Source organism: Nonomuraea sp. NPDC050227, assembly GCF_044459705.1.
Taxonomy (GTDB): domain Bacteria; phylum Actinomycetota; class Actinomycetes; order Streptosporangiales; family Streptosporangiaceae; genus Nonomuraea.
Genome location: NZ_JBITJF010000002.1, coordinates 1 through 54,402 on the forward strand (window position 1 = coordinate 1; position 54,402 = coordinate 54,402).

The 54,402-nt window shown below is 72.5% G+C and carries 56 protein-coding genes (1 of these 56 only partly in view); 28 read left to right on the forward strand and 28 right to left on the reverse strand.

Annotation, left to right across the window (positions count from 1 at the left end):
• Positions 1-98: 98 nt before the first annotated feature.
• A complete protein-coding gene (locus ACIBK9_RS07200) occupies positions 99-1,673 on the reverse strand; it encodes an ATP-binding cassette domain-containing protein (RefSeq protein ID WP_397155929.1) in 1,575 nt (524 codons plus the stop codon).
• Between the two features lie 52 nt (positions 1,674-1,725).
• Here ACIBK9_RS07200 and ACIBK9_RS07205 point away from each other — a divergent pair, with 52 nt between their 5' ends.
• A complete protein-coding gene (locus ACIBK9_RS07205) occupies positions 1,726-2,352 on the forward strand; it encodes a TetR/AcrR family transcriptional regulator C-terminal domain-containing protein (RefSeq protein ID WP_397155931.1) in 627 nt (208 codons plus the stop codon).
• Between the two features lie 49 nt (positions 2,353-2,401).
• On the opposite strand, the gene ACIBK9_RS07210 is transcribed toward ACIBK9_RS07205, so the two are convergent.
• Both ACIBK9_RS07210 and ACIBK9_RS07215 read right to left on the reverse strand, forming a co-directional pair.
• The gene (locus ACIBK9_RS07210; protein ID WP_397155933.1) at positions 2,402-2,992 is read right to left on the reverse strand and encodes a hypothetical protein; all 591 of its coding nucleotides are present in this window, start codon (positions 2,990-2,992) and stop codon (positions 2,402-2,404) included.
• Between the two features lie 79 nt (positions 2,993-3,071).
• Complete coding sequence (locus tag ACIBK9_RS07215; RefSeq protein ID WP_397155935.1) at positions 3,072-3,773, reverse strand: DUF2470 domain-containing protein; 702 nt, start codon at positions 3,771-3,773, stop codon at positions 3,072-3,074.
• 67 nt (positions 3,774-3,840) lie between these two features.
• Here ACIBK9_RS07215 and rpsD point away from each other — a divergent pair, with 67 nt between their 5' ends.
• The 3 genes from rpsD to ACIBK9_RS07230 are packed head-to-tail and all read left to right on the forward strand — an operon-like array spanning position 3,841 to position 5,551.
• Positions 3,841-4,455 carry a 30S ribosomal protein S4 gene (rpsD, locus tag ACIBK9_RS07220; RefSeq protein WP_397157548.1) on the forward strand — a complete coding sequence of 205 codons (615 nt, stop codon included), beginning with the start codon at positions 3,841-3,843 and terminating at the stop codon, positions 4,453-4,455.
• A 2-nt stretch (positions 4,456-4,457) separates the two neighbouring features.
• On the forward strand, positions 4,458-4,688 hold the full coding sequence (locus tag ACIBK9_RS07225; protein WP_397155937.1) for a low temperature requirement protein A: 231 nt from the start codon (positions 4,458-4,460) through the stop codon (positions 4,686-4,688).
• A complete protein-coding gene (locus ACIBK9_RS07230; RefSeq protein WP_397155939.1) occupies positions 4,685-5,551 on the forward strand; it encodes a low temperature requirement protein A in 867 nt (288 codons plus the stop codon). Before ACIBK9_RS07225 ends, ACIBK9_RS07230 begins: the two co-directional genes overlap by 4 nt.
• Here ACIBK9_RS07230 and ACIBK9_RS07235 read toward each other — a convergent pair.
• Positions 5,525-6,316 carry an ion transporter gene (locus ACIBK9_RS07235; RefSeq protein ID WP_397155941.1) on the reverse strand — a complete coding sequence of 264 codons (792 nt, stop codon included), beginning with the start codon at positions 6,314-6,316 and terminating at the stop codon, positions 5,525-5,527. The two genes, ACIBK9_RS07230 and ACIBK9_RS07235, sit on opposite strands and share 27 nt — an antisense overlap.
• Before the next feature lie 118 nt (positions 6,317-6,434).
• Between ACIBK9_RS07235 and ACIBK9_RS07240 the strand changes: the two genes are divergently transcribed.
• Entirely contained in the window at positions 6,435-6,743 is a 309-nt protein-coding gene (locus ACIBK9_RS07240; RefSeq protein ID WP_387645201.1) for a DUF4190 domain-containing protein, read from the forward strand.
• Here ACIBK9_RS07240 and ACIBK9_RS07245 read toward each other — a convergent pair.
• Positions 6,672-7,376: a TetR/AcrR family transcriptional regulator gene (locus tag ACIBK9_RS07245; RefSeq protein ID WP_397155943.1), complete on the reverse strand. Its 705-nt coding sequence runs from the start codon at positions 7,374-7,376 to the stop codon at positions 6,672-6,674. The genes ACIBK9_RS07240 and ACIBK9_RS07245 overlap by 72 nt on opposite strands.
• A gap of 66 nt (positions 7,377-7,442) precedes the next feature.
• On the opposite strand from ACIBK9_RS07245, the gene ACIBK9_RS07250 reads away from it, so the two are divergent.
• Together ACIBK9_RS07250 and ACIBK9_RS07255 are read left to right on the forward strand one after the other, a co-directional pair.
• Positions 7,443-8,180 (forward strand): ABC transporter ATP-binding protein, encoded by a 738-nt coding sequence (locus tag ACIBK9_RS07250; protein ID WP_397155945.1) that lies wholly within the window; start codon positions 7,443-7,445, stop codon positions 8,178-8,180.
• Positions 8,180-8,905, forward strand: a complete 726-nt coding sequence (locus ACIBK9_RS07255; RefSeq protein WP_397155947.1) for an ABC transporter permease — start codon at positions 8,180-8,182, stop codon at positions 8,903-8,905. Before ACIBK9_RS07250 ends, ACIBK9_RS07255 begins: the two co-directional genes overlap by 1 nt.
• Before the next feature lie 58 nt (positions 8,906-8,963).
• Here the strand turns inward: ACIBK9_RS07255 and ACIBK9_RS07260 are convergent, their stop codons facing one another.
• The gene (locus ACIBK9_RS07260; RefSeq protein WP_397155949.1) at positions 8,964-10,322 is read right to left on the reverse strand and encodes a S8 family serine peptidase; all 1,359 of its coding nucleotides are present in this window, start codon (positions 10,320-10,322) and stop codon (positions 8,964-8,966) included.
• A 395-nt stretch (positions 10,323-10,717) separates the two neighbouring features.
• Here ACIBK9_RS07260 and ACIBK9_RS07265 point away from each other — a divergent pair, with 395 nt between their 5' ends.
• Together ACIBK9_RS07265 and ACIBK9_RS07270 are read left to right on the forward strand one after the other, a co-directional pair.
• On the forward strand, positions 10,718-12,544 hold the full coding sequence (locus tag ACIBK9_RS07265; protein ID WP_397155951.1) for a spermidine synthase: 1,827 nt from the start codon (positions 10,718-10,720) through the stop codon (positions 12,542-12,544).
• Positions 12,545-12,748: 204 nt separating this feature from the next.
• Positions 12,749-14,086, forward strand: a complete 1,338-nt coding sequence (locus tag ACIBK9_RS07270) for a hypothetical protein (RefSeq protein ID WP_397155953.1) — start codon at positions 12,749-12,751, stop codon at positions 14,084-14,086.
• Between the two features lie 65 nt (positions 14,087-14,151).
• Here the strand turns inward: ACIBK9_RS07270 and ACIBK9_RS07275 are convergent, their stop codons facing one another.
• Together ACIBK9_RS07275 and ACIBK9_RS07280 are read right to left on the reverse strand one after the other, a co-directional pair.
• Positions 14,152-15,705, reverse strand: a complete 1,554-nt coding sequence (locus ACIBK9_RS07275; RefSeq protein ID WP_397155955.1) for an LCP family protein — start codon at positions 15,703-15,705, stop codon at positions 14,152-14,154.
• Positions 15,706-15,838: 133 nt separating this feature from the next.
• Positions 15,839-16,918, reverse strand: coding sequence for a neutral zinc metallopeptidase (locus tag ACIBK9_RS07280; protein WP_397155957.1), 1,080 nt, complete (start codon positions 16,916-16,918; stop codon positions 15,839-15,841).
• Positions 16,919-17,498: 580 nt separating this feature from the next.
• On the opposite strand from ACIBK9_RS07280, the gene ACIBK9_RS07285 reads away from it, so the two are divergent.
• Positions 17,499-18,368, forward strand: a complete 870-nt coding sequence (locus tag ACIBK9_RS07285) for a LysR family transcriptional regulator (protein WP_358292844.1) — start codon at positions 17,499-17,501, stop codon at positions 18,366-18,368.
• A 140-nt stretch (positions 18,369-18,508) separates the two neighbouring features.
• On the opposite strand, the gene ACIBK9_RS07290 is transcribed toward ACIBK9_RS07285, so the two are convergent.
• Together ACIBK9_RS07290 and ACIBK9_RS07295 are read right to left on the reverse strand one after the other, a co-directional pair.
• Positions 18,509-19,855, reverse strand: a complete 1,347-nt coding sequence (locus tag ACIBK9_RS07290; RefSeq protein ID WP_397155960.1) for a sensor histidine kinase — start codon at positions 19,853-19,855, stop codon at positions 18,509-18,511.
• Positions 19,848-20,522, reverse strand: a complete 675-nt coding sequence (locus ACIBK9_RS07295) for a response regulator transcription factor (RefSeq protein ID WP_352328085.1) — start codon at positions 20,520-20,522, stop codon at positions 19,848-19,850. Before ACIBK9_RS07295 ends, ACIBK9_RS07290 begins: the two co-directional genes overlap by 8 nt.
• A gap of 127 nt (positions 20,523-20,649) precedes the next feature.
• Here ACIBK9_RS07295 and ACIBK9_RS07300 point away from each other — a divergent pair, with 127 nt between their 5' ends.
• The 3 genes from ACIBK9_RS07300 to ACIBK9_RS07310 all read left to right on the forward strand — a co-directional run bounded on the left by ACIBK9_RS07300 (position 20,650) and on the right by ACIBK9_RS07310 (position 23,829).
• Entirely contained in the window at positions 20,650-21,813 is a 1,164-nt protein-coding gene (locus ACIBK9_RS07300; RefSeq protein WP_397155962.1) for an outer membrane lipoprotein carrier protein LolA, read from the forward strand.
• On the forward strand, positions 21,810-22,787 hold the full coding sequence (locus ACIBK9_RS07305; protein WP_397155964.1) for an ATP-binding cassette domain-containing protein: 978 nt from the start codon (positions 21,810-21,812) through the stop codon (positions 22,785-22,787). The genes ACIBK9_RS07300 and ACIBK9_RS07305 overlap by 4 nt, the downstream gene beginning before the upstream one ends.
• A 91-nt stretch (positions 22,788-22,878) precedes the next feature.
• Positions 22,879-23,829 carry an ABC transporter permease gene (locus ACIBK9_RS07310; RefSeq protein WP_397155966.1) on the forward strand — a complete coding sequence of 317 codons (951 nt, stop codon included), beginning with the start codon at positions 22,879-22,881 and terminating at the stop codon, positions 23,827-23,829.
• A gap of 74 nt (positions 23,830-23,903) precedes the next feature.
• Here the strand turns inward: ACIBK9_RS07310 and ACIBK9_RS07315 are convergent, their stop codons facing one another.
• On the reverse strand, positions 23,904-24,638 hold the full coding sequence (locus tag ACIBK9_RS07315; RefSeq protein WP_397155968.1) for a YcnI family protein: 735 nt from the start codon (positions 24,636-24,638) through the stop codon (positions 23,904-23,906).
• Positions 24,639-24,687: 49 nt separating this feature from the next.
• Positions 24,688-25,224 (reverse strand): MFS transporter, encoded by a 537-nt coding sequence (locus tag ACIBK9_RS07320; protein WP_387669739.1) that lies wholly within the window; start codon positions 25,222-25,224, stop codon positions 24,688-24,690.
• 132 nt (positions 25,225-25,356) lie between these two features.
• Between ACIBK9_RS07320 and ACIBK9_RS07325 the strand changes: the two genes are divergently transcribed.
• Positions 25,357-25,848: a hypothetical protein gene (locus tag ACIBK9_RS07325; RefSeq protein WP_397155971.1), complete on the forward strand. Its 492-nt coding sequence runs from the start codon at positions 25,357-25,359 to the stop codon at positions 25,846-25,848.
• Here ACIBK9_RS07325 and ACIBK9_RS07330 read toward each other — a convergent pair.
• From ACIBK9_RS07330 to ACIBK9_RS07345, 4 genes are all read right to left on the reverse strand, one after another.
• Positions 25,842-26,585, reverse strand: a complete 744-nt coding sequence (locus tag ACIBK9_RS07330; RefSeq protein ID WP_397155973.1) for an ATP-binding cassette domain-containing protein — start codon at positions 26,583-26,585, stop codon at positions 25,842-25,844. The genes ACIBK9_RS07325 and ACIBK9_RS07330 overlap by 7 nt on opposite strands.
• Before the next feature lie 2 nt (positions 26,586-26,587).
• Positions 26,588-27,376 (reverse strand): ABC transporter permease, encoded by a 789-nt coding sequence (locus ACIBK9_RS07335; RefSeq protein WP_397155975.1) that lies wholly within the window; start codon positions 27,374-27,376, stop codon positions 26,588-26,590.
• Entirely contained in the window at positions 27,369-28,064 is a 696-nt protein-coding gene (locus ACIBK9_RS07340) for an ABC transporter permease (RefSeq protein ID WP_397155977.1), read from the reverse strand. Before ACIBK9_RS07340 ends, ACIBK9_RS07335 begins: the two co-directional genes overlap by 8 nt.
• A gap of 189 nt (positions 28,065-28,253) precedes the next feature.
• Positions 28,254-28,664: a hypothetical protein gene (locus ACIBK9_RS07345; protein ID WP_397155979.1), complete on the reverse strand. Its 411-nt coding sequence runs from the start codon at positions 28,662-28,664 to the stop codon at positions 28,254-28,256.
• A 103-nt stretch (positions 28,665-28,767) separates the two neighbouring features.
• On the opposite strand from ACIBK9_RS07345, the gene ACIBK9_RS07350 reads away from it, so the two are divergent.
• The 4 genes from ACIBK9_RS07350 (at position 28,768) to ACIBK9_RS07365 (ending at position 32,943) form a co-directional block, all read left to right on the forward strand.
• Positions 28,768-29,742 (forward strand): alpha/beta hydrolase, encoded by a 975-nt coding sequence (locus tag ACIBK9_RS07350; RefSeq protein WP_397155981.1) that lies wholly within the window; start codon positions 28,768-28,770, stop codon positions 29,740-29,742.
• Positions 29,743-29,890: 148 nt separating this feature from the next.
• Positions 29,891-30,727: a siderophore-interacting protein gene (locus ACIBK9_RS07355; protein ID WP_397155983.1), complete on the forward strand. Its 837-nt coding sequence runs from the start codon at positions 29,891-29,893 to the stop codon at positions 30,725-30,727.
• Between the two features lie 220 nt (positions 30,728-30,947).
• Positions 30,948-32,516: a serine/threonine-protein kinase gene (locus ACIBK9_RS07360; protein WP_397155985.1), complete on the forward strand. Its 1,569-nt coding sequence runs from the start codon at positions 30,948-30,950 to the stop codon at positions 32,514-32,516.
• A gap of 73 nt (positions 32,517-32,589) precedes the next feature.
• The gene (locus ACIBK9_RS07365; RefSeq protein WP_352351545.1) at positions 32,590-32,943 is read left to right on the forward strand and encodes a hypothetical protein; all 354 of its coding nucleotides are present in this window, start codon (positions 32,590-32,592) and stop codon (positions 32,941-32,943) included.
• A gap of 154 nt (positions 32,944-33,097) precedes the next feature.
• On the opposite strand, the gene aceA is transcribed toward ACIBK9_RS07365, so the two are convergent.
• Positions 33,098-34,384, reverse strand: coding sequence for an isocitrate lyase (aceA, locus tag ACIBK9_RS07370; protein WP_352351543.1), 1,287 nt, complete (start codon positions 34,382-34,384; stop codon positions 33,098-33,100).
• 267 nt (positions 34,385-34,651) lie between these two features.
• Between aceA and ACIBK9_RS07375 the strand changes: the two genes are divergently transcribed.
• Positions 34,652-36,124, forward strand: a complete 1,473-nt coding sequence (locus ACIBK9_RS07375; protein WP_352351541.1) for a helix-turn-helix domain-containing protein — start codon at positions 34,652-34,654, stop codon at positions 36,122-36,124.
• A 34-nt stretch (positions 36,125-36,158) separates the two neighbouring features.
• Entirely contained in the window at positions 36,159-37,103 is a 945-nt protein-coding gene (locus ACIBK9_RS07380; RefSeq protein ID WP_397155988.1) for a glucosyl-3-phosphoglycerate synthase, read from the forward strand.
• 238 nt (positions 37,104-37,341) lie between these two features.
• Here the strand turns inward: ACIBK9_RS07380 and ACIBK9_RS07385 are convergent, their stop codons facing one another.
• Positions 37,342-37,914 carry a TetR/AcrR family transcriptional regulator gene (locus ACIBK9_RS07385; RefSeq protein ID WP_397155990.1) on the reverse strand — a complete coding sequence of 191 codons (573 nt, stop codon included), beginning with the start codon at positions 37,912-37,914 and terminating at the stop codon, positions 37,342-37,344.
• Positions 37,915-38,001: 87 nt separating this feature from the next.
• On the opposite strand from ACIBK9_RS07385, the gene ACIBK9_RS07390 reads away from it, so the two are divergent.
• A complete protein-coding gene (locus ACIBK9_RS07390; protein WP_397155992.1) occupies positions 38,002-39,204 on the forward strand; it encodes an MFS transporter in 1,203 nt (400 codons plus the stop codon).
• Positions 39,205-39,280: 76 nt separating this feature from the next.
• On the opposite strand, the gene ACIBK9_RS07395 is transcribed toward ACIBK9_RS07390, so the two are convergent.
• Positions 39,281-40,603: an MlaD family protein gene (locus ACIBK9_RS07395; RefSeq protein WP_397155994.1), complete on the reverse strand. Its 1,323-nt coding sequence runs from the start codon at positions 40,601-40,603 to the stop codon at positions 39,281-39,283.
• Positions 40,604-40,723: 120 nt separating this feature from the next.
• On the opposite strand from ACIBK9_RS07395, the gene ACIBK9_RS07400 reads away from it, so the two are divergent.
• Positions 40,724-41,932, forward strand: a complete 1,209-nt coding sequence (locus tag ACIBK9_RS07400; protein WP_358292788.1) for an acyl-CoA dehydrogenase family protein — start codon at positions 40,724-40,726, stop codon at positions 41,930-41,932.
• Positions 41,933-42,078: 146 nt separating this feature from the next.
• On the opposite strand, the gene atpE is transcribed toward ACIBK9_RS07400, so the two are convergent.
• The 5 genes from atpE to ACIBK9_RS07425 form a co-directional block, all read right to left on the reverse strand.
• Positions 42,079-42,312, reverse strand: coding sequence for an ATP synthase F0 subunit C (atpE, locus tag ACIBK9_RS07405; protein ID WP_352329951.1), 234 nt, complete (start codon positions 42,310-42,312; stop codon positions 42,079-42,081).
• 206 nt (positions 42,313-42,518) lie between these two features.
• Positions 42,519-44,090 carry a M28 family metallopeptidase gene (locus ACIBK9_RS07410; protein WP_397155997.1) on the reverse strand — a complete coding sequence of 524 codons (1,572 nt, stop codon included), beginning with the start codon at positions 44,088-44,090 and terminating at the stop codon, positions 42,519-42,521.
• Between the two features lie 153 nt (positions 44,091-44,243).
• Positions 44,244-45,161, reverse strand: coding sequence for a cation diffusion facilitator family transporter (locus ACIBK9_RS07415; RefSeq protein WP_397155999.1), 918 nt, complete (start codon positions 45,159-45,161; stop codon positions 44,244-44,246).
• On the reverse strand, positions 45,161-45,550 hold the full coding sequence (locus ACIBK9_RS07420) for an ArsR/SmtB family transcription factor (RefSeq protein WP_387669719.1): 390 nt from the start codon (positions 45,548-45,550) through the stop codon (positions 45,161-45,163). The genes ACIBK9_RS07415 and ACIBK9_RS07420 overlap by 1 nt, the downstream gene beginning before the upstream one ends.
• A 67-nt stretch (positions 45,551-45,617) precedes the next feature.
• Positions 45,618-46,895, reverse strand: a complete 1,278-nt coding sequence (locus ACIBK9_RS07425; protein ID WP_397156001.1) for an aminotransferase class V-fold PLP-dependent enzyme — start codon at positions 46,893-46,895, stop codon at positions 45,618-45,620.
• Positions 46,896-47,142: 247 nt separating this feature from the next.
• Here ACIBK9_RS07425 and ACIBK9_RS07430 point away from each other — a divergent pair, with 247 nt between their 5' ends.
• The 3 genes from ACIBK9_RS07430 (at position 47,143) to ACIBK9_RS07440 (ending at position 50,027) form a co-directional block, all read left to right on the forward strand.
• The gene (locus tag ACIBK9_RS07430) at positions 47,143-47,601 is read left to right on the forward strand and encodes a hypothetical protein (RefSeq protein ID WP_397156003.1); all 459 of its coding nucleotides are present in this window, start codon (positions 47,143-47,145) and stop codon (positions 47,599-47,601) included.
• 90 nt (positions 47,602-47,691) lie between these two features.
• Positions 47,692-48,783, forward strand: coding sequence for a PLP-dependent cysteine synthase family protein (locus ACIBK9_RS07435; protein WP_358301516.1), 1,092 nt, complete (start codon positions 47,692-47,694; stop codon positions 48,781-48,783).
• Positions 48,780-50,027, forward strand: a complete 1,248-nt coding sequence (locus tag ACIBK9_RS07440) for an MFS transporter (protein WP_397156005.1) — start codon at positions 48,780-48,782, stop codon at positions 50,025-50,027. The genes ACIBK9_RS07435 and ACIBK9_RS07440 overlap by 4 nt, the downstream gene beginning before the upstream one ends.
• Positions 50,028-50,133: 106 nt before the next feature.
• Here the strand turns inward: ACIBK9_RS07440 and ACIBK9_RS07445 are convergent, their stop codons facing one another.
• From ACIBK9_RS07445 to ACIBK9_RS07460, 4 genes are all read right to left on the reverse strand, one after another.
• The gene (locus ACIBK9_RS07445) at positions 50,134-50,817 is read right to left on the reverse strand and encodes a copper resistance protein CopC (protein ID WP_397156007.1); all 684 of its coding nucleotides are present in this window, start codon (positions 50,815-50,817) and stop codon (positions 50,134-50,136) included.
• A gap of 150 nt (positions 50,818-50,967) precedes the next feature.
• On the reverse strand, positions 50,968-51,651 hold the full coding sequence (locus ACIBK9_RS07450) for a hypothetical protein (protein WP_397156009.1): 684 nt from the start codon (positions 51,649-51,651) through the stop codon (positions 50,968-50,970).
• A gap of 152 nt (positions 51,652-51,803) precedes the next feature.
• Entirely contained in the window at positions 51,804-52,259 is a 456-nt protein-coding gene (locus ACIBK9_RS07455) for a hypothetical protein (protein WP_397156011.1), read from the reverse strand.
• Positions 52,260-52,332: 73 nt separating this feature from the next.
• On the reverse strand, positions 52,333-52,950 hold the full coding sequence (locus ACIBK9_RS07460) for a DUF4142 domain-containing protein (RefSeq protein WP_387669707.1): 618 nt from the start codon (positions 52,948-52,950) through the stop codon (positions 52,333-52,335).
• Positions 52,951-53,038: 88 nt separating this feature from the next.
• Between ACIBK9_RS07460 and ACIBK9_RS07465 the strand changes: the two genes are divergently transcribed.
• From ACIBK9_RS07465 to ACIBK9_RS07475, 3 genes are all read left to right on the forward strand, one after another.
• A complete protein-coding gene (locus tag ACIBK9_RS07465) occupies positions 53,039-53,560 on the forward strand; it encodes a carboxymuconolactone decarboxylase family protein (protein ID WP_397156013.1) in 522 nt (173 codons plus the stop codon).
• Positions 53,561-53,652: 92 nt separating this feature from the next.
• The gene (locus tag ACIBK9_RS07470; protein ID WP_397156015.1) at positions 53,653-54,057 is read left to right on the forward strand and encodes a nuclear transport factor 2 family protein; all 405 of its coding nucleotides are present in this window, start codon (positions 53,653-53,655) and stop codon (positions 54,055-54,057) included.
• Positions 54,058-54,166: 109 nt separating this feature from the next.
• Positions 54,167-54,402: the beginning of a CBS domain-containing protein gene (locus tag ACIBK9_RS07475; protein WP_397156017.1), read on the forward strand. Its footprint extends 421 nt past the window's final position; 236 of the gene's 657 nt are visible here — the first part of the coding sequence; it begins with the start codon at positions 54,167-54,169; the stop codon falls past the right edge of the window.

Below are 54,402 nucleotides of genomic sequence, written 5' to 3' on the forward strand. Positions count from 1 at the left end.
GAAGATCACCCGTTCTACTGGATCTCCGTTCTCATGTCCCAGGTTCGGCCGAACACCTTGACTCGACCGCCAGCCGTCTTAACTTCCCGGCATTGCGGCTAGAGGTCCCAGCGAGGTTCGGGGCTCTCCCGCACCACGCCGTCCGCGCCGAAGATCAGGTGGCGGTCCAGGTCGTCGGCGAACCAGCGGTCGTGCGTGACCGCCAGCACCGTTCCCGCGAAGCCGTTGAGGCCCTCCTGCAACGCCTGGGCGCTGGCCAGGTCGAGATTGTCGGTCGGCTCGTCGAGCAGCAGCAGCGTCGCCCCCGACAGCTCCAGCAGCAGGATCTGCAGCCGCGCCTGCTGGCCGCCGGACAACGTCTCGAACCGCTGCCCGCCGGCCGGCGCCAGCTCGTAGCGGGCCAGCGCGGCCATGGCGTCGTTCCTGGTCAGCACGAACGTCTCCGTCACCAGCTCGCCGATGGGCCGTCCGTGCAGGTCGGGCCGCAGGTGGGTCTGCGCGAAATGGCCGGGGACGACGCGGGCGCCCAGCCGGGCCACGCCGGTGTGCGCGACGGGCTCGCCGGCCAGCAGGCGCAGGAAGTGGCTCTTGCCGGTGCCGTTCAGGCCGAGCACGCCGACCCGCTCGCCGTAGGCCACCTCGGCCGAGAACGGCCGCACCAGCCCGGTCAGCTCCAGGTTCTCGCACGTCACGGCCCGCTTCCCGGTACGCCCGCCGCGCAGCCGCATCCGTACGTTCTGCTCCTTCGGCGGCCGGTTAGGCGGCCCCGCCCGCTCGAAGCGCTCCAGCCGGGACACCGCCGACCGGTAGGCCCCCGCCAGCGCGTCGTTGTTCGCCGACCGCTGCCGCAGCACGTGCACCAGCCGGCGCAGCCGGGCCTGCTCGTCCTCCCAGCGCCGCCGCCGCTCCTCCAGGCGCTCGCCGCGCCGCCTGCGGGCCTCGGCGTACCCGGCGAAGCCGCCGCCGTGCACCCACACCTCGCGGCCCTCGACGGTGACGATCCGATCGGCCGCCTCGGCCAGCAGCCGCCGGTCGTGCGAGACCAGCAGCACGGTCTTGGCCGAGCTCCTGATCGCCCGCTCCAGCCACTGCTTGGCCGGCACGTCGAGGTAGTTGTCCGGCTCGTCGAGCAGCAGGATCTCGTCGGGGCCGCGCAGCAGCGCCGCCAGCATCAGCCGCTTCTGCTCGCCGCCGGACAGCGTGGCCAGGCTCCGGCCGGCGACCTGCTCGTACGGCAGCCCGAGCGCCTCGGTCGCGCACGCGTCCCACACCACCTCCAGCTCGTAGCCGCCCGCGTCGGCGTAGTCGGCGACGGCCTGGGCGTAGGCGAGCTGCCGGGGCTCGTCGTCGCGCAGCCCGATCGCCGTCTCGGCGCGGGCCAGCTCGGCGGCGGCCGCCCGGACCCGCGCGGGCGCGACGCCCAGCAGCAGGTCGCGCACGCTGCCGGTGCCGAGGAACTGCCGCATCACCCCGACGCCGCCGCCGGTGGTGACGCGCCCGTCGTCGGGCCGCAGGTCGCCCGCGATCAGCCGGAGCAGCGTCGTCTTGCCCGCGCCGTTGGGGCCGACCAGCGCCGCCTTGGCGCCGTCGCCCACCTTGAACGACGCCTCCAGCAGCAGCGGACGCCCGTCCGGCAGCAGGTACGTCAAGCCGCTCACCTCGATATGACCCATGTTCCATTACTAGACCATCGATCCGGTTCGCGTACACCGTATTATCCGTCGGGTGGACAACGTTTGGGTTCGCCCCCGCAAGGACGCCAAGCCGAGGCTGACGCTCGACCGGATCGTCACCGAGGCCGTCGCGCTGCTCGACGAGGAGGGCGTGGCCGGGCTGACCATGCGCCGCCTGGCCGAACGCCTCGACACGGGCTCGACCACCCTCTACTGGCACGTCCGGACCAAGGAGGACGTCCTGGACCTGGCGCTGGACGCCGTCTTCGGCGAGGTGCCGCTCCCCGGCGGGCACGACGACTGGCAGGCCGCCGCGCGCGACCTGATGGACGGCTGGCGCGCCGCCCTGCTGCGCCACTCCTGGTCGGCCACCATCCTCGACCGCCCGCTCATGGGCCCCCACGCCCTGGAGCGCACCGAGTTCCTCTACCGCACCCTGTCCGGGGCCGGCCTGGACGGCCCGCAGGCCGCCTACAGCCTGTCCAACTACGTCATGGGCTCGGTCATCATGCAGGTCACCTGGCAGCGCCGCGACCGGCTCGACACCGACGCGTTCCTGCGCGAGCGGGCCGCCAGCTACCCGGCCCTGGCCGAGCACGGCCTCGGCCACGACTGGGACGCCACCTTCGCCACGGGCCTCGGCTACCTGCTGCGCGGCATGACGCACGACGCCGGCTGAACCGCCCGCACACCGCCGTCGGCACCCGTCGCACCCCGGCGACAGGCGGTCATCTCCCGGGCTTGTGGGTCCTGGACGGGTGGCGGCCCGGCGGGGTGCCGTGCGGGTGCGACGGCGGAGTCGTCACCGGACCGGCGCTCCAGGACGGCGTCGGCGCAGGGCTGGGACGAGAGCCCCGCGAGGGCGACGCGGACGGCGAGGGGGCCGGGGTCCTGCCGGGGGAGGTGACGACGGCGCCGGGGGTGGCGCCGGGGACGGCGCCGGACGTGGTCGAGCGCGGCTTGCGCGTCCCCCGCCCGCCCTCGGGCCGGACGCCCCCAGGCGTGGAACCGGTCACGGCGGGCCCCGTGCGGACCCTGGTGGGCCGGGTCGTGGCGGTGGGGGTGAGGGGGGTGGCCGTGGCCTGTTCCGAACCCACGGCGACGGGCCCCGGCTCGCCGGAGGTCCGGCTCGCGTCGTGCGGCCAGTGCACCGGGTCGAGGCCGGGCGAGCTGAACGCGTCGCCCATCAGCGCCCCCGCCCCGGCCAGCATGAGCGTGCCGAGCAGCACCCCGGCGGCCATCAGCGCCCGCCCGCGCCGCGCGCCCCCCTCCGCCGGGGAGGAGGCGGTCCGCGTCGTCGATCGATGGGTTCCGCTCACGTACCCCGATGGTAGTGACGTGCGGGCATGGGTCGGCCCATAGCGGACGTCCAGCGAGGAAATTCAGCGCCAATCGTGATCAACAGCCGCACAACAGCCCGCGCAGCGCCGTCTCCAGGCACGGCCCGGACCGGGCGGGGACCGGCCACGGGAAGCGCACCAGCGACTCGTCCACGCGCACGGTGGCGCCGTACCGGTCGAGCTCCCACAACCACACCTCACCGGGCTGCTCGCCGAGCTGCCTGGCCACGCCCGCGGTGAGCTGCGGCCGGTGGGAGTCGTTGACGTGCGCGATCACCCGTTCGGCCGTCTCGGTGAGCGGGTCGGGGGCCGCGCCGAGGTAGTCGTCGGCGTCCAGCACGCCGGACTCCTGGCCGGTGAGGTAGACGACCTGGGCCACGTCCAGGCGCAGCAGGCGCGGGGCGTCGGGACGGCCGTACCGCTCCAGGGCGTCGAACAGGCCCTCGTCGGCGCTGTGCGCGGCCACCGCCACCGCCGCGGAGCGGGCCTGCGACTCCGGCACGGCCTCCGCCCATCCGTGCACCTCGATCATCGCCCGCGGGTGTGTCACCGCGCCGAGCTGCCGCATGGCCGTCAGGTTCACCGCGACCACGGCGTCCTCGCGCAACCCGTGCAGCGGTTCGCCGGGCCGGACCAGCAGCACCGGGCGGCCGCTCTCGTCCACGCCGCCCCGGGCGGGGGAACAGGCGCCGTCCACCGTGAGCTTGGCCGGCGTCGAGGTCGAGGCGAGAGTACGGATCCGCTCGGCGAGGGGCAACATTGAGATCACATCCACTGATAGGTTAGCCTTACCTAAGTAAGGATTACCTAACCACATCGAGGTGAACGTGCGCTACACCGGCCCGAAGGTGCGACTGTCGCGTCGCGCGGGCGTCCCGCTGACCAGGAAAGCCGTCCGCTACTTCGAGCAGCGCCCCTACCCGCCGGGCGAGCACGGCCGCAAGACCAACCGCCGCACCACCGGCGACTACGGGCTGCGGCTGATGGAGAAGCAGAAGCTGCGCTGGTACTACGACGTGTCGGAGCGGCAGCTGCGCCGCTACTGGGACCTGGCGGTGCGCAAGCCGGGCGCCTCGGGCGCCGAGCTGGTCGCCATCCTGGAGACCCGCCTGGCCTCCCTGGTGCTGCGGGCCGGCCTGGCCCCGTCGATCTACGCCGCCCGCCAGTACGTCAACCACGGCCACATCGCCGTGGACGGCCGCAAGGTGGACATCCCCAGCTACCTGGTCAAACCCGGCCAGGTCATCACCGTGCGGGAGCGCTCGCACCGGATGCAGCCCTTCGTGGCCGCCGCCGAGGGCGTGCACGCCGACGAGCGCGTCGCGCCCTACCTGTCGGTCGACCACGCCGAGCTGCGCGTCACCCTCCTGCACCGGCCCGAGCGCGAGCAGATCGCGCTCCCCGTGGACGAGCAGCTCGTGGTGGAGTTCTATTCTCGTTAGCCGTGACTGAAGCGGGAGAGCGCCACGCGAGCTGGCTTGAGCTGTTCTTCGACCTGGTCGTCGTCGTGGCGGTCGCCCAGCTCGCCCATCGGCTCCAGCATCCGACCTGGACGAACGTCGTCCTGTTCGTGGTGCTCTACTACGCGGTGTGGAGCGTCTGGACGTCCTTGACGCTCTACTCCAACGTCCGGGCCGGCAGGACGCGGGTGGGCAGCACGCCGGCACGATCATGACGGCCTGGCCGGCGGCCCAGCTCGGTGCCGGGCTGTTCCCCTGGGTCGCCTCCATCTGGGCGGACGGCTCGACGCGCTACGGCCTGTGGGCCCTCGGCATCCTGCTCGACGTGGTCTTCTCCGTCGTCAACAGCCGCCGGCCCGAGCGTTTCCTGGCCGAGATGCGCGGTCAGGCGCACCGGCTGGCCGAGCGCGAGGAGCGCCGGGTCAGGGCCGGCCGCCCGGCCCGCCCGTTGCCCAGGCCCGCCGCCGCCGTGCTCGACCCGGCCCACCTGGAGGAGCGGCTCGGCCTGTTCGTGATCATCGTGCTGGGCGAGGCGGTCATGCAGGTCGTCGTCTCGGCCTCGGGCCACTCGTGGGGGCCGGAGCTCGCCGTCGCCGCAGCGGCCGGCTTCGGGCTGATCGTCGCCCTGTGGTGGCTGACCTTCCAGTACGGCCTGACCACCGTGCCGGGGGCCGCCGAGCGCGGCCTGCCGCCGTACGTCGCGCTGCCCGCGCACTTCGCCATGACCGCCGGGGTGACGGCCACGGCGGCCGGGCTCGGCGTCGTCGCCGCCCAGCCGGCGCAGTCCCTGCACCACGGCGCCGGCTGGGTGCTGGGCGGCGGGCTGGCGCTGTACTTCGCCGCCTCGGCCGTGCTCGGCGTGGCCCTGCGCGCCGGATGGCGCTGGATCTGGGGGTGGGCGGTGCCCACCGCCCTCGCGCCGCTGGGGGTCGCCGCGCTGTCGGGGCTCGTCCCCGGGTACGTCTCGGTCACGCTGCTGCTGGCCGTGGCCCTGTGGCGGCTGGTCTACCGGCCGGGCCGGACCGGCTCCGAGCATTCCGGCCGGGTGCGCTCAGCCGGCGACGTCCTGCCGGCGTAGCTCGGCGACCTCGCGGCGCAGGGCGGCCAGCTCCTCCAGGATGCGCTGGGTGTGCAGGGTGTTGTCCTGCTCCAGCGCGGCGCGCTCCTCGGCCGACTCCTCGTCCATGGCGCTGACCACGACCGCCATGAACAGGTTCAGCACGACGAACGTGCAGACCAGGATGAAGATGGTGAAGAAGATCCAGGCCGTGGGGTGGGCGCCCATCACCTCGCGGGCGATGTTGCCCCAGTCGTCCCCGGTCATCGTCTGGTAGAGGGTGAACAGCGAGGTCGGCAGGCTGCCGAAGCGCTCGGGGGAGTCGCCGCCGTACAGCTTGGTGGCCATGACGGCGGCGACGTACAGGACCAGGGAGAGCAGCAGCACGATCGAGCTCATCCCGGGCAGGGCGCGCAGCAGCGCCGAGACCACCCGGCGCAGGCTCGGCACCACCGACAGCAGCCGCAGGGCCCGCAGGATGCGCAGCGAACGCAGGACCGACAGCCCGCCGGTCGCCGGGACCAGGGCGATGCCCACGATCAGGGTGTCGAACAGGTTCCACGGGTCGCGCACGAACGCCGAACGCTCGACGTAGACCTTGGCCAGCAGCTCGGCCACGAAGATGTAGAGGGCGGCGTGGTCGATCACGACCAGCAGGTGGCCGAACTCCCCGACGACGGCGGGAACGGTCTCCAGGCCGAGGGTGGCCGCGTTGACCAGGATGACGCCGACGACGAAGCGCTGGAAACGCCGGTCGGCGAGGAGGGCGCGGACGCGTTCACGCACGGGGGCAAGCTCCTAAAGATCGGTCATGTGCCGTTCCATGATGCAGCAACATGATCAAGGAGGTGCCTGTGGTATAAATCGCACCTGACAGTCACAGGGGCAAGGGGGCGCAAGGGGCATGTCGTATCCGAACTACGGTCCGTCCTATTACGGGCCGCCGCCCCAGAGCCACCCCAACGGCACCACGATCCTCGTGCTCGGCATCCTCAGCCTGGTGGTCTGCGGCATCCTCGGCCCGTTCGCCTGGTCGATGGGCAACAAGGCGCTCAAGGAGATCGACGCCAGCGGCTACGCCTACGACAACCGCGGCGCGGTGCAGGCCGGCCGCATCTGCGGCATGATCGCCACGATCCTGCTAATCCTCGGGGCCGCCTTCATGGTCCTCGGGCTCGGGGCCGGCATCCTGTCGGCCGTCTTCTCCAACTGAGGGCCGCACGCAGTAGTCGCCGATGCCCGACTCCAGCAGGTCGAAGGCCGCCGTGGCCTGGGCCCGCAGGTCGGGCGCGATCGTCTCCCAGCTCTCGCCGGCCAGCATCCGGGTCACCGCGTGAGTGGTGAGGATCCTGGTCGTGCCGAGGATCTGGGTGGCCACCATCTGCGGGGTCAGGTCGTCGGGATCGGCGTCGAGCTCGTCGGCCAGGGCCCGGGCCAGCGCCCGCTCCCGCGCGACGTGCAGCTCGCGCAGCTTGGCCACCAGTGACGGGCTGCCGTTGACGATGCGGGCGAACACGTCGCCGCCCTCGTTGAGGCCGTAGCGCCAGTGGCGTGAGTCGAGGGCCTCCAGGAAGTCGCGCCGGAAGGCCCGCGCCACGCTCTCGCCGGGCCGCCGCCCGCGCACCACCTGCTGCGGCAGGTCGGTCACCAGCTCCTGCCGGTCGGCGAACAGGTCCTCCTTGGTCGGGAAGTAGTTGAACACCGTGTTGACGGACACGTCCGCGGTGCGGGCGATCTCGGCCACCGTCACGGGGTCGAACCCGCGCGTCATGAACAGGCCCATCGCCACGTCCGCGATGCGCTGCCTGGTCTCCCGCTTCTTGCGCTCCCGCAGCCCCTCTTCCATGCCGTCATGATACCCAACTTGCAGTGACTCCAAAATTGTGGCTACCCTAATTTTGGAGGCGATCACATGTTGAGAACCACAGGTCTGACCAAGACCTTCGAAGGCGGCGTGCAGGCCGTCAAAGGCGTCGACATCTCGGTGGCGGCCGGCGAGATCGTCGGCTTCCTCGGGCCCAACGGCGCCGGCAAGACCACGACCATGCGCATGCTGACGACCCTGCTCCGTCCCACCTCGGGCACCGCCACCGTGGCGGGCCGCGACCTGCTGGGCGACCCGCGCGAGGTGCGCCGCCGCATCGGCTACGTCTCGCAGGGCGGCGGCGTCAACGTCATGGCCCCGCTCGCCGAGCAACTGGAGCTCCAGGGCATGCTGTACGGCCTGGGCCGCGCCGAGGCCAGGGCCCGGTACCGCGAGGTGCTGGCCCGGCTCGGCCTGTCCGGTCTGGAGGAGCGCGTGGGCGCCGCGCTGTCGGGCGGGCAGCGACGCCGCTTCGACATCGCCTTCGCCCTGCTGCACGACCCCCGTCTGCTGTTCCTGGACGAGCCGACCACCGGCCTGGACCCCCAGAGCCGCGCCAACCTGTGGGAGCACGTCCGCTCCCTGCGCGAGGAGCACGGCGTGACGATCTTCCTGACCACCCACTACCTGGACGAGGCCGACGCGCTCTGCGACCGCCTGCTGATCATCGACGACGGCCGGATCGCCGCCGCGGGCACCCCGGCCGAGCTCAAGGCGGGACGCACCCTCGACGAGGCGTTCCTCGACATCACCGGTCGGTCGCTGCGCGAGGAGGCGGGGGTCTGATGCTGCGCGACACCTGGGTGCTGTTCCGCCACTCCCTGCGCGCCACCCTGCGCCAGAAGCTCGGCATCGTCTTCGGCGCCGTCCAGCCGCTGCTGTTCCTGGTGCTGTTCGGGCCGATCTTCGCCACGTTCGGCACCTGGGAGGTGCTGGTGCCGGGGCTGATCGTCCAGCTCGGCCTGATGAGCATGGGGCTGGCCGGGTTCGGGGTGGTCTTCGACAAGCGCTTCGGCGTGCTGGAACGGCTGCGCGTCACCCCGGCCAGCCGCCTGGCCCTGCTGCTCGGGCGGGTGCTCGACAACGTCGTGACGATGGCCGTCCAGACGACGATGGTGCTGGCCGCCGGGTTCGCCTTCGGGATGCGGGTGCCGGTCGTCGGGCTCGTGGCCGGGTTCGTGCTGGTCGTGGTGCTGGGGGCGAGCCTGGCCGCCCTGTCGTACGCCGTCGCGCTGACCATCGGCGAACAGCTGTTCGCGCCGGTGATGTCGACGGCGGTCATCCCGCTGGTGCTGCTGTCGGGCGCGTTCCTGCCGATGTCGATGGCGCCCGGGTGGCTGGACGCGCTGTCGCGCCTCAGCCCCTTCAGGTACGTCCTGGAGGCGCTGCGCGACCTGTTCGCCGGCCACTACGCCACCGGCACGGTCGGGCTCGGCGTGGCCGTCACGGCCGGGCTCGCCGTGGTCGGCCTGACCGTCGGGGCCCGCGTGTTCAACCGGGAGACCGCGTGAGCGGGCCGCTCCGGGACGGCCCGCCCGCCCGTGCCCAGGGGAGTGGGCAGGGCCGCGCTCAGGCCGCGGCCTTGGCCCGCCGGTGCAGCGCGGCCAGGATGCCCGCCGGATCGACCGTCCCGTAGCCGTAGTCGTAGTCGAAGCCCACCTCGCTGCGGTCCTCGGCGGTGCGCCGCAGCAGCGCCCGCAGCTGCGCCGGCGACAGCTTGGCGGCCGGCCACCGGGTGCGCACCGCGGCCACCAGCCCGGCGGCCACCGGCGTCGCCGCCGAGGTGCCCGTGTCCGGCTCGCCGTCGCCGAACGCCCGCGACCCCGAGAAGTGCGTGTACGCGCACACGTCGGGCTTGCGCGCGGTCAGCCGCCCCGGCCCCTGCGAGGAGTAGCCCACCCGCTCGCCGTTGACGTCGACCCCGCCGATCGACAACGCCTTGGGATGGGAGTTGGCCCCGCCGATGGGCCGGTTGGGGAAGGCGCACCGGCCGTCGGGGCACTGCCTGCCGCAGTTGCCCGCCGCGAACAGCACGTCCGCGCCCGCCCGGTCGAGACTGGCCACGACCAGGTTGAACGGGTGGGCGGCGTTGTCGGAGTAGTTGCCCGGATGCCCGACGGGGAAGTCCCACTCGGGGGAGAACGACCCCCACGAGTTGCTCACCACCAGCGACCTGGACGCCGCGGGCTGGGCCTCCAGCACCGTGCGCAGATGGGTGAAGGCGGCCACCGCGTCCGACAGCAGGCCGTCGAGCGCCGAGCCGCCCGGCCGGGCCGACCGCAGCAGCGGCACGTCGACCAGGGACGCCTGCGGCGCGGCGATGAGCGCGTCGAAGGCGCACATCGTGCCGTGGTCGACCTCGAACTGGCCGGCCCGGCCGGTGACGCCGGAGGGGTTCCAGCTCCGCTCGGCGTCCAGCGTGACGCCGCGGCCGAGCTGGCGGGCCACGTGCGCGGCGTTGACGCCGGTGTCCAGGACGGCCAGCGCCACCCCGGCGCCGTCGAGCCCCTCGGCGTGCAGCCCGGCCATGTTGAGCAGGCGTTCGACGTCGCGCCAGTCGCCCACCGGCGGATCGCCGCCGCAGGTCAGGCTGGACTCGATCACCGGGTCGGCGAACACCCCGACGACGTCGGGGCGCAGCGTGGGCAGCAGCGTGACCCGCGAGGTCAGCTCGTCGTCGGAGATCGTGCCGCGGACCAGCACGGAGGCGTCCTCGGCGGCCAGCGAGAAGTCGAGGGGCTGGTGGAGGGAGAGGGGATCGCCGCCGGCCGCGGGGACCGGCCTCGGCACGGCGACCGGTGTGAAGGCCGTGTCGAGTTCGACGCCGGGCAGGCCGTCGGCGACGTCGGCCGTGGTGGCGGTCTGGCCGGGATCGGCGACGGCCGCGACCAGATCGGGGGAGGGACGGAGCTGGATCAGGACCCGCATGAGTCACCACCGAACGTAATGGGGGCAAACGAACGACCCAACATTCCTGCATCCGTCAAGGCGCGTCCAGCCCCTTACGGCGGTTGTGACCTGCGAAAACACCGCATAACTGGCGAAGCGGACCATAATTGTTTCCGGGGCGTCAGGCTTCCTTGTCTTCGGTCTGTTCACTACGGTGATGCATCATGACGCTCCAGGCGCAGACGCCGGTTTCCGACGGGGAAAGACAACACTGGCTGCCGGTCCGGCCGAGGCTCGTCCTCGCCAGTGCCTTCATGCTCTTCCTCGAACTGGCGCTCATCAGATGGACAGGCTCGAACATCGTTCATCTGAGTTATTTCACCAATTTTGTCCTGCTCGGTTCTTTTCTTGGAATCGGGCTCGGATTTCTGCGCGTGGGGCGCTCGCGCCGCCAGCCCTATTACTCGCCGGTCGTCCTGCTCGTCCTGGTGGCCCTCGTGCTGGCCTTCCCGGTGACGGTCGACCGCAACACCGAGGGCGTCCTGTACTGGACGAGCCTGGGCACCGTCGGGCCGCCCGCCTGGCTGATCCTGCCGGTGATCTTCATCGCCGCGGCGGCGGTGCTCATGGGGCCCGCCGAGCTGGTCGGGCGCTGCTTCCCCGAGCTGCCGCGCCTGGAGGCCTACCGCTACGACCTGATTGGCAGCCTCAGCGGCATCGCCGCGTTCACGGCGCTGTCGTTCCTGTCGGCGCCGCCGGTGTTCTGGGGGGTGGTCGCGGCCCTGTGCTACGGCCTGCTCCTGGTGCCCCGGCCTCGCTCGCTCTACCTGGGCCTGGTGGTCCTGCCCTCGCTCCTGGTCGCCGGCCTGCTGCTGTCGGAGACGCTGACGGCCGGGGCGCTGTGGTCGCCGTACTACAAGGTGACCTACAAGGCGATGCAGATGCTCGGCGTGCCGGTCACCGACATCTCCGTCAACGGCATCCCGCACCAGCAGGCCGTGCCCGCCTACGCCCGTCTGCAGTGGGAACGCCAGTACGGGCTGCCCTACGAGCGCACCACCAGGCCGCCCAAGGACGTGCTGATCGTCGGCGCGGGCAGCGGCACCGACGTGGCCATCGCGCTGTCCAAGGGCGCCCAGCACGTCGACGCCGTCGAGATCGACCCCAAGCTGCGCGAGCTGGGCGGCAGCCTGCACCCCGACAAGCCCTACGCCGACCCGCGCGTCACCACCCACATCACCGACGGCCGCGCCTTCCTGGAACGCAGCGGCGACCGCTACGACCTGATCCTGTTCGCCCTGCCCGACTCGCTCACCCTCGTGTCCGGGGCCAGCTCGCTGCGCCTGGAGAGCTACCTGTTCACCGCCGAGGCCATGCGGGCCGCCCGCGCCCACCTGCGGCCGGGCGGCACGTTCTCGATGTACAACTACTACCGCGAGAGCTGGCTGGTCGACCGGCTGGCCTCGACCATGCAGACCGCCTTCGGCCACAAGCCGTGCGTCGACGTGGTCAGCACCGCCGGCCAGCAGGCCGTCATCACCGCCGGCCTGACCGCCGCCGACCAGCGCTGCGCGAGCCAGTGGCCCGGCGCCGCCGCCGGCACCCCGGCCCCCGCCGACGACGACCGCCCCTTCCTCTACCTGAAGGACCGGACGATCCCGCCGATCTACATCATCACCCTCGGCCTGATCCTCATCGTCAGCCTGCTGGCCGTCCGCGTGGTGGCGGGCCCCTACGGGCGCATGAAGCCCTACGCCGACCTGTTCCTGCTCGGGGTGGCGTTCATGCTGCTGGAGACCAAGAGCGTGACGGGCTTCGCGCTGCTGTTCGGCACCACCTGGGTGGTCAACGCGATCGTCTTCGCCGGGGTGCTGGTCGCCGTGCTCGCCGCCGTCGAGGTGACCCGCCGCTTCCGCACCCCGCCGCTGCCGGTCATGTACGCCGTGCTGCTGGCCGGCCTGCTGCTGGCCTGGCTGGTGCCCAACGCGTGGCTGTTGTCGCTGCCGGTGCCGCTGCGCGCCGTGGCGGCCGTGACGGTGGCGTTCCTGCCGATCTTCGCCGCGAACGTGGTCTTCGCCAAACGTTTCTCCGACACCGCCGACGCGACCACGTCCTTCGGCGCGAACCTGCTCGGCGCGATGGTCGGCGGCTGCCTGGAATACCTGGCGCTGGTGATCGGCTACAAGGGCCTGCTCATCGTGGCCGCCCTGCTCTACCTGGGCGCCCTGGCGCTGATGCCGCGAAAGACCGCGCTCGTGTGACAAAGGGAAATGGCCCGCGGCGCTCCTGTGTAATGCCTTGACCGATGGTCAGGGTGAATTGTCGGCGGCGCGGGTTGATTTGTCGCCGTGGGCGAGGTGAGCTGGAGACGTCATCGAATCCGAAAAAAGATCGAACGATATTCAGAAAGGCGGGCACGCGAATCGGGGGTCACATCCGGTAACCCACGAGAAAAGGTGACAGTCATGGCGACACCAGGGGCGGCCAGGATCGACGTCGAGCGCATTCAGGCACAGGAGTCCGGGCCCGCGCCCGCCGGACGCGCGCAACAGGTCGCCGCAGCGCTCCCCACGGGGGTGTTCTTCGCGCACGACCCCGCCGGCTCCGGGGAGCACCGCGCGCCCGACGCGCGGTGGGAGCTCACCTCCGCCTGGCCCTACCAGGGCCGGCTCGCCACGGGGACGGCCGCCGTCCATCTCGCCGCGGGCCACGACGCGCTCGTCCGTCCCATGATCTTCGCCGACGGGTTCGGCCACGGGCCCAGCGACCTGGCCGGGCTGTGGGGACGGCTCGACGCGCCGTACCCGCCGCACGGCGACCGGCTGCTCAGCCGGCTGCTCGCCCAGGGCATCGACGTCGTGCTGCTCGGCTTCGCCGCCCGCCACACCCACATCCAGGCCAACGCCGGGGTCGCGGCGACGTGCGTGGGCCGCGCGATCCGCGAGCGGCTCGGCACCACGCCGCTGATCGTCGGGGGCCTCGGCGCGGGCGGCCTGGTCACCCGGTACGCGCTGGCGGAGATGGAACGCCGCCGCGAGGACCACCAGACGATGACCTACCTGTCCTACGACTCCCCGCACAACGGCGCCTGGATCCCGCTCGTCCTGCAACAGCTCGCCTACTTCGCCGAGGCACTGGCGCCGGCCGCGCCCGGCCAGGCCGCGCTGATCAGGAGCCCGGCCGCGCAGCAGCTCCTGTGGGGCTGGGTCCCCGACGGGCGCTACTCCGGGCCGGTCGCCACGGCCAGCCCGCTGCGCCTGGCGTTCATCGAGGACCTGCGCGCCGCCGGCTGGTTCCCGCTCAGGCCGCGCAAGCTCGGCGTCTCCAACGGCGCCGCCGACGGCACCGGCCGCAACGTCCCGCCCGACGCTCTGGCCTTCGAGTGGACCGCCCTGGACGGGCTGGCCGGCGCCACCGTGCGCACCCAGCCGGACCGGGGCTCCCGTCAGCGGGTGGGCGGCATGCGGGCCGTCCCGTTGTGGGCCGGCACCAGCCGCACCAGCGGCGTCGCGGCCTTCGACGGGGCGCCCGGCGGCACGCTGCCCTCCTACGGCATGGTCGCCGACGCGTTCGGCGCGCCGATCGCCGGCCGGTTCCGGTCGGCCTGCTTCGTCCCCACCGTGAGCGCCGTCGCGCTCCAGTACGACCCCGTGGACTGGACCGTGGACCTCTACACCGACATCACCGCCCTGTCGCCGGAGCACAGCGAGCTGGACGACTACCAGTGCGACTCCGACAACTCCGAGCACGGCACGGTCACCGGCACGCTCGCCGACTGGATCCTCGGGCACCTGACGAAGTGACCTGAGGCCGCGGGCCTTCGCCGATCAGAGCTCCCGCCGGAGCCGGGCTCCGGCGGGCGTGGCCGTCACAGGCCGCACAGCTCCGTCAGGGACTTCGCGCCGCCCCGCTGGCTGTTGCGGGTCGGGGTCTCGGTCGGCGTGCCCCCCTGGGCCTGCGTACGGGTCCGCGACGGCGTGGCCGTCGGGGAGCCGGGGGACGCGGTCACGTTGGCGGTCTGGGCCTGGCGGGCGGAGCGGTCGGAGTCGGCGATCGCCTTCTTCGCGGCCGCGCGGATCTTGACCCAGTCGGGCCTGCCCGAGTAGAAGTCCGGCGGCACGAACTGCAGGCTGGTGATCTTGGCGTCCTTGACCTTGAGCGCCAGGTCCGCCAGCGGCGCGACGAGCGGACGCGGGATGTTCGTCTGGGCCAGCCGCTTGGCCGCCCCGGCGATCTTGGTGAAGTTCGTCAGGATCACGCCGGGCGTGGCCTGCTGGGCGAAGGCGCCGATCACGCAGCGCTGGCGTCCCATGCGGGAGAAGTCGTCGCTGTTGACGCGGGAGCGGCCGTACCACAGGGCCTCCTCACCCGACAGCTTGCGGTAGCCCGCCTTGATCGTGCCCGCGGTGCCGAAGTGGCCGCCCCACTTGACGTCCTCCTCGACCCGGATCTTCAGGCCGCCGATGGCGTCCACCAGGGCGGCGAAGCCGTACATGTTGATCAGGGCGTAGTAGTCGATCCTGAGGTTCAGGGTGTAGCCGATGGCGTCCATGAGGGCCCGCGGGCCGCGGTTCTTGCCGCCCATGAGCTGCGGGTTGTCGTTGGCGTACTGCCAGACCTCGTTGAGCAGGCCGCCGTTGGGCAGCTCGGCCATGTAGCCGTTGGGGAAGTGCTTGTGCAGCGGCGAGGACGGCGGGAAGCGCACGTGCTGCAGGTTGCGCGGCAGGCTGAACAGCACGGTGTTGCCGGTCCTGGTGTCCACGCTGGCCACCGTCATGCTGTCGGTGCGCACGCCCACGCGGTTGCCCGCGGCGTCCCCGCCGACCAGCAGGAAGTTCACCCGGGTCTTGCCGTCCCAGGGGTCCTCGGGGTTCTTGATCTGGACGGGGTTCTCCGGGTCCGGGTGCGAGGGGAAGATCGCGTTGACGGCGTTCCGCCCGGCCAGCACGTAGTTGGCCGTCAGCGCGAACGGCGACATGACGGCCACGCACAGCACGCCCACGACGATCCCGGTCACCACCTGGCCCTGCTGGTTCAGCCTGTTGGGGCCCAGCGCCACGTACGAGACGGCGATCACGGCGAACCAGGCCAGCGCGCACGCGGCCGCGATGACGATCACCGTGACCATGGCGCCGTCCTCGGCCAGGCCCGTCAGGTTGCTCAGATCCCGGGTCAGGCCGAAGGTCAGGGCCGCGAGCAGCAGCACCGCGTACGCGCCGATCATGATCAGCCCGGTACGACGGCGCCCGGCCCGCAGATGCGCGGCGCCGGGCACGAGGGCGGACAGAGCCGTCCAGCCGATGACGGAGGCGGTCGTCAGGGGTTTGGCGAAGCGCGGCGCGGGGGAGGAGCCCTTGCGCGGGCGTGGAGTCCGCCGTTTGGCGCCTCCGGGCACGGCGTCCACCCGATCGCGCTTGCTCACACCGGCTCCTTCACACGCCTACCAGGCAAAAATGACGTTTGCCCCATGTCGGGCACAAGATTGCCGTGATTCTAGCCCCCATACCTGGACATCAGAGACAACTCTTCAACATGAGATGAACGCCACGTGTCGCTCAGGAAGTCGTCGAGGACGGCGCCAGCCACGTGTTGCACTGATACGTCTTGTCCCGCTCCCACCCCTGCCGGAACCAGCGGTTGTTGTTGGCGGGCGTGCCGTGGTCGCGCGGATAGCCGGGATAGTCGCCCACCTGCGCGTAGAACCAGAACAGCCGCGAGCGCAGCGAGGACGGGACCGGGTAGGACGAGGCGACCGAACGCATCCACATGCCGCCGAGACAGGTGGCCTGGAGCTCCAGTTTCCTGCTCAGCGCCAGCTTGCCGCTCTGGCTGGAGGAGTTGACGGTGCCCTGCCACCAGGAGTCCATCACGCCGGTGATGTTCTGGACGTGGTGGCCGTACTCGTGGGCCATCATGCTGATGATGCCGCCGTGCCAGGAGATGATCTGGCCGTAGCCGCGGGCGTTGCCGTTGCCCCTGGACATCGCCGAGGTGGAGGCGTAGATCGTGTTGTTGCGTGGGCAGTAGTACGGCACCATGCTCCCGGCCGAGGGATAGTCGCCGCACGCGCCCCGTCCGCGCCCGGCCGCGACGGCGTAGTTCGGCGGGCTGAACGCGATGCCCTGCCGCTGCAGGATCGGCCCCCATGCCTTGTCCATGCACCGGCCGGTCTTCAGGATCAGCGCCTTGAGCTGGCTGTGGCTGAAGATGTTGGTGTTCCCGGCCCGGCAGTTCACCCGGGGCAGGCTGCCCGCCCGGTAGAGGGTGTTGTTCTTCAGGCTGGTGTTGAGCGTGACCTGCTTGGGCGGCGTCACCGTCTCCTGGGTCGGCTGCTCGGTGGGCTGCTGCGACGGCTGCTGGGTCGGTTCCTGGGTCTGTTCCTGGGTGGGCTCCTGCGACGAGGTGTCGTGCGTCGGCTCGTGGCTGGGGAAGGGCTCGTCGCTGTGCGACGGCTCGTACGACGGGAGCGCGACCGGCGTGGTCGTGTCCGGGTGCGAGGACGACTTCAGCATCGCCGCCCCGATGACGATCAGCACGAACAGCGCCGCCAGCGACCCGAACACCGCCCCGAGGACGCCGGCGACCCCCATGCCGGACTTCTTCCTCGGCTGCTGCGGCCACTGCCTCGTGGGCATGGGCGGCATGGGCGGCGGGGGCGGCGGCGGCTGGTACTGCTGCCCGTATTGCGGCGGCGGATACTGCGGGCCGCGCGGCGGATGGCCCTGCGGCGGATGGCCCTGCGGCGGCTGCGGGGGCCCCTGAGGGGGGCCCTGCGGGGGCGGCGGCTGCGGCGGATAGCCCTGCGGCTGGGGTTGCTGCGGCGGATAGGGACGATGGCCGGGCAGCGGGCCCTGGGGTGGGCCCTGGGGCGGGGTCGGCGGCGCCTGCGGGTAGGGCTGACCGCCCTGCGGCTGCGGCTGCCGGTAGCCCGGCGGCGGCCAGGGCCGCGAAGGGGGCCGCAGGGGCTGCCCGGGCCCTTGTGGCGGAGGTGGATATTGCCCGTTTGCTGTCACCGTGTCTCCCCGTTAACCCGCTTGTCTGCAATGCACGGCTTTGCGGCAGACCCCAAAGGATCTTTGCCAAATTTGGGGCAAAAGCATACTGATTTATCACCCGTCACGGATGTAGCGGTACTCGGTCACGCTCCGAAATCAATCGAGGTGATCTCCGCTATCTACCGGTCCCGGAGCAGGGCGGTGTCCTAGCTTCGTTGGCATGAATCTCCAGCAGCTCCGCTATGTGGTCGCGACTGCGGAGCACCGCACCATGACCGACGCGGCCAGGTCGCTCTACATCGCGCAGCCTGCGCTGTCCCGCGCGATCCGCGATCTTGAGCGAGAGCTCGGCATGACGCTCTTCGCCCGCTCCGGCCGCGGCGTGGTGGTCACCGCCCAGGGCCGCCGCGTGGTCAAGCTGGCGAGGGAGGCGCTCGACGCCGTGCACGAGATCGAGGGCCTGGCCAACCACGCCGGCGTGACGGAGGCCGAACTGCGCATCGCCTCCACCCCGAGTCTCGAACCCGGACTCGCGGGGCGGCTGCTCCCTGCCTACGCGGCCGAGCACCCAGGGGTACGCGTGCACATCGTGCGCTGCGACGGCCGCGACGGCGTCGTCAGCGCCATCCGGGATCAGCGGGCCGACCTCGGGCTCACCGATCTGCCCGTGCCCACCGACCTCATCACCCACCCGCTCGAACGCCAGGAGATCGTGCTGATCTCCCCGCCCGGGCTCGACCTGCCCAACCCGGTCCCCATGGGCAAGCTGCACGGCATGCGCCTGGCGCTGCCCGCCCGCGGCAGCTCGCGGCGCAGGGAGCTCGACGCCATGTTCGGCAAGTACGCCGTCACCCCCGTGGTCGTCCTGGAGACCGACGAGCGCAACGGCTGGCTGAACGCGGTCCGCGCCGGCCAGGCCTCGCTGCTGTGGTACCGCGGCATGGCCGACCAGGCCACCAGGGCGGGCCTGGTGGTGCGCTCACTCGAACCGGCCGTGCGGCGCGTCATCGCCGTGGTGCACGCACGCCGCCGCCTGCCCCTCATCGCCCAGGACTTCCTGTCCACCGCGGAGAAGGGCACAGCCGCCTGACCAGGAACGTTCCATGATCCCCCGCAGTCCCCGCCGTTGACCCCCAGCCCGCCGGCGCCCCGAGCGCGTCGCGCGGGCGAGCGTCCCCGCCGATCGCTCCCGCCGATCGCTCCTGCCGATCGGCCGGCCCCGGCGCCCGCCTAGCGGGACACCGGAAGGCGGACCACGGCGCGCAGGCCCGGCGCCGCGTCCTGCAGCACCACCGTCCCGCCGTGGGCGCGCACGGTCTCCCGGACGATCGCCAGCCCCAGGCCGGCCCCGCCCTCGTCCCTGCTGCGCCCGGAGTCCAGCCGGGTGAACCGGTTGAACACCCGCTCCCGGTCCTGCTCGGGGATGCCGGGCCCGTCGTCGGTCACCGTCAGCACGCCGTCGGCGGTCAGCGCCACCTCGACCTTCGAGGAGGTGTGCCGGACGGCGTTGTCCATCAGGTTCGTCAGCACCCGGCTCAGGTCGAGGGCGTCCCCGCGCACCACCACGGGGTCGCACGCGGTCAGCCGGGCCTCGCCGTACCGCTCGGCGACTTGGCGCACCACCTCGTCGAGGTTGACCGGCTCGTCGCGGGCCGGCACGCCGCCGCGCTCGTCCAGGCGGGCCAGCGCGAGCAGGTCCTCGGCCAGCCGGGACAGCCGCAGGGCGTCCTCCAGCACGCCCTCGGCGGTCTCCCGCCACTCCTGGCCTTCCGGATGGCCGAGCGCCACCTCCAGCTGGAGCCGGATGCTGGCCAGCGGGCTGCGCAGCTCGTGGGCGGCGTCGGAGACCAGCGCGCGCTGGCGCTGCTCGGCCTCCTCCAGCCGGGCCAGCATGCCGTTGAGCGTGGTGGCCAGGGCGTACACCTCGTCGCGCGACTGCGGCACCGGCAGCCGCCGGGACCGGGCCGTGTGCGTGATCTCGGCGGCGACCCGGCGCAGCGACGAGATCGGGCGCAGCGTCCTGCCGATCATCAGCCAGCTCGCCACCGCCAGCAGCACGACCAGCGCGGGCGTGCCGACCAGCAGGACGCGTCCGGCCACGCCCAGGCTCGTCTGGATCTCGCCGATCGGCCGGGCGGCCAGCACCGTCTGCCCGTGGTCGGCGCTGAGCACCACCACCCGCAGCGGCCCCGGGATCGCGTACGGCCGCCCGTCCAGGAACGTCGCCCGCCCCTCGCGCAGCACCCTGGCCCTGGCCGCCGCGTCCAGCAGCGGCACCAGCCGGTCGGTGCCGTACGTGACGTGCGTGATCCGCCCGCTCCGGTCGAGCACCTGGACGATCGTGCCGTCGTGCGTGGTGATCGGGCTGGTCAGCGTCCCGGCGTCGGCCGCCACGCGCACGCTCTGGGCCTGCTGCCTGGTCGAGGTGTCGACCGTGTCGATCAGCGCCCGGTCGAGCACCGACAGCAGCACCGAGGCCGACAGAGCCAGCGCCAGCCCCAGCACGGCGGCCGCCGCGACCGTCAGCCTGAACCGCAGCCCCTGACGCCGCCACCAGGCCATCGGGGTGTCAGCCACCGTCGCCCGCCAGCCGGTAGCCCGCGCCGCGCACGGTCTGCAGCGCGTTCCTGCCGAAGGGGGCGTCGACCTTGCGCCGCAGGTAGCCGACGTAGACCTCGACCACATTCGGGTCGGTGTCGAAGGTGTCCCACACGTGTTCCAGGATCTCCGACTTCGACACCACCTCGTCACGGCGGCGCATCAGGAACTCCAGCAGCGCGAACTCCCTCGGCGTCAGCTCCACCGGCGTCTCGCCCCGCTGCACCTTCCGGCGGGCCGGGTCGAGGGTCAGGTCGCCGGCCGCCAGCACCGACGGCCGCCGCCCCGAGTCGCGCCGCAGCAGGGCCCGGAGCCTGGCCACCAGCACCACGTACGAGAAGGGCTTGGTCAGGTAGTCGTCGGCGCCGAGGTCGAGGCCGTCGGCCATGTCGTACTCGCCGTCCTTGGCCGACAACATGAGGATCGGCACCCAGTTCTCCTCCGCGCGCAACTGCTTGCACACGTTGTAGCCCGACAGCCTCGGCAGCATGATGTCCAGCACCACGACGTCGTAGTCGCCCTGCCTGGCCGCGTGCAGGCCCTCCTCGCCGTCGTGGGCGAGGTCCACGGCGAACCCCTCGGCCTGCAGCCCGCGCTGGAGGGCCGCGGCCATCCGCCGCTCGTCCTCGACGACCAGTACTCTCATGTGCTGATTCTCCCGTCCCTGAGCTGAGACGCCGCTGAGAAGGCTGAGAGGCGTCTCAGACAGTCTCAGGCCGGCCACAGGATGCATGCCGCAGGCTCTGGTCATCGACATACCGTTAAGGAGTGAGATGCGCAGAGGCACGTTCGTGAGGTGGGGAGTCCCGATCGCCGCGGCGGCGCTGATCGGTGGCGCGATCGGAGCCGGCCCGGTCATCGCGGCGGTGAGCGGCGAGCCCGTCCTGCCCGAGCGTTCGGCCCAGCAGCTGCTGGCCGACGCCGTGGCGGCGACGAGCAAGGGAGGCGGCCTGCCGCCCATGTCCGGCACGGTGCAGCAGACGGCCTCGCTCGGCCTGCCGTCGCTGCCCCAGACCGGCGGTGAGTCGCCGCTGAGCCTGCTGTCCGGCTCGCACGAGATCAAGGTCTGGTACGGCGGCGCCGACCGGTTCCGGGTGGCCATGCCGACCCAGCTGAACGAGACCAACCTGATCGTCAACGGCGACCAGGGCTGGTACTGGGAGAGCGCCACCAACACCGCGACCAGGTTGACCATCAAGCCGGGCACGGGCCAGGAGCACAAGCTGCCCAGCACGCCGCCGACCCAGCTGACGCCGCCGCAGGTGGCCGAGCAACTGCTGGCCAAGGCCGGCGAGCACACCGCGGTCCGCGTGATCAACACCGCGGAGGTGGCGGGCCGTCCGGTCTACCAGCTCGTCCTCGCCCCCAAGGACGAGGGCTCGCTGGTGCAGGAGGTGCGGCTCGCGCTCGACGGCGAGACCTACGTCCCGCTCCAGGTCCAGGTCTACGCCAAGGGCTCGGCCGAACCGGCCTTCCAGGTCGGCTTCACCCAGGTGACGTTCACGCCGCCGGCCGCGGAGAACTTCGCCTTCACCCCGCCCGCGGGCGCCAAGGTGGAGGAGAAGGACCTCAGCGAGCTGGGCGACGCCAAGCGCGCCGAGCAGCACGCCGAGCAGGCCGAGAAGGTCGCGGGCGAGCTCAAGGTCGTCGGCGACGGGTGGACGACCGTGGCCGTCCTGCCGTTCAAGCCGGAGGACCTCACGGCGGCCGGCCGGCCGGCGGCGGGCGAGGGCCCGACGCCCGGCGACGGCTCGAAGGCCGACGTGGGGGCGCTGGCCGACACCGTCCTGAAGTCGGCCACGCCGGTGAGCGGCACGTGGGGCTCGGGCCGGCTGATCAGGACGAAGCTCGTCACCGTCCTGCTGACCGACGACGGCCGCCTGCTGGCCGGCGCGGTCACCCCGGAGGAGATCACCCAGGCGGCGGGCGTCAGGTGACCACCGCCGTCACGCAGGAAGCGGGGGCGCCCTTCGGGGCGGCCCCGCCCTCCGGGGAGCACGCCATCGTCACGCGCGGCCTGACCAAGCGTTTCCGCGGCGGCCAGGTGGCCGTGGACGCGCTCGACCTGGCGGTGCCGCGCGGCTCGGTCTTCGGCTTCCTCGGGCCCAACGGCTCGGGCAAGACCACGACCATCCGCATGCTGCTGGGCCTCATCGCGCCCACCGAGGGGGAGCACTCCCTGCTCGGGCTGCCGCTGCCGCGGGCGCTGCCCCGGGTGGGGGCGGTGGTGGAGGGGCCGGCGTTCTACCCGTACCTGTCGGGCGAGGCCAACCTGATGCGCTTCGACGCCGCCGACCCCACCGCCGTGCGCCGCACCGCGCGGGCGCGCGTCGCCGCCGCGCTCGACCGGGTGGGCCTGTCGGCCGCGGCCGGCAAGCGCTACCGCAACTATTCGCTCGGCATGCGCCAGCGGCTGGCCATCGCGGCCGCGCTGCTCGGCCCGCGCGAGCTGCTCGTCCTGGACGAGCCGACCAACGGCCTCGACCCGCAGGGCACCCGCGAGGTGCGCGCGCTGGTCAAGGACATCGCCGCCGGCGGCACCACCGTCTTCGTCTCCTCGCACCTGCTGGCCGAGGTCGAGCAGATGTGCACGCACGCCGCCATCATGCGGACCGGCAAGCTGGCCGCCCAGGGCACGATCGCCTCGCTGAACGGCGGCCTGGCCACGCGCGTCCGGATCGAGACGCCCGACGTGGCCGACGCCGCGCGGGTGCTCGGCGGGCTGGGGCTGGCCGACGTGCGGCGCGGCGACGCCGACGTGACGGCCGAGCTGGGCGGCCACGCGCCGGAGCGGATCAACGCCGCGCTGGTCGGCGAAGGGGTCGCCGTACGGGGGCTGGCCGTGCTGCGGCCGAGCCTGGAGGACGTGTTCGTCGGACTGACGGGGGAGGGCTTCGATGTCGACGGCTGACACCTCGGCGCCGGACGCTGAGACATCACGCGCGCCGCAGACGCGGGACACCGGGGCGCCGCAGGCGCGGGACGGCCGGTCCGATGGGCGCATGCCCGGCCTGGTGCCCGTGACCGAGACGCTGCGCACGGTGGAGCGGCACACATCGGACCCGGCCCGAGAGGCCGCGGCCGTCCCCGCGCGGGACGCCGGGACGGACGCCGCCGACGGCCCGCGGCGGGCGAGGTGGGCGTTCTGGCGGCTGCTCGGCTCGGAGCTGGGCCTGACCTTCCGCCGGCCGCGCAACCTGGTGATGCTGGCCGTGCTCGCCTCCGTGCCGGCCGTCCTCGGCCTCGCCCTGCGCGCGTTCGGCGGCGACGACCGCGACGGGATGGGCGGGTTCATCCAGAGCGTGGCGGGCAACAGCCTCATGCTCACGTTCGTCGCGTTCTCGTTCCTCGTGCTGCTGCTGATGCCGGTCGCCGTCAGCGTGGTCGCCGGTGACTCGGTGGCCGGGGAGGCGGGCGGCGGCACTCTGCGCTACCTGCTGGCCGCGCCCGCGGGACGTACCCGTCTGCTGGCCGTCAAATACCTCAACGCGGTCGTCTTCGCCTACGCCGTCACGGCGGTGGTGGCGCTGTCGGCGCTGGTCACCGGGCTGATCCTGTTCCCGGCCGGGCCGGTGACGCTGCTGTCGGGCACGACGATCTCCATGGGCGAGGGGCTGCTGCGCATCCTCATCGCCGTCGGCTACGTCGGGGCCGGCATGGCGGCGCTGGCGGCCGTCGCGCTGGCGCTGTCGACGTTCACCGAGGTGTCCATCGGGGCGGTGGCCGCCACGCTCGTGCTGGTGGTCGTCTGCCAGGTGCTGCGGGCCTTCCCGGAGCTGAGCGCGGTGACGCCGTACCTGCTGCCGACCAGGTTCACCAACTTCGACGCGGTGCTGCGCAGCCCGATGGACCTGTCGGCGCTGCGGGACGGGCTGCTGGCCTTCGGCGCCTACATCGTGCTGTTCTGCTCGATCGCGTGGGCGCGCTTCTCCGGCAAGGACATCACGTCCTGACCGGGCGGCGCGTCCCCGGCCGGGCGAGGTGCCCGGCCGGGGACGCCGCGTCGCGAGGGTCAGGGGCGCGAAGGTCAGGCCGACCGGCGGCGCAGGCCCAGGGCGCCGACGACGACGCCGATGACGCCGACGACCAGCCCGGCGCCGCCCAGCAGGCGGGCCGTGCCGTCGGAGGAGGAGGCCGCGGAGGCCGCCACCGGCGCCACCGACGGGCCCGTGGCGGCGGCCGGCGCGGCCGAGGCCGACGCGCTCGCGGCGGAGTGGTGGTCGTCGTCGCCGGAGGCCGGGACGAGCTTCAGCGTGGGAACGGGGTGCTCTGCCTCGGTGCCGTCGGGCTTGGGCGCGTCGGCCCAGTCGACCACCTCGCCGCCGGAGTACGTCTGCTTCGTCGGGAACGTCAGCGAGTCGACGTCCTTGGGCAGCTGGCCCATGGACACCTCGAACTCCTGGAACTCGCCCGGGTTGATCTTGCCGCCGGACCACACGACCGTGGTGACGGCCTCCTCCAGGTCGCCGTACTCCGTCTTGACCGGCTTGGGCAGCTTGCCCTCGGTGACCTTGACGTCCCAGCCCGGCACGGGCTTGACCGACACGAACGCCAGCGGATGGTCGGTGGGGAAGCTGACCTGGACCTTGGTCGTGGCGGCGTCGTCCCGCTCGTTGGGCACCCGGAAGGCCACCTTGGTGAACCCGCCCTGCTCGGCGGTGCCCGGGTTGATGGAGACGTGGGCCAGCGCGGGCAGCGCCAGGCCGGCGGTGAGGGCGGTGGCGGCGGCGAGCACGGTCGCCGCGCGACGGACGAAGGACATGGCGGAACTCCACTTCGGAAAATGACAGGGGTCTACGGGTGTCAGCAGGTCAGGCGGGAAGTGGAGGACCACGCCTGGCCACCCGGTGCCGGAACCCCGGCTGCGGGGGGACCACCCTGGTGTGCACGACCGGGACGCCCGGCCGCACCGCGGGCACGACCGCGAGCAGCGGCGGCACGAGCCGCAACCCCAGCCGGCGCAGCAGCGACCACAGCACGATCTCGCCGCGCGACAGCCACCAGCCGGTCATCAGGGTCGCCGTGAGGTGCGCGAGCAGCATGCCCGCGTTGACGGCCAGGCCCTGGCCGTGGCCGTGCTCGAAGACGTAGGAGGACGGGCTGCCGCCCGCGAACAGCTCGTGCAGGCCGAACTGCGCCACACCCAGCACGACGTTGATCAGCGGCGCCGAGCGTTCCCTGCCGGACAGCGCCAGCCCCAGGCCGGACACCGCCACCAGGCCCAGCGCCGCCGCCCACGGCCCCGGACGCCCGCCGCCGCCCGCCACGTGGGCGAGGGCAGCGAGGGTCACGCAGACGGCGGCGAAGGCGGCCGTCCGCGCGAGCCGGAGGGGAAGTCGCGCACGCATGTGTGCCACATGGTCTCACGAGGCCCCGTCGCATGAGACCCCTAACTTCCGGGCGGGCTGATGCCTGGTCCGGAAATGGCATTTGTCGCTAGGGTCGTGCCGAGCGCGTTGACATTCGCGTTGACATTTGAGGTGAGAACGTTGCGGCACTTAGCAGGTTTGCTCATCGGCGTCGTGGTCACGGCGGCCGTCCTCGGGGGTGGCGGATGGGCCGTGCAGCAGGCCCTCGCCAGCGCGGCGATCACCCCGCCGCCGCCCGACAACCAGAAGATGTGGATCGCCCTCGGCGCCATGGCCGCGGTCGGGCTGGTCGTCGGCCTCGTCGTGGCCGGCCGGATCTCGCCGCTGGCCACGTTCGTGCCCTCGATGGTGCTGCTGGCCTGGACCGTCGTCTACGCCCTCGACACCGGCAGGGCGCTGTCCCTCATCCCCGACCAGGCGTCGGTCCACCAGATCGTCCTGGACGCCGGCGCGGGCGACAGGACCCTGCTCACCACGGGCGTGCTGGCCCTGCTGGGCGTGGTCCTGTTCATCCCCGTGCTGATGCCCTCCCGCTGGTCGCGCCCGCACGACGACCTCGACGACGACGACTACGAGACCACGCAGGAGGGCGGCTACTACTGAGTGCCGGTGTAGAGCCTGGTCACCACGTCCTCGATGGTGGCCTGCTCCGGCGCCGTGGCCATGAGCTCGGCGAGCGTCCCGTCGAAGGCCAGCCGGCCGTGGTCGATCAGCATGATCCGGCGGCACAGGCGCTCGATGTCGCCGAGGTCGTGCGTGGTCAGTAGCACGGTCGTGCCGCGTTCGGCGTTCTGCCGCTTCAGGAAGCCGCGGATGCTGGCCTTGCTGACCACGTCGAGGCCGATGGTCGGCTCGTCCAGCACCAGCACGTCGGGCGCGTGCAGCAGCGCCGCGGCCAGGTCGCCGCGCATGCGCTGCCCCAGGCTGAGCTGACGCACCGGGGTGCGCAGGAAGGAGCCGAGGTCGAGGGTCTCGGTCAGCTCGGCCAGCCGGACCCGGAAGGTTCCACGATCTACTTTGTAAAGGTGTCGGACCAGTTCGAAGCTGTCCTTGAGCGGCAGGTCCCACCACAGGGTCGTCCGCTGGCCGAACACCACGCCGATGCGCCGGGCGAGCGTGGTGCGCCGGCGCGAGGGGTCGAGCCCGGCCACCCGCACCGAGCCGGTGGTGGGGGTGAGGATGCCGCACAACATCTTGATCGTGGTGGACTTGCCCGCGCCGTTGGGCCCGAGGTAGCCGACGAACTCGCCGGCCGGCACGCTGAACGACAGATCGCGTACGGCGTGCACGACAGTGCGCCTGACCTTGAACGAGCGTCCCGCTTCGCGCAGCTCGATCATCGTTAACTCCCCGTCGATCGGTAGTGCCTGATGCCCTGCCGCCAGGCCGCCGCGGCGGCCAGGGCGAGGACCAGCGCGGCGGCCGGTCCGAGGAAGCGCATGAACCCGGGCGTGCCGAACGGGTCGTCCCGGCCCAGGACGTAGAGGCCGGACTGCCAGTTGACGAAGGCCAGGGGCAGCGCGTACGTGACGCCGCGGACCAGGTCGCGGGCGTAGATGCTGAGGGGGTACTGGCTGAGCTGGTGGGTGCCGTAGGTGAAGGTGTTGACCACCTCCGGGGCGTCGGTCAGCGCGAACTGCAGCGCGCCGGCGAGCGTCCAGAGCGCGGTGAAGATGACGACGCCGGTGACGATCATGACGGGGATCATCCAGGCCCGCCGCCAGTCGAGGCCGAGCGCGGCGACGGCATAGGCCAGCACGGCCACGGCCTGGACGACGCGGCCGATCCTGGTGGGCGCGAAGCGGTCGGCGGCGATCTGGATCCACGCGGCGGCCGGGCGGATGAGGATCGTGTCGAGCGTGCCGGCCTTGATGTGCTGGCTGATGCGGTCGAGGTTGCTGACGAAGGTGTCGCAGACGGTGAAGGAGACGGCGGAGGCGCCGTACAGGAACAGCACCTCCTCGCGGGTGAAGCCGGCCAGGGTGGTGGTGTTGGCGAAGACGACGAGGATGGCCGCGACGTCGATCGCCCCCGTGACCAGGCCGAACACGACCATCAGGGCGAAGGAGAGGCGGTAGGCGGCCGCGGCGCGGGTCCAGGTCCAGGCCAGCAGGAAGTACGTCCTAACCACCCTGGATCACCACCTTGTGGCGGACGGCGCGGGTGGCCAGCAGGCCGAGGGCGAACAGCGTCGCCGCCCAGAGCGCCTGGAGGGCGAGCGTCTGCCCGACGGGGGCCTTGCCGAGGTAGAGGTCGGCGGGCGCCTGGACCATGGAGGCCCACGGCAGGGCTCTGACCACCTCGCCCAGCGGGCCGGGGAACAGGTGGAGGGGGAGCATCATGCCGCTGAAGAACGTCGTCAGGACCAGGGACACGACGGCCACGCCGCGGTCGTCGGCGAGCCAGCAGACCGACAGTGCGACGAGGTAGCGCCAGCCGAAGCTGATGAGCACGCCGACGAGGAAGCCGGTCAGGGCCGCCGCCCATCCGGCCGGGGAGGCGGGGGTGGTGATGCCGAACAGGGCCGCGCCGAGCAGCAGCGGCGGGAGGCTGCGCACCAGCAGCAGGTACGCGGCCCGGCCCAGGTCCTCGGCCAGCGACCAGAGCTGGAGCGAGGCGGGGCGGACGAGGTCGAGCGCGATGTCGCCGCTGCGGATGCGCTCGGGGATGGCCAGGCCGCCGCCGAACAGCATCATCGGGCCGATGAGGGCCTGGGTGACGAAGCAGTAGGTGACGGCGTCGGTGACGTCGTAGCCGGCCAGGCCGGGGCGGGCCTGCCACAGGGCGATGAGGACGTAGGCGCGCAGGACGCCGAACACGCTGTTGGTGAACGCGCCGGCGAGCGCGGCCCAGACGTAGACGGCGTGTTTGCGGAAGCCGTACCGGACGAGGCGGGCGTAGAGGGGAATGGTGGCTCACCTCCCGAGAGTGAGGACACGGTCACGCGCCGTGTCGGGGGTCGGGCACGGGTCTGCCTTGGCGGAAGCCTGGAATTATCCGCCGGTGGGTCAGCGGTCCGCAACGCGATAAACGAAGCGCAGGCCCGACCAGGTCTCGTCGATGGCCGCGACCTTGTTGTCGACCAGCCCGGCGGCCAGGCCGAAGTCGCGGACGAGGCGGTCCGACAGGTCGGTGGGGATGCCGGAGGCGGGTTTGATCCGGCAGATCCACAGGCCGCCGTTCCTGGCCAGCGCGGCCTTGGCCGGGGGGAACACGCGGTGCAGGGTGGCGGCGTCGGGGCAGAAGAGCAGGACGACGTCGTACGCGGAACGTGCGCCGGCGGCCGGGTCCTGCTCGCGGTGCACGGTGGCGGCGGGTTCGCCGAGGTCGAGGCCGGCGGGGGCGGCGAGGGCCAGGACCTGGTGTCCCGGCTTGATGCCGAGCTTGCGGGGGAGCGGAGTCCCCGAATATCCCGCCATATCCCCAGAGTCGCACAAGGCCGGAATATTCGCGTCAGGGACGAGATCCTTACTGGCCGGTAGAGCCCTGGCGTTCCGGGAAGAAAAGGGGTGGAGGACCGTCATGCGCATCAACAAGGACGTGGCACCCGACTACCCCTTGAGCTGGCAGGCCAGGGCCCTGACCTCGGTCATGTGGGGCACCCTGAAGCCCGCCTCCTCGGTGCTGATGCGTCATCCGCTGGCCCTGATCGGCGCGGCCCGCCTGGGCGAGCTGGCGCAGCTGATGCCGGTGCGCCTTCCCGAGCACGCCGTCGTCGCGCCCGCCGAGGGGCCGGACTGCGGCGGCGAGTGGGTCCGCGCCGGCCGGGTGGACGAGCGCAAGGCGGTGCTCTACTTCCACGGCGGCGGCTACTTCTCGTGCTCGCCGCGTACCCACCGGCCCATCACCTGGCGGCTGTCGGCCGTGGCCCGGCGGCCGGTGCTCGCGCTGGACTACCGGCAGGGGCCGGTGCACCCGCTGGCCGACTCCCTGGCCGACGCGCTGGACGCCTACGAATGCCTGATGCGCAACGGGCACGCGCCCGAGGACATCGTCATCGCCGGGGACTCGGCGGGCGGGCACCTGACGCTGGCCACCCTGCTGGCGCTGCGCGACCGCGGCCTGCCGACGCCCGCCGCGGCGATCTGCCTGTCGCCGTGGGCGGACCTGACCGACATCCCGCGCCGCGCCAACCGCTGGCACGACCCCATGTTGCCGGCGGGCCGGGTGCGCTGGCTGGCCCGCCACTGGACCTGCGGGCTCGATCCGTGGGACCCGCTCGTCTCGCCGGTGCACGGCGACTTCACCGGCCTGCCGCCGCTGATGATCGTCACCGGCTCCACGGAGGTGCTGCGGGACGAGGCCCGCCGGGTGGCCGAGCGGGCCCGGGAGGCGGGGGTGCCGGTGCGGTACGAGGAGTGGCGGCGCATGCCGCACGCGTTCCCCATCCTGGCCGACGTGCTGCCGGAGGCGCGGCTGGCCTTCCGGCACATGTCGGCGTTCCTGGAGGCGGTCGCGGCCCGTGCGGCGCGGCGGGGGGATTCGGCGGCGGCCTGACTGGGCCTGCTGCGTCAGGGTAGCTTGAGCTGATATTTCCCAGTTTGGGGTTGCGCGCGGAGGGCGGCGTCGAGGCGTTGCGGTGGCCATGCGCGTCAATCCCACTGTAAGGTTAGGTATACCTAACTAACATATGGGGGCTGAAGTGATGGCTGACAAGCCCACGGACCACCATCGGGGCGTCGTCCTGCGGACCGAGCGGCTCTCCCCGCACATGATCCGCATCGTGGTCGGCGGCGACGGCCTGCGTGACTTCGCCTGCCGCGGCCTCACCGACCATTACGTGAAACTCGTCTTCCCGCACGAGGGCGTGGACTACCCCGAGCCCTTCAGCGTCAAGCACGTGCGCGAGACCATGCCGCGCGAGCTCTGGCCGCGTCTGCGCACCTACACCGTGCGCGCCTGGGACCCCGACGCCCTTGAGCTGACCCTCGACTTCGTCCACCACGGCCACAAGGGCCTGGCCGGGCCGTGGGCCGCCGCGGCCCAGCCCGGCGACGTCGTGCTGATGCTGGGCCCCGGCGGCGGCTACGCGCCCGACCCCGAGGCCGCCTGGCACCTGCTGGTGGGCGACGAGAGCGCGCTGCCGGCCATCGCCGCCTCCCTGGAGGCGCTGCCCGACGGCGCCCTGGCCCACGTCCTGCTGGAGGTGGACGGCCCCGGGGACGAGCTGAAGCTCGGCACGGCCGCCGACGCGCGGATCACCTGGCTGTACCGGGGCGCGCGGCCCGTCGGCCAGGCGCTGGTGGAGGCGGTGCGCGCGCTGGAGTTCCCCGAGGGGGACGTGCACGCGTTCGTCCACGGCGAGGCCGGTTTCGTCAAGGAGCTCCGCCGCCACCTGCGGCTGGAGCGGGGCGTGCCGATGGAGCGGCTGTCCATCTCCGGCTACTGGCGCATCGGCGTCGACGACGAGGGCTGGCGGGCGGTCAAGAACGACTGGAACCGCGAGGTCGAGGCCGACGAGGCCCGCGCCCTGGCCTCCTGACCCTCTTCCGGACGAAAGCCCGCCAACCACAGAAAGCCACTTCAGAACGTTCCATCCCAGCACTTACTAACCCTCCGGGCACGAACGCCTTACCTTCGATACCCCTTGCGCAAGACATGCGGAAAGGGCCCCCGGATGCCGCCACAGTGTGCCTTGCCGTGTCCCCCACAGGAGAGGCGAGACCCGGATGGCGCGTGGTGCGAGCGACATGCCTCCTGGCGTGCGACCGCTTACGGTGGGCGACCCGGTCGTCATCGGCCGGTACCTTCTCCTCGGCCGCCTGGGGACGGGCGGGATGGGAGTGGTGTACCTGGCCGAACACCCGCAAGGCGGCCTGGTCGCGCTCAAGACGCCGCACGCGGTACATCTCCACGATGCCACGTTGCGGGCGCGTTTCGCCGAGGAAGTGGCTTTCTCGCGGAGATTGGTGCCTTTCTGCACCGCCGCCGTCATCGAGGACGGCGTCGAGGACGGCCGTCCGTACCTGGTCACCGAGTACATCCCGGGGCCCGCGCTGTCCCAGGTGGTCAAGGCCGGGGGAGCGCTCACGCCCGACCTCGCCTACGGCGTGGCACTCGGCGTGGCCGCCGCGCTCGTCGCCGTGCACGAGGCCGGTCTGGTGCACCGCGACCTCAAGCCCGGCAACGTGCTGCTGTCGCCCGGAGGGCCGCGGGTCATCGACTTCGGCATCGCCTGCGACGTGGACACCCTCGCCGCCCACACCCAGGCCGGCCAGGTCATGGGCAGTCCCGGCTGGGTGGCGCCCGAGCGGCTGACCGGCGGCCCCGCCCTGCCCGCCTCGGACGTGTTCGCGTGGGGCTGCCTGGTGGCCTACGCCGCGAGCGGGCACCACCCGTTCGGCGGCGGCGAGGCGGACGTGCTGACCCGGCGCATCCTGTTCGACCCGCCGCGTCTGGACGGCGTGCCCGTCCTGCTGCGCCCGGCCGTGGAGGCGGCGCTGGCCAAGGATCCTGCTTCCCGTCCCGGATCGGCCGGCCTGCTGCGGGCGCTGCTGGCCTCCGGGGGCGTGGGCGATCCGTGGGACCTGCGCCGGGCGGTCTCCGACGTGCTGGACGGGAGCTGGGCGGAGGTGCCCTGTCCGGCGGGCGGCGGGGCGGGCGAGCCGGTCACATCGGCGGCGGAACCGGCCGGGTCCGAGCGCGGGAGCAGGCGCAGGAGCAGGGCGAAGGCCGGGGCGCACCTGTCGCACGCCAGCTTCGCCGCGCTGGCCACGGTCTCGATCGCGGCGATCACCGTGATCGCGGCCTCCGGCGGGGACGCCCTGAGCCTCGGCGGCGGCTCGCTGCTGCCCGAGACCGCGGTCGTGCAGCCCCAGGACAGCGCCCGCCCGAGCGATCGGCCTGCGGCGACCCCCGACGGCGTCCGGCCGTCCGTCCACGCGGCGCCCCCGGCGAGCGCGGCGCCCCCGGCGAGCGCGGCGAGCGCGGCCACGCCCGCGGTGTCCGGCACGCGTCTCCGCACGCCGGGCGGGCACGTCGCAAGCCTCACCTCCGAACCCGACCGGTGGTCCGACGACTTCCGCCGGTCCCGCCCGTCCCGTCCCGCCCGCCCGTCCGGCACGTCCGGGCCGGGCGATCTGGGTGATCCGGGCGGGGAGGAGCCCGGTCCGTGCGACGGCCCGGCAGGTCGCCGCCGCGGGGGCGGGGGCCGCCGCGACTGCCCGCGGCCGTCGGGCTCGATCAGCACGATCCCCCAGGACGGCCCCGGCGAGTCGCCCGGCCCCACCGTCTCGGGCCCGGCCACCCCGACGGCCACCGGAGCGTCCTGACCGCGCATGCCTCATGATCGAGGTGAGCGGGGGAAGCGTGGTCCCCCTCCCGCACCCGAGAGCGAGGCCGTACATGAGCTACTACGACATCGAGGGCAACCCCATCAGCCCGGCGCGGGCGCAGGAGCTGCTGGCCGACCGCGCCCGGCGCACGATCGGGGACGACCGCGTCGGCACCGCTGCGGGAACGTTCCGCATCCGCACCCTGCACCTGGTGCTCGACCAGGCCGACGGGGGGACGGTGCCGCTGCTGTTCGAGTCGACCGTGCGCCTGTCGCCGCCCGGCGCCGATCCGGGGACGGGCGGCGAGGAGGTGCTCAGCCTGCACTGGTCCACCAGGCAGCAGGCCGAGGACGCGCACGCCCAGCTGGTCCGCGACATCACCGAGCGGCAGGACCTGCCGTCGTGGGCCCGGGAGGGCGGCTGATCACATGACGGGCATCGAGGACAGGAAAAAGGGGGCCGCGCCGGGCTGGGATCGAAAAGGCAGAAAAATGGGCCGCGCCGGGCTGGGGGAGCCGGCGCGGCCCTTCGCCGGGGAACCGTCCCATGCCCTGGAGGTGGCCGGCGAGCTCAGCAGATCAGTGGTGGAACTGCTCCTCCTCGGTGGAGCCCTTGAGCGCGGTCGTCGAGGAGTCGGGCGCGACGGCCGTGCTGACCAGGTCGAAGTAGCCGGTGCCGACCTCGCGCTGGTGCCTGGTCGCGGTGTATCCGCGCGACTCGGCGGCGAACTCGGCCTCCTGGAGCTCGACGTACGCCGTCATGCCGTCGGTGGCGTAGCCCTGGGCGAGGTCGAACATCGAGTAGTTCAGCGAGTGGAACCCGGCCAGCGTGATGAACTGGAACTTGTATCCCATGTGCCCCAGCTCGCGCTGGAACTTGGCGATCGTGGAGTCGTCCAGGTGCGCCTTCCAGTTGAACGACGGCGAGCAGTTGTAGGCGAGCATCTGGTCCGGGTAGCGGGCCTTGATCGCCTCGGCGAACTCGCGGGCCACGTCCAGGTCCGGCGTGCCGGTCTCCATCCACAGCAGGTCGGAGTAGGGGGCGTAGGCCAGGCCGCGGGCGATGCAGGAGTCCACGCCGTTGCGCACCCGGTAGAAGCCCTCGGCGGTGCGCTCGCCGGTGGTGAAGGCCTGGTCGCGCGGGTCCACGTCACTGGTCAGGAGCGTCGCGGCCTGTGCGTCGGTCCGCGCGACGATCAGTGAGGGGACGCCGCACACGTCGGCGGCCAGCCGCGCGGCGTTGAGCGTCTTGATGTGCTGGCCGGTCGGGATCAGCACCTTGCCGCCCAGGTGGCCGCACTTCTTCTCGGAGGCGAGCTGGTCCTCCCAGTGCACGCCCGCGGCGCCGGCCGCGATCATGCCCTTCATCAGCTCGAACGCGTTCAGCACGCCGCCGAACCCGGCCTCGGCGTCCGCCACGATCGGCGCCAGCCAGTGCGGCGCGTCCGGCACGCCCTCCGACCAGGTGATCTGGTCGGCGCGCAGCAGCGCGTTGTTGATGCGGCGCACGACGGCGGGCACGGAGTTGGCCGGGTAGAGGCTCTGGTCCGGGTAGGTCTGGCCGCCGAGGTTGGCGTCCGCGGCCACCTGCCAGCCGGACAGGTAGATCGCCTTCAGCCCGGCCTTCACCTGCTGGACGGCCTGGTTGCCGGTCAGCGCGCCGAGGGCGTTGACGTAGTCCTCGGTGTGCAGCAGGTCCCACAGACGCTCGGCGCCGAGCCGGGCCAGCGTGTGCTCCTCCTGGACGCTTCCCCGCAACCGGATCACGTCCTGCGCGCTGTACGTGCGCTCGACGCCCGCCCAGCGAGGGTCGTTCTCCCACTTGTCCTGCAGCTGCTCCGCAGCTCCCTTGAGGCGATCGTTCATCGTTCGCTCCTTTGTCGTCCCCTGGGGCTCACGTCGATGATCTGCCCGGAGGCCGCGGGTCAATAGGCTCCAGAGCTGAGAAGAAGCGTCAAAATTTCCGGTACGTGCATTACTCGTGGGTATTCAGATGAGAAGAAATCGCAAGTTTTCCTGTTGGCCTAGACCAATCCTCATCCCGAACCGCACGCGGCTCTCGCGTACCGCCGCGACGCGCCCTGGGTGGCCAAAGGCTAGAAAATGGGCCGAATTTCTGTCTAAGATGCCTGTATGGCGTCCCTGCTAGGCGAAGAACCGCTGTCTTTGACGCAGGAGCTCGATCTGATCGCGTTCGGCCAGCGTCTGCGCCACCTGCGCAAACAGCGCGGCCTCACCCTGTCGGACCTGGGCTCGCGCGTCAGCAGGGCGCCCAGCCAGCTGTCGCTGCTCGAGAACGGCAAGCGCGAGCCCAAGCTCTCGCTGCTCAAGTCCCTGGCGACCGCGCTGGGCGTCCCCGTCGAGGAGCTGCTGCGCCGTCAGCCGCCCAACCGGCGCGCCCAGCTGGAGATCGCGCTGGAGGAGGCGCAGCGCGACCCCATCTACGCCGGTCTCGGCCTGCCCCGGCTCAAGGTGTCCGCGCGCGTGCCCAACGACGTCCTGGAACACCTGCTCGGCCTGTACGGCGAGCTGCGCGCCCGGCAGGCCCGCGGCACCGCCACCCCCGAGGAGGCCAGGGCCGCCAACGCCGAGCTGCGGCGCAGGCAGCGCGAGGTGGGCAACTACTTCCCCGACATCGAGAAGGCCGCGGCCGAGGCCCTCGACGCCGTCGGCTACCGCACCGGGGCCCTGTCCCAGAGCACGATCCAGGGCCTGGTCACGCACTTCGGCTACACCGTCCACACCGCCCAGGACCTGCCGCGCTCGGTGCGTTCCATCACCGACCTGCGTAACCGGCGCATCTACGTCAAACACGAGCAGCTCGGCATGCACACCCCGCGCACGATCCTGCTCCAGACGCTCGGGCACCTCGCGCTCGGCCACGGCAAACCGCGCGACTTCGCCGACTTCCTGCGCCAGCGCACCGAGGCCAACTACTTCGCCGCCGCCGTGCTCGTGCCCGAACGGGCCGCCGCCCCCTACCTCCAGGAGGCCAAGGCGGCGCGGGCGCTGTCGGTGGAGGACCTGCGGGACGTGTTCGCCGTCTCCTACGAGATGGCCGCCCACCGCTTCACCAACCTGGCCACCCACCACCTGGGCCTCGTCTGTCACTTCGTGCGCAACGACGCCGGTGGCACCATCTACAAGGCGTACGAGAACGACGGCATCGTCTTCCCCGCCGACGAGCAGGGGGCCATCGAGGGGCAACGGATGTGCCTGCAGTGGTCGGGGCGACAGGTGTTCGCCTCGCCCGACCGGTTCTCGGTGTTCTACCAGTATTCCGACTCGCCCACCGGCACCTATTTCTGCGTCGCGCACGTCGATCCCTCGCGGGAACGGGACTTCGCGATCACGCTGGGGGTGCCGTACCGGGAGTCGCGGTGGTTCCGGGGCCGGGAGACCACCAACCGCACCAAATCCAGCTGCCCCAACGGCGACTGCTGCCGCCGTCCGCCCGCTGAGCTGGCCGAACGCTGGGAGGGCTACGCCTGGCCGTCCGCGCGGGCCAATTCGCACATCCTGGCCGCCCTGCCGCCCGGGTCGTTCCCGGGCGTGGACGAGGCGGACGTCTATACCTTCCTGGAGCGTCACGCGACCCTCGCATAAGCTGACAAGCGGGGGAACGGGGGAGGTGTCGCACATGCTGCCTGATGTGCGGAAATGGTGGCATCGCCGAACGTCGTGCGCCGCGGACTGGCCGCTGCGCGACCTCGTGGCGGCCAAGGGGGGCACCACGGTGAGCGTGGTCCTGCCGGCCCGCGACGAACGGGAGACCGTGGGGGAGATCGTCCAGGTGATCCGGCGGGAGCTGGACGGCCTGGTGGACGAGCTCGTCGTCATCGACTCGTGCTCGGCCGACGACACCGCCCGCGTGGCGGCGCGGGCCGGGGCCGCCGTGCACGCCCAGCGCGACATCCTGCCCGAGCTCGCACCGCTGGAGGGCAAGGGCGAGGCCCTGTGGAAGTCGCTGGCGGTCACCTCCGGCGACGTGGTGGCCTTCGCCGACGCCGACATCAGGCACTTCCGCGCCTCGCTGGTCGCCGGGGTGCTCGGGCCGCTGCTCACCGATCCCACCGTGGCCTACGCCAAGGGCTGCTACGACCGTCCGCTGAACGGCGCGCCCAACGGCGGCGGCCGCGTCACCGAGCTGGTCGCCCGCCCGCTGATCAACCTGCACTGGCCCGAACTGGCCGGTTTCGTGCAACCCCTCGCCGGGGAGTACGCCGGCCGCCGCTCGGCCCTGGAACGCGTGCCGTTCCTGACCGGGTACGGGGTGGAGCTCGGCCTGCTCATCGACCTGCTGGACCTGGCCGGGCTGGACGGCCTGGCCCAGGTGGACCTGGGCTCGCGCGAGCACGCCCCGCAGTCGACGGAGGCGCTCGGGGGGATGGCGGCCCAGATCATGCTGGCCGCGTGGTCGCGGCTGCGGCGCCAGGGGAAGATCGAGGCCCGTCATGCGCCGGGGGTGGAGCTGGCCCAGTTCCGGCGGTGCGAGGGCGGCCACGACGTCCTGACCCGCCAGATCGCCATCGGCGAACGCCCCCCGATGCTCACCCTGCCCCGCCCCACCCCACCACCTCCGTGAGGCTCCCGCCGCGCACGGCGGTGCCTCCGTAACGCCTCCCGCCGCCTCGGCCCGCCGACGCGGCCGGCTCAGCCGCCCCTGGCCTGCCTTCGGAATGATGCGCCACAGCGGTCGCCCCTCATCGGGACGGTGCCGTGCCCTTGGCCCACCTCTCTGCGGGCTGCGTCGCGCTTGGCGTGCCTTCGTGAGGATTGCGTCGCCGGCCTGCGGCGTCAGCGTGCGGGCGTCCCGTGAGGCGCTATTTGAGGGCCGCTGTCACGAAGGCGCTGATCTGGTCGCGGATGGCGTCGTGGTCGTCGGCGTCGTCGCCCAGCATGATGCGCCCGAGCTGCGGCATCATCGACGGGAACAGCGCGAGCCCGGTCAGCATGAACAGCGTGCGCGCCGTCGCCTTAGACGGCTGCTCGCCGCGCCCCTCGGCCAGCGAGGCCGCCTTGCGCGCGCACCGCTCGACCCTGGCCTCCTGGCCGGGCAGCAGCTCCTGGCCGCGGTAGTTGAGCGCCTCCCACATGAGCAGCCGGACCAGGTCGGGATGGCGCCGGTAGTAGTCGGTCAGCCGGGCCACGTAGTCGACGGGGTCGGCGCCGGGCAGGGCGATCTGCGACGTCAGGTCGTCGAGCGCCTCGTTGATGACGGCGTCGAACAACTTCTCCTTGTTGCCGAAATGCCCGTAGATGCGCTCTTTGTTGACGCCGGCACGCTCCGCGATGCGATCCACGCGCGCCCCCGCCACGCCGTACGCGGCGAACTCCTCGCGGGCGGCTTCGAGCAGGGCGGCCCGGGTGGCGGCGGTCGAGACCTTGGGTGACATGCCACCATTCTGCCACCAACAACTAGTTGGTTGAAAACCAACTAACTAGTTGACGTCCAACTGGTTGGTTGGCTACCGTCCTCTCCCATGGCACTCACGCTTTCCCGTACGGCGGCCGCTCCGGCAGTCCGTACCGATTACGCCCGCTTCGGCCGCACCCTGTTGGCGTTCACCCTCACCGCGGTCCTGTGCAGCGGCCAGTTGTACATCGTGATCCCCCTGCTGCACGACATGGCGACCGGCTGGCACGCCTCACCCGGCGGCCTGACCTGGCTGGTCACCGCGTTCGGCGCCGGCTACGGCATCGGGTTCCTGGTGTTCGGCCCCCTTTCCGACCGGTACGGCCGCCGCCGCCTGCTGATGGCCGGTCTGCCGCTTGCCGCGTTGACCAGCGCGTTGGTGGCGTTGAGCCCGAACGTCGAGGTGGCCCTGGTGTTGCGTGCCCTGCAGGGGGTGGCCGTGGCGATGTTCCCGCCCGCCGGCATGGCCTACCTGGCCGAACGGCTTGAGCCGCGGCGCCGTGTGATCGCCATCGCCGCGGTGACCGGCGCTTTCCTGGCCTCGGCCGTGTTGTTGCAGGTCGCCGCACAGGTGCTGGTCGAGACGATCGGCTGGCGGGGGCTGTTCCTGCTGTCGGCCGCCGGCTTCGCCCTCGCCGGGCTCGGCCTGCGCGCCGTCATGCTGCCCGACCTGCCGCGCGAGGCGGCGGGGTCGCTGCTGTCGGCCTACCGCGCGGTGCCCGGCCTGCTGTTCGACCGGGTGCTCGCGCTGCGCTACCTGGCGACGGTCATGCTGATGGCCGGGTTCGTCGCCGTCTACACCGGGTTGCAGATCTACGGCGGCACGTCCGCCGCCGACCTGCTCACGTTGCGCGCCTCCGGGCTGCCCTCGATCGTGCTGATGCCGGTGCTCATGCCGTGGCTGGCCCGGATCCCCACCACGGCCAGGGCCGCGGCGTTCCTGGCCGTGGGCGCGCTCGCCCTGGCGGCCGTCGCGTTCAGCGGGGCCGGCGCCCTCGGCCTGGTGCTCCTGCTGGCCGTCTACGTCGCCGCCATCACCGGCGGCCTGCCCAGCATGAACGAGGCCATCTCCGCCCAGGCCGGACCGGCCCGCGGCACGGCGCTCGCGCTGTTCTCCTTCGCGCTCGCCGTCGGCGGCAGCGTCGGCCCGCAGCTCGCGGCGGCCTTCGGCGGGTTCACCCCGCTGGTGTACGGCCTGGCGATCGGCATGGGCGTGGCCGCCCTGGCCGTCCTCGCCTCCGCCCATCGCTCCACCCGTATCGCCCGCTGACCCGGCCCGACCCGTCCCCCAGGCCCCCACTGGACGCCGACCCGGCGCCTGGTGGGGGCCGGTCTGCGTGAGGCGGTCAGCGGATCGTGACGAGCCCGCCGAGCGACAGGTCGGGGCGGTCGACCCGCACATCGGGCAGCAGCCACGACGTGTCGATCGCCACGGTGTCGTTGAGCGCCCGCGCCAGGGGGTTGAGCGCGCCGAGCAGCGACTCGCAGCCGCCGTCCATGGAATGGGCCAGCGAGCACAACCACATCGCGACGTCGTCGGTCTGGCCGTTGAGGTTGAACCGGGCCCGGAACGTCGCGCTCACGGGGTCGTAGGCGTTGTTCGCGTTGTTCAGGGCGAGCGGCGCGGTGTCGAGGAACGTGCCGATGGACGCGCGCTGACGTACCAGCAGGGTGGTGAGGTGGGCGAGATCGCGGGTGTTGGCGGCGATCTCACCCCTGTTGTCCTCGACGAAGTCGGCGACCTGCGTGAGCGTGGAGGACAGCTGGCCCAGCACCGCGCGCAGTTCCTGGCGCTCGCCGTCGAGCTGCGCCGACACGCCGGCCAGGTCCTTCATGAACGCCCGGATCCGCGCGTCGTCGCGGGCCATCGCCCCGGTGATCGTGGCCAGGTCGCGGACGGTCTGAGCCAGGTCGTCGCCGTCGCCGGCCAGCACGGAGGCCGCGTCGGACAGGCCCCGCACGGTGGCCCCCACCGTCTCGCCCTGCCCGCCGAACGTGCCCGCCGAGACCCGCAACAACCGCGCCAGCGCCCCACGCTCCTCCGCCGCCACACCATCCGCCCCCGGCCGAGGCGAACCGGGCCGCGGGGAGTTGGGCCGTGGGAAACCGGGCCGCGGGGAGTCGGGCTGAGGGGTGTCGGACCGGGGGGAATCGGACCGGGGGGAATCGGACCGAGCGGAGCCGGGCCGTGGAGAACCGGTCTGAGGCGAATCGGGCTCGGGCGAGACCGGTGGGGCGAGGGCCGCGGTGAGCTGGTCGTAGCCGCGTAACGCCTCGTCGATCTCGACCGGCGAGCGGGTCCGGCCCAGCGTGCCGTCGTCCTGGAGCACGGGCCCGCCCCGGTACGGCGGCGTGAGCTGCACGAACCGGTCGGCGATCAGCGACCGCGCGACGATGACCGCCTGCGCGGCGGCCGGGACCTTGCGCCCGGCGTCGAGCGCCAGCTCCACCCGGACCTGCGCGCCCGCCGGGCTGACCGCGGTGACCCGCCCGACCCGCACCCCGAGGACCCGCACGTCGGACCCCGGATACAGCCCCACGGCGGCGTCGAAGTAGGCGACGGCACGGACGCCCGCGACCGGCCTGAGCAGCAGATACGCCGCCCCCAGCGCGAGGACGGCGAGAAGTGCGGCGAGCCGGCGGTCCATCGGCCTTCCTCGATCGAACATGGGCGTACGGTGACCAGAACATTACCGTGAGTCGCCGGGCCGTCGCACCTTCCGGCCGGGCCCTACTCGCCGGTAGGGTGTTACCGACGGTAACAATGGAACGGCCAGGGAGTGGACACGATGACCGGGTTCTGTCCGGAGCTCAGTGACGACGTGATCGAGGTGCGTGACTGGGTCCACGCGTTCGCCCGCGACGTGATCCGCCCCGCGGGCGCCGAATGGGACGAACGCGAGCAGACCCCTTGGCCCGTGATCCAGGAGGCGGCCAAGATCGGCCTGTACTCGCTGGACTTCTTCGCCACCCAATGGTTCGAGCAGAGCGGCCTGGCCCTGCCGGTGGCGTTCGAGGAGATCTTCTGGGGGGACGCCGGCATCGGCCTGTCCATCGTCGGCACCGGCCTGGCCGCCGCCGCGCTGTCCGCGAACGGCACCCCGGAGCAACTGGGGGAGTGGCTGCCGCAGATGTTCGGCACGGAGAACGACGTCAAGCTGGGCGCCTTCTGCGCCTCCGAGCCCGATGCCGGCTCCGACATCGGCGCCATCCGCACCCGCGCCGTGCACGACAACGGCGACTGGGTGCTGAACGGCGTCAAGACCTGGGCCACGAACGGCGGCATCGCCGACGTGCACGTGGTCGTCGCCTCGGTGGACCCGTCCCTGGGCACCCGCGGGCAGGCCAGTTTCGTCGTCCCGCCCGGCACGCCGGGCCTGTCGATGGGGCAGAAGTTCCGCAAGCACGGCATCCGCGCCTCGCACACCGCCGAGGTGATCCTTGAGGACGTGCGCGTGCCGGGCTCGTGCCTGCTGGGCGGCAAGGAGAAGCTGGACGCCCGCCTGGCCAGGGTCCGCAACGGCGAACGCGCCGGCGAGCAGGCCGCGATGCGCACGTTCGAGACCACCCGCCCGTCGGTCGCCGCGATGGCCGTCGGCATCGCCCGCGCGGGCTTCGAGTACGCCAGGGACTACGCCCGCGAACGCGAGCAGTTCGGCCGCAGGATCGGCGACAACCAGGCGATCGCGTTCCTGCTCGCCGACATGGCGACCCGCGTCGACGTGGCCCGCCTGCTGACCTGGCGCGCCGCCTGGATGGCCCGCAACGGCAGGCCGTTCGAGCAGGCCGAGGGCTCGATGTCGAAGCTGGTGGCGGGCGAGACGGCGGTGTGGGTGACCGAACAGGCGATCCAGATCCTCGGCGGCGCCGGCTACACCCGGGAACACCCGGTGGAACGTTTCCACCGTGACGCCAAGATCTACACGATTTTCGAGGGCACGAGCGAGATTCAACGGCTCATCATCGGCCGCGCGGTAACCGGCCTGCCCGTGCGCTGAGGAACGTCCGCTGAGGAACGTCGGCTGAGGAACGTCCGCGGAGGAACGTCCGCGGAGGAATGGTCGTGGGGGTGGCGTGACTCCGGGGCGGTCATCGCCACCCATCTTCAGCTCGAATTCGCCATTCGCGTCGCGGAGCGCGGCGATTACTTGAGGAACTGGAAGATGAACGGCGCCACCAGCCCGATCAGGGCCAGCGCCTCGGTGAGGACGAAACCGAGCAGGATGTTCTGGCGGATCAGCGGATACGCCTCGGGCTGGCGGGCGATGGCCTGCACGCCCTGGCCGAAGATGATGCCGACGCCCACGCCGGGGCCGATCGCGGCCAGGCCGTAACCGATGGCGGTGATGTTGCCGGAGACTTGAGCGAGTACGTGCATTGCGCCGCCTTTCTGGCGTCCGGTGAAGCAGTGAATCGCTGGTCTGCTTGCATTCCAACCCGGGGACGCGAGAAAGAAAATATGGCGTTTCTCCAATTTCTCCGCAAAATGCTCGTTGATCAGCGTACTGGACAAATCGATCTACATGTAGAACGCGTGAGCGGATCCTTCCGTGCGCCCGGCGCGGGCGCACGGAAGGGCCGGAGTCAGCGGGTCTCCCTGCCTTCGACGGTCGCCTTGAGGGTGCTTGTGGCGATCCGGGCCTTGGCGGCCGGCCGGGCGGCGTCGGGGCCGGGCAGGTCGCGGCTGTAGGCGTAGACGACGGCCGCCGTGGCGACCGCGCCGGTGTTCAGCGCGAGCGCCTTGTCGTTGATGTTGGCGATGGTGTCGCAGGCCTGGTGGTAGCAGGGGTCGTAGGGCTGTCCGGCGGTGCCGCCGAAGATCGCGGCCTCCTCGGGCGTCTTGATGCCCTCGGCGCCGGTGAACACGCCGCCGGAGGGGATGCCGGCCTCGATGAACGGGCCGTAGTCGGAGCGGCCGTCGAAGTCGGTGCCGTTGTGTCCCTGGTGCAGCAGGTCGAAGTACTTCTCGTAGAGCTTCTCGATCTCGTCGGAGCCGGGCGGGCCCGCGGGGGCGCCGACGCCGTCGGAGTCGTCGCCGTCGTAGATCTTGAAGGCGTAGTTGGTGGAGCCGAGCATGTCGTAGTCGAGGAAGAGCTTGATCTTGGACAGCTCGGCCGCGGGCAGGGTCTCCACGTAGTGGATCGAGCCGAGCAGGCCCAGCTCCTCGGCGCTCCACCAGGCGAAGCGCAGCCGGTTGCGGGTCGGGATCTTGCCCAGGGCCTCGGCGACGGCGAGCGTGGCGGCGGTGCCGGAGCCGTCGTCGTTGATGCCGGGCCCGGCCGGGACGGAGTCGAGGTGGGCGCCGGACATGACCACCTTGTTCGGGTCGCCCCACTTGGAGTCGGCGATGACGTTGTAGGTGGTGCGCATCTCGCTGACGGTGTCGGTCTTGATGTGGATCCCGCCGCCGGTCGTGGCCAGCTCCTGGCCGACGTCGAAGCTGGTGCCCAGCACGGGGATGGTGACGGGCGTGCCGAGGTTCCCGCGCAGGGTCGCGGTGCGGCCCGGCTGGCCCTCGTTGAAGACGATCACCGCCACGGCCCCCGCGGCCTTGGCGTTGTTCGCCTTGACCACGAAGTCGCAGGTCCCGCGCTGCAGCAGCGCGATGTTGCCCGGCGTGAACCCGGCGAAGTCGGCCGCCTCGCACCCGGAGTTGGACGTGCTCGGCGTCGGGCCGGGCGGCAGGACGAGGTCCACGTTCTGCAGCGACGCGGTGACCTCGCCGGACCCGGAGTACGTCATGGTGGCGAACTCGCCGACGGAGGAGCCGTCGGGCGGGGTCGGGGTGAAGACGCGCGGGCTGGGGGAGACGCGCTCCATCAGCGCCGTGGACTTCTCCTGGAAGTAGGCGATGTCGAACGGCTGGAGGGTGACGTTGTAACCGGCCTTCTTGAGCTTGGCCGCGACGTAGTCGCGCGAGGCCAGGTGGCCGCTGGTGCCGGCGGCGCGGTTGCCGTTGTTGGCGTCGGCGATGCTCTGTAACGCCTGAAGGTGTTTCTTCACCGCCGGCGCGGTGACCGAGTCGATCAGCTTCTTCTCGGCCGGGGCGGGCGTGGGGTCCGCCTGCGCCGCGGTCGGAAGGAGAGCCAGAGGCAGGGACAGTGCCGCGGCCGTCGCAAGGACGCGGAAGGCGCCTCTGCGCAGGGTGATGCGCATACGAGCTCCTCGAACTGAGATGAAACAGGTGTCTTTCCCGATTCAGCGGCCCAGGAGAATACATAAGCCGACAAATCCACCCATGGGAAGAATTTGAGTCGTCCAATGTTGGACAAGTGCATCGTGGGGACGGCAGGGCCGGTGCGCCGCCCGCTACCACCCCAGTTCGTCGCAGCCCTGGTGGTCGACCGGCTCCACCTGCAACGTGGCGTGCGCGATGTGGTGGCGCTGCCGCAGCACGTCGCGGGCCCGGTCAAGGACGGCGTGGTTGTCGCCCGGCTCGGCGGTGACCAGGTGCGCGGTGGCCACGTTCATGCCGGAGGTGAGCGTCCACAGGTGCAGGTCGTGCACGTTGTGCACGCCGTCGATGGCGGCCAGGTCGGCCGCCACGGCGGCGGCGTCGATGCCCTCGGGCACGTGCTGCCCGAGCACCGCGAACACCTGCCGGCCGAGCGAGATCGCGCGGACGGCCACGAACACCCCGATGGCCAGCGCGACGACGGTGTCCCAGAACGCCTGCCCGGTGGCGGCCACCAGCCAGCCGGCCACGATGACGCCGACCGAGCCGGCGGTGTCGGCCACGACCTCCAGGTAGGCGCCCTTGACGTTGAGGCTCTCGCTCGCGCCCGAGCGCAGCAGGAGCAGGGCCACGAGGTTCACCACGAGGCCGATGGCGCCGACGACGAGCATCGGGCCGGAGGAGACCTCGGCGTTCCCGCCGATGCGGCCGATCGCCTCGATCACGACGTACAGGGCGACGCCGAGCATCAGCACGACGGCCAGCAGTGAGGCGAACACCTCGGCCCGGTAGGAGCCGTAGCTGCGCCGGCCGGTGGTGTCGGGGCGAGCGGCGATCCTGGTGGCGACCAGCGCCGCGCCGAGCGTGACGACGTCGGCGGCCATGTGCCCGGCGTCCGACATCAGGGCCAGCGACCCCGAGAAGAGGCCGTAGCCCAGCTCGACCAGGAAGAACGCGCCGATCAGGACGAACGAGACCGCCAGCCGCCAGCGGTGCCGGGCCCCGGCGTGCCCCTGGGCCTGTCCGTGTCCGTGCCCGTGTCCGGCGCCCATCACGACGTCCCTTCGCGTTCGGGGTGGATGGCCTCGGTGTGCTCGGTGTGGGCCAGCGCCAGGTCGAGCAGCATCCGTACGTGCGGATCCTCCAGCCGGTAGTACGCCATCCGCCCCGAGCGGCGGGCGGCCACGATGCGATGGGCGCGCAGCAGGCGCAGCGCGTGGGAGACCGCCGACTCGCTCTGCCCGGTCACCGCCGCCAGGTCGCACACGCACAGCTCGCCGTCCAGCAGGGCGACCAGCAGCTTCAGCCGGTTGGGGTCGGACAGCAGGCCGAAGACGTCGGCCGTGTCGGCCAGGTCCGCGGCGGCGGGCATGCGCTCGTGCACGGCCGCGACGCGGTCGGCGTCGACCACCTTGACCGCGCAGCCGTCCACGGCCAACACGTGCTCATCTGAAGAACTGTTCACATGTCTAACTTAGCGGGACATGTCGGTGATCTGTCAACCTGTCTCAGGCCCGCAGCCGCGGGGTCAGCCGCCGCAGCGCCGCCGCCAGCCGGTCCACCTGCGCCGCCGAGGTGAACAGCGCCGGGGTGACCCGGACCGCGTCGCCACCGGCCATGCCCGTGCGGGCGACCGTGTAGAGGCCGTAGGCGTCCAGCAGGGTGGCGGCGACGGCCTCGTTGTCGGCCGTGGAGGTGCGGCCGGCGATGCGGAAGGCGGTGATCGCGCCGTACATGCCGGGCTCGTCCGGGGTGAGGATCTGCAGGCCCGGCAGGTCGCGGACCTGGCTCACCCAGCGGTCGCGCAGGTGCCGCAGCCTGGCCTGCTTGACGGCCGCGCCGAGCCGCAGGTGGAAGTCGAGCGCGTCGGGGACCGTGAGGGGCGCGGCGACGTCCATGGTGCCCGAGTGGACCCGCGAGCGGATGTCGCCGGCCGGGAAGCTCTCGTCGCCGAAGACGGGCTCGATGTCGGCCAGCCGGTCCCGGCGGATGTAGAGGAACCCGGTGCCGAGGGGCGCGCCGATCCACTTGTGCAGCGAGAACGCGGCGAAGTCGGCGTCGAGGGCGGGCAGGGTGAAGTCGAGCTGCCCCCAGGAGTGGGCGGCGTCCACGACGACGTCCACGCCGCGCTCGCGGGCCATCGCGACGATCTCCCGGACCGGCAGCACCAGGCCGGTGCGGTTGTTCATGTGCGACAGCAGGAGCAGCCGGGCCCTCGGGGTGGTCCGCAGCGCCCGCTCGTAGGCGTCCAGCGCCGCCTGCCGGGTGGCGGGCTCGGGGAGGACGAACCGGGCGACCGTGGCCGCGCGCCGCCCGGCCAGCCAGTTCATGGTGTGCTGGGCGGCGGGGTAGTCCAGGTCGGCGTAGAGCACGGCGTCGCCGGGCCGCAGCCGCCGGTAGCCGGAGATGAGGTTCTGCAGCGCCTCGGTGCCGCCCCGGGTGAGCGCGATCTCCGCGCGGGTGACGCCCAGCAGCGCGGCGATCCGGTCGCGCACCTCGTCGGCCCTGGCCTTGTACGCCGTGCGCAGCAGGTGGGAGTTGCGGGCGTTGAGGACGTCGACGTTGCGGTGGTAGGCGCGCCGGACCGGCTCCGGCATGATCCCGTAGTAGCCGTTCTCCAGGTTGACGAAGTCGCCGCTGACCCGGAACTGCCCGGCCACACCCGCCCAGAAGCGTTCGTCCCGGGCCAGGCTCGTGGCGTCGGCGGCGGCGGCCTGCGGGAGCGCCTGGGGGAGCGCGGCCAGCGCGCCGGCCCCGGCGATGACCGCGCGTCTGGACAGGGCCATGAGACACCCCCAAGGTCGGGCGGCGCGGAATCGGGGCCGCGCCGGCGAATGCCAGTGTCGCGGAGATGCCGCCGCGCGGCGAAAACGGCTCGCCGTCGTTCCCGCCATCCGGCGGGAAATCAAGGGCGTCGAACCGGAGATCTGGAAGCGGTTGGCGGCGGCGATTCCCGTGCGCCGGGAATTTCTTTACCTCGGCCTTGGCCTTTTCCCGGCGCGCCGCGCCGCGTGCCGGGCATGATCTGCGGTGATGCTCACGTCCAGGTCAGCCCGCGCGCTCCGCCCGCCCGCCTCGGGGGCCGGCCGGTGGTGGCCGCGCGCGATGCTGGCCCTCGCCCTGCTGATCACCGTCGTGTTCGCGCACGGCGGCGCGTGCGCGGCCGTCGAGCTGTCCGAGCGGGCCCAGGGCGGCCCCGCGCCGTCCGTCCAGAGCGCCCACCTCGACGTGCATCGGCACGTCAGCTGGTTGTCCGGGCGGATGCCGGTGCGCGACGCCGGGTGCCTGCACGGCGAGCTGCCGCCGGGCCACCTGCACGGCACCGAGCAGGAGTGCGCGGCCACCGCCGCCGCCGCGCCGCCCGTGGCCGCCGTCCCCGTGCTCGCCGCCGGGCCCGCGGCCGTCGTGTCCGGGCCCGTACGACCCGCGCCGCGGGCCGCCTCGCGACAGGCCGTTTCAGGCCGCGAAAATCTCCGCGTGATGCGCATATAGGACGCGCGTCTTTCGCCGTCGTCCTTTTCCACCGCGCCCGCGGCGTCTTCCGTGCCGCGCGGACGCCGTTCATCTCGGGGATAACAACCAATGTCGTACGACACTTTGCCGCGCCCTGACATTCTGCCCGCCATCGGAAATTCGGGTATTTGCGTCACCGTCGGAAACACACCGCTGGCGTTCGTCGCCGCGCCGTTCGTCGCGGACGGCGGCGGCTTCTGGGCCAAGCTGGAGGGCTTCAACCCGGGCGGCATCAAGGACCGGCCCGCCCTGCACATGGTCCGGCAGGCCCGCGCCCGGGGCGAGCTGGCCCCCGGCGCGACGATCGTCGAGTCCACCAGCGGCACCCTCGGCCTCGGGCTGGCCCTGGCCGGCATCACCTTCGGCCATCCGGTCGTCCTGGTCGCCGACCCCGGCATGGAACCGCTCATGCAGCGGCTGCTGGCCTGCCACGGCGTACGGCTGGAGATCGTGCCGGAGCCGCATCCCACCGGCGGCTGGCAGCGGGCCCGCCGCGACCGGGTCGAGGAGCTGCTGGCCGAGCTGCCCGGCTCGTACTGCCCCGACCAGTACGGCAACCCGGACAACGTGGCCGCCTACGCCGGGCTGGCCCGCGAGCTGCTGTCCCAGCTGCCGCACATCGACACGCTGGTCTGCTCGGTCGGCACCGGCGGGCACAGCGCGGGCATCACCCGCGAGCTGCGCCGCCACCTGCCCCGGCTGCGGCTGGTCGGCGTCGACACCGTCGGCTCGACCATCTTCGGGCAGCCCGACCGCCACCGCCTGATGCGCGGCCTGGGCTCCAGCATCCACCCCGCCAACGTCGCCTACGACGCTTTCGACGAGGTCCACTGGGTGAGCGCCGCCGAGGCGGTGTGGGCCTGCCGCACCCTGGCGGCCCAGCACTACGTCTCCGGCGGCTGGAGCACCGGAGCCGTCAGCCTGGTGGCGCGCTGGCTGGCCGGACGGGCCGGGCCGGGCGGCTGCGTCGTCGCCGTCTTCCCCGACGGGCCCTGGCGCTACTGGAACACCGTGTTCGACGACGGCTACTGCCGCGCCCACGGCCTGCTCGGCGTCACCCCGGCCGACGCGCCCGACGAGCTGGACGACCCCGCCGAGCGCGAGGTGCGCCGCTGGACCCGCTGTGCCGCCGTCCGCGACCCGCTGGCGGGCCGGCGATGAGGGCCACGCTGGCGCAGTTCCGCTCCTTCGACCGGCCGATCCGGCTGCTGCAGATCAACCAGGCGGGCATCAACATCGCCTTCTACATGCTGATGCCCTACCTCGCCCAGCACCTGTCGGCCGGCGCGGGGCTCGCCGCCTGGACGATCGGGCTCATCCTCGGCCTGCGCAACGCCAGCCAGCAGGGCATGTTCCTGATCGGCGGCACGCTGGCCGACCGGTTCGGGCACAAGCCCATGATCATGGCGGGGTGCGCCCTGCGTACCGTGGGGTTCGCGCTGTTCGGGCTCACCACGTCGCTGCCGCTGCTGGTGACGGCCGCGGTGATCACGGGGCTGGCCGGTGCGCTGTTCAACCCGGCCGCCCGCGCGTACCTGGCCGCCGCGGCGGGGCCGCGCAAGGTGGCGGCCTTCGCCGTGTTCAACGTGTTCTACCAGGGCGGCATCCTGCTCGGGCCGCTGCTCGGGGTGCTGCTCCTGGCGGGCGGGTTCACCGCGGTGTGCCTGGGGGCGGCGGGGATCTTCGCCGTCCTGACCGTGTTGCAGGGGTTCTACCTGCCCGCGCGGCCCCGGGAGCCGGGGCGGGCGCGGCAGCCGGTGCTGCGGGCGTGGCGGCAGGCGTTCGGTGACCGCGCGTTCGTCTCGTTCGCGGCGTCGATGATCGCTTCGTACGCGCTGTCGTACCAGATGTACCTCGCCCTGCCGCTGGAGGTGCAGCGGGCCGGCGGCGGCCAGTGGGCGGTGACCGCCCTGTACGCGGTGTCGGCGCTGCTCGGCATCGCCGGGCAGGTGCGCCTGACCGCCTGGTGCGGCGAACGGTGGAGCCGCGGCCAGGCGATCACCCGCGGGCTGGCCCTCATGGGGACGGCCTTCCTGCCCATGGTCGCCGCCGCGCAGCTCCACCTGCCGCGGGCGGCGACGCTGACGGCCGCGCTGCTGTGCGCGCTGCTGCTCGGCGCCGGGACGCTGGTGGCCTTCCCGTTCGAGATGGCCACCATCGCCGACATGGCGGGCGAGGAGCTGGTCGGCACCTACTACGGCCTGTACAACCTGGCCTCCGGCGCGGGGATCCTGGCCGGGAACCTGCTGTCGGGCGCGCTGCTGGACGTCGCCGCCGACGCGGGCTGGGCGGGCCTGCCCTGGTTGTCACTCACCTTCGCGGGGCTGGTCTCGGCCCTGGCGGTGGCCCGCCTGGAACACCGCAGGGCCCTCCGGCCGCGCCTGCCGGCGGCCATGGCCACCTAGACCGCCCGCGACCCGGCCAGGGGCTGGGGTCGCATCGGGACCTGGAGTGCCCGTGACCCGGCCAGGGGCTGGGGTCGCGTGGCGACCTGGAGCGCCCGCGACCCGGTCAGGGCCTCGGGTCGGCGTCCCCGGTGGTGCGCTTGCGGCGGCCGGCCACGACGGTCGCGGCGCCGCCCGCGACCAGCGCAGCCGCCGCCACCCACAACCAGCCGGGCACGCCGCCCGAGCCCGTGTCCGCCTCGGCCTGGGCGACCGGTGACGAGGAGGCCGCCGGGGCGACCTCGGCCGAGGTCCCGGTCGAGCTCGGGGTCTCGGTCGAGCTCGGGGTCTCGGACGTGGTCTCGGTCGTGGTCTCGGTCGGGGTGGTTTCGGGCTCGCTCGCGGTCGGGGTGGCCGGGGCGGTGACGGTGAAACGCAGTTCGCCGGCGATCGGGTGGCCGTCGGAGGAGACCACCCGCCAGGCCAGCCGGTACTTGCCGGGCTCCAGCGGCGCGGCCGGCTCGGCCTTCACCGTGACGCCCTGGGCCCGCGGCTTGCCCAGCGGCAGGTTCTCGCCCGCCGGGCCGTCGAGCACGAGGGTCGGCAGGGTCATGCGGGAGGTGAACTCCAGCTCGATGCTCTCCACCTGCGCGAGCTTGGCGCCGTCGGCGGGTGAGCTGCTCTTCAGCCGGTCATGGGCCAGCGCGGCGGGCGCGGCGGCCAGCAGCAGCAGGACGGCGCCGCCGACGGCGACACCGGCACGAACGGCCGCCCGGAACGGGCGACGCGCGGGACGAAGGGAAGGGGTCACTGCGAACTCCGAGGTTCCTGGATCCGGCTCGATCGCCGGATGGACATGCGGTCCGGCGCGCGACGGGACGCGAGGGGCGTACCGCGGCGGCGCCGGCTGGGTCGTCTGCCTGCCGGGAGGCACGCCGGACCCGCCGCACGACGGGGAGCGTCAGCGGCCGGACGGCCGGGCGTGCGCAGCCGGGCGTGGCGGCCCGCGCCGGGAGAGGACCGGAGCCAGCAGCAGTGCCCGGTGACCCGCCACGGGAGGCCACAGCGGGCACGCGCGGGCGGGCCCGGCGGGCGGCGGAGCCAGGACGGACAACCAGGCGCACAGGACGGCCCACAGCCGGGCCAGCCGGATCGTGCTCAACCGCAGCAACGCCGCCAGCGCCGCGTCGCCGCGGGCCAGCCACCAGCTCGACGAGACGGCCACCGCCAGGTGGATCACCACCATCCCGGAGGAGCCGTGCCCATGGGCGACGGCCCCGGCGGGCGACCCGGCGGACGGACCGCCGAACTGACCGCCGAACGGACCGGCGAGCGGCCCGCCGAAGGACGGCGAGGAGGCGTCGAGCAGGTGGCTCAGGCCGTACCGGGCGGACTCGGAGGCGTCGAAGAGCTCGTGGAGGCCGTATTGGGCGGCCACGCACATGGCCAGCAGGGGCGCCCATCCGCGGGGACGGGACCCGGCGGCGTAGGCGGCCGCGAAGGTCGCCGCGACGGCCAGGGCCAGCGGGCCGGGCGCGATCGCCGTGCCGCCGACCAGCGTGTGCAGGGCCGCCGAGGCCAGGACGCACACGGCCGTGAACACCGCGGCGCGAAGCGCGCGGACCACGGGACGGGCGACCTGCATCCGGCCATCGTGCCAGAGCCCGGCCGGGTCGTCATCCGCGTCCTTGCGCACCGGGCGGGCGCATCGGGCGGGCGCGGAGGGCGGACTACCGGGCGCGCGACACGCGGGCGCACCGGGCAGGCTCGGTGGGGAGCCGGGCCGGCTGGGAGGGGTCAATGGTGTCGCGGGGTCTCAAGCTCGCCGCCCAGGCGGCCGCGTAACCGTTCCAGCAGGTCGGCCGTGGCGACGACGACCCAGCGGTCGCCGACCAGGTACGCGCCGCCGTACGCCTGGGCGATGTCGAGCCAGTCTCGTTTGCCCTTGTCGGTGCTGAACGTCACGATCGTCAGGCGGCCCTGGGGGGTGTCGCAGGCCGCCTGCCGCAGCTCGGCGGCGTCGGTCTGCAGCTTGCCGGCGGGGCAGCCGAGCAGGGTGGTGAGCTGTTTCATGTCGCCGGCCGGCACCTTCGGCGCGACGGCGACGGCGGGGGCGGGGGGAGCGGCGCCGTGGTGGTGCGCCGGCTGCCCCTGGGGGACGGGGGCGGCCGCGCACCCCGCCAGCAGGGCGATGCCCAGGACGGCGATCGCCTGCCGCGACGCGCGGACGGGTGCTTCGAGGGGTTCGGGCATGAGGTCGGTGTTCCGCCGGAGTGTCGATGGGACCGGTCCCCCGTGGGAAGACGCGCTTCCAGGGGCCGGCAGGTCAGGAGGTGGGCGGGGCGGGGGACGGGAGCGGGGGCTCGGGGAGCTGGTTGTGGTTCACCAGGCCGGTCGATTCGAGGTACGTCATGTGGCGCATGACGAAGTTGATGCCTTCCTGGGCGAACTTGCGGATCTCGGCGTTCCTGGTCCCGGCCCGGACGAGCGCCAGGGTGCCGAAGACCTTGCCGTGCGCGGCGCGCAGCAGGTTCGCGTAGTCCTGGTCGAAGGCCGGGCCGCTCTCGGCCGCGAGCTGGGCCAGCCAGCGCTGCTGGTCGGGGTTGGGCTCGTCGGGCAGGGCGACGCCGAGCCTGGCCGCCGTGTCGCGGGTCATCTGGTCCAGCTTCTGGTGCTCGCCCATGATCTGCTTGCCGACCTGCTTGACGCGCTGCGACTGGGCGCGGGTGGCGGCGTACTCGCCCGCGGGCATCTCCCACAGGCCCGCCTGCCGCACCTTGATCAGCAGGTCGACGTCGGCGGCCGAGAGGGGGCCCGAGGGCGTGAGGGTCCGTTGCGCGTCCGCGGGGTCGATCGACGGAGGCAGGATCAGCAGGATCGTCGCCGCCGCCGCCGCGACAAAGCCGCCCAGCATGAACATCTCACCGCGCAAGAGCCTGTGCATGCTCGAAGGTACGCGGGCCCGACGGATCCGGTTCAACGGATCCGGGACCGGTTTCCTGCATACCCCCTATGGGTATAGAGTGCGCCGTATGAGACGTCTTGAACCGCTCGTTCCCGAGAAGGCCCCCGAGAAGTCCCGTCAGATCCTGGACGACATCGTCGCCAGGCACGGCAGGGTGGGTGACATGGTGTCCACGATGGCCCACTCGCCCGCCCTGCTCCAGGGATATCTGGACTTCTCCCGGGCGATGAAGCGGGTGAAGATCCCGCGCGCGCTCAGCGAGAAGATCTCCCTGGCCGTGCAGGAGTGGATCGGCTGCGGCACGTGCCTGGCCGCGCACACCGAGGGGGCGCTGGCCGCCGGGCTGAGCGAGGCCGACGTCGCGCTGGCCCGCCAGGGCACCTCGGCCGACGCGCGGGAGGCCGCCCTGATCGCGGTGGCGGTGCGGGTGCTGGTCGAGCCGTCGTCCATCACCGACGAGGAGGTGGCGGGGCTGCGCTCCCTCGGCTGGAGCGACCGGGTGATCGCCGAGGTCGTCGGCCTGGTCTCGCTCAACCTGCTGACCGGGGCGTTCAACCTGCTCGTGGGGAACCAGCCGGAAGAGAAGTAGGCCAGGAGCGCGGTCGTGATGTACTGGCCCATGGCGATCGGCGTGCGACCGGCCCCGGTTCCCGCACGCCCCGGCGACGGATGGAGGACGACATGACCGCGCACGAACCGGCGGCATCCCCGCAGCGGCACCACCGGGCCCACACCGACGCGATCGACGCCTTCATCGCCGCCGCCAACGCAGACGACCCCGACCACCGCTCCGCGCTGCTCAGCCGTGCCCTCGCCGCCGACGTGGTGTTCTGGGGGCCGCTCGGCCGCGGGTCCGGCCGGGGCGCGGTGGCCGACTTCGTCACCGAGGTGGTGCAGGGCTACCGGGCCGGCGGCTGCCGCATGGTCCGGACGACGTCCGTCGACGCGCCGCACGAGTGGGCCCGGTTCGGCTGGCGCTTCGAGGGGCCCGACGGCGCCACCGTCCTGTCGGGCACCGACATGGTGCACCTCACCGCCGCCGGCGACATCGACGAGATCGTGGTCTTCGCCGGCCCGCTGCACTGACACCCGCTCCCGCCGTCCAGGACCTAAGCCCCTCGCCCGCGGGACGTTCGCCGCTGCCGCCACCGCCCCCGCGCGCGGGACCGTGGAGGCGGAAAGCGAGGTGGCGATCATGTCGATCGAGGTCAAGGACGTCATGGGACGCGTGGCGATCGCGGTGCTGGAGCACGCGTCGTTCGCCGACATCGTGGCGGCGATGAAGCGGTACGCGGTGGGCGCGGTCACCGTGATCGACGCCGACCGGCGGCCGGTGGGCGTGGTGTCGGAGGACGACCTGCTGCTCAAGGAGACCGGCCGGGCCCGGCACGCCGTCTCCGTCCTCGACTCGCGGGCGCGGCGGCAGGAGCA

Bases quoted from the DNA above. Each gene is read 5' to 3' on its own strand.
- ACIBK9_RS07365 (WP_352351545.1), top strand. From the start codon at position 32,590: ATGAGCTACTACGACATCGAGGGCAACCCCATCAGCCCGGCGCGGGCG.
- ACIBK9_RS07330 (WP_397155973.1), bottom strand. From the start codon at position 26,585: ATGATCGAGCTGCGCGAAGCGGGACGCTCGTTCAAGGTCAGGCGCACT.
- ACIBK9_RS07300 (WP_397155962.1), top strand. From the start codon at position 20,650: ATGCGCAGAGGCACGTTCGTGAGGTGGGGAGTCCCGATCGCCGCGGCG.
- aceA (WP_352351543.1), bottom strand. From the start codon at position 34,384: ATGAACGATCGCCTCAAGGGAGCTGCGGAGCAGCTGCAGGACAAGTGG.
- ACIBK9_RS07270 (WP_397155953.1), top strand. From the start codon at position 12,749: ATGGCGACACCAGGGGCGGCCAGGATCGACGTCGAGCGCATTCAGGCA.
- ACIBK9_RS07315 (WP_397155968.1), bottom strand. From the start codon at position 24,638: ATGTCCTTCGTCCGTCGCGCGGCGACCGTGCTCGCCGCCGCCACCGCC.
- ACIBK9_RS07390 (WP_397155992.1), top strand. From the start codon at position 38,002: ATGGCACTCACGCTTTCCCGTACGGCGGCCGCTCCGGCAGTCCGTACC.
- ACIBK9_RS07410 (WP_397155997.1), bottom strand. From the start codon at position 44,090: ATGCGCATCACCCTGCGCAGAGGCGCCTTCCGCGTCCTTGCGACGGCC.
- ACIBK9_RS07470 (WP_397156015.1), top strand. From the start codon at position 53,653: ATGACCGCGCACGAACCGGCGGCATCCCCGCAGCGGCACCACCGGGCC.
- ACIBK9_RS07200 (WP_397155929.1), bottom strand. From the start codon at position 1,673: ATGGGTCATATCGAGGTGAGCGGCTTGACGTACCTGCTGCCGGACGGG.
- ACIBK9_RS07400 (WP_358292788.1), top strand. From the start codon at position 40,724: ATGACCGGGTTCTGTCCGGAGCTCAGTGACGACGTGATCGAGGTGCGT.
- ACIBK9_RS07285 (WP_358292844.1), top strand. From the start codon at position 17,499: ATGAATCTCCAGCAGCTCCGCTATGTGGTCGCGACTGCGGAGCACCGC.
- ACIBK9_RS07440 (WP_397156005.1), top strand. From the start codon at position 48,780: ATGAGGGCCACGCTGGCGCAGTTCCGCTCCTTCGACCGGCCGATCCGG.
- ACIBK9_RS07425 (WP_397156001.1), bottom strand. From the start codon at position 46,895: ATGGCCCTGTCCAGACGCGCGGTCATCGCCGGGGCCGGCGCGCTGGCC.
- ACIBK9_RS07250 (WP_397155945.1), top strand. From the start codon at position 7,443: ATGTTGAGAACCACAGGTCTGACCAAGACCTTCGAAGGCGGCGTGCAG.
- ACIBK9_RS07395 (WP_397155994.1), bottom strand. From the start codon at position 40,603: ATGTTCGATCGAGGAAGGCCGATGGACCGCCGGCTCGCCGCACTTCTC.
- ACIBK9_RS07350 (WP_397155981.1), top strand. From the start codon at position 28,768: ATGCGCATCAACAAGGACGTGGCACCCGACTACCCCTTGAGCTGGCAG.
- atpE (WP_352329951.1), bottom strand. From the start codon at position 42,312: ATGCACGTACTCGCTCAAGTCTCCGGCAACATCACCGCCATCGGTTAC.
- ACIBK9_RS07320 (WP_387669739.1), bottom strand. From the start codon at position 25,224: ATGCGTGCGCGACTTCCCCTCCGGCTCGCGCGGACGGCCGCCTTCGCC.
- ACIBK9_RS07240 (WP_387645201.1), top strand. From the start codon at position 6,435: ATGTCGTATCCGAACTACGGTCCGTCCTATTACGGGCCGCCGCCCCAG.
- ACIBK9_RS07455 (WP_397156011.1), bottom strand. From the start codon at position 52,259: ATGCCCGAACCCCTCGAAGCACCCGTCCGCGCGTCGCGGCAGGCGATC.
- ACIBK9_RS07255 (WP_397155947.1), top strand. From the start codon at position 8,180: ATGCTGCGCGACACCTGGGTGCTGTTCCGCCACTCCCTGCGCGCCACC.
- ACIBK9_RS07355 (WP_397155983.1), top strand. From the start codon at position 29,891: ATGGCTGACAAGCCCACGGACCACCATCGGGGCGTCGTCCTGCGGACC.
- ACIBK9_RS07415 (WP_397155999.1), bottom strand. From the start codon at position 45,161: ATGGGCGCCGGACACGGGCACGGACACGGACAGGCCCAGGGGCACGCC.
- ACIBK9_RS07310 (WP_397155966.1), top strand. From the start codon at position 22,879: ATGCCCGGCCTGGTGCCCGTGACCGAGACGCTGCGCACGGTGGAGCGG.
- ACIBK9_RS07375 (WP_352351541.1), top strand. From the start codon at position 34,652: ATGGCGTCCCTGCTAGGCGAAGAACCGCTGTCTTTGACGCAGGAGCTC.
- ACIBK9_RS07460 (WP_387669707.1), bottom strand. From the start codon at position 52,950: ATGCACAGGCTCTTGCGCGGTGAGATGTTCATGCTGGGCGGCTTTGTC.
- ACIBK9_RS07380 (WP_397155988.1), top strand. From the start codon at position 36,159: ATGCTGCCTGATGTGCGGAAATGGTGGCATCGCCGAACGTCGTGCGCC.
- ACIBK9_RS07295 (WP_352328085.1), bottom strand. From the start codon at position 20,522: ATGAGAGTACTGGTCGTCGAGGACGAGCGGCGGATGGCCGCGGCCCTC.
- ACIBK9_RS07260 (WP_397155949.1), bottom strand. From the start codon at position 10,322: ATGCGGGTCCTGATCCAGCTCCGTCCCTCCCCCGATCTGGTCGCGGCC.
- ACIBK9_RS07345 (WP_397155979.1), bottom strand. From the start codon at position 28,664: ATGGCGGGATATTCGGGGACTCCGCTCCCCCGCAAGCTCGGCATCAAG.
- ACIBK9_RS07245 (WP_397155943.1), bottom strand. From the start codon at position 7,376: ATGGAAGAGGGGCTGCGGGAGCGCAAGAAGCGGGAGACCAGGCAGCGC.
- ACIBK9_RS07430 (WP_397156003.1), top strand. From the start codon at position 47,143: ATGCTCACGTCCAGGTCAGCCCGCGCGCTCCGCCCGCCCGCCTCGGGG.
- ACIBK9_RS07215 (WP_397155935.1), bottom strand. From the start codon at position 3,773: ATGTTGCCCCTCGCCGAGCGGATCCGTACTCTCGCCTCGACCTCGACG.
- ACIBK9_RS07435 (WP_358301516.1), top strand. From the start codon at position 47,692: ATGTCGTACGACACTTTGCCGCGCCCTGACATTCTGCCCGCCATCGGA.
- ACIBK9_RS07465 (WP_397156013.1), top strand. From the start codon at position 53,039: ATGAGACGTCTTGAACCGCTCGTTCCCGAGAAGGCCCCCGAGAAGTCC.
- ACIBK9_RS07450 (WP_397156009.1), bottom strand. From the start codon at position 51,651: ATGCAGGTCGCCCGTCCCGTGGTCCGCGCGCTTCGCGCCGCGGTGTTC.
- ACIBK9_RS07385 (WP_397155990.1), bottom strand. From the start codon at position 37,914: ATGTCACCCAAGGTCTCGACCGCCGCCACCCGGGCCGCCCTGCTCGAA.
- ACIBK9_RS07230 (WP_397155939.1), top strand. From the start codon at position 4,685: ATGACGGCCTGGCCGGCGGCCCAGCTCGGTGCCGGGCTGTTCCCCTGG.
- ACIBK9_RS07280 (WP_397155957.1), bottom strand. From the start codon at position 16,918: ATGCCCACGAGGCAGTGGCCGCAGCAGCCGAGGAAGAAGTCCGGCATG.